We start from the raw sequence: 42,743 nt of genomic DNA on the forward strand, positions 1-42,743 counted from the left end.
ACTTCTTGTACGTGCGGACGGTGCACACGGATGCCGAAGGTCTGCCTGAGCACCAAGGATGAGGAAGGTCGTCACGCCCGAACACGCGGCCGGGCAGCGTGCGGATCGGCGGGCGCTGGCCGAGATCAACGATCTCATCGACGACGGCGTCTACGACGCCGCGAGCGTGCTCGCGTGGGAGGTCCAGCGCGCGTCACCGGGCGATCCGGCCGTGTGGCTGCTGCTCGCCCGCATCGACTACCTGCGTGAGCGCTTCGCCGCCGCGATGTACGCGGCGCGCATGGCGACGCGGCTGGATCCCGCGTCATCGGACGCGTGGCTCGCGCTGGCGATGACGGGCGTGACGCGCTCGCGCTGGCAGACCGAGGGCCTGGACGCCGCGCTGCAGGCGACGGCGCTGGCGCCAACGGATGCACGGTCCTGGACGGTGCTGTCGCAGTTGCAGCTCGCCGGTGGCGCGACCTACGAGGCGGCGGTCGCGGCGGAGCAGGCTATCCGAGTGGACCCGTCCGTCCGCGGGGGCCACCTCATGTTGGGTGAGACGGCACTCGAGGTCGGGGAGCTGGCCCACGCCGAGGCTGCGTTCCGCCGGGTGCTCGAGCTCGACAGCGACGACCCCGACGGACGCATGGGACTGGCCGAGACCCTGGAGGCGCAGGGCAAAGATCCGACCGAGGAGCTCGCTCAGTACGGCGCTCCGATGGTCCTCCAACGCCGCCGGTCGCGGCTGGCCGACAGGGTCCGGGCACGGACGGTAGCGCTGGCAGCCCCGCGCGCAGGCCCGGGCGGTCGACTGGCGGTCGCCGTCGGAGGCTGCCTGCTGCTCGGTCTGCTGCTGGGACTGGTGATCCCGGGTCTCGGCGTGGTGCGTGGGCTCGTCGGCGCTGCGGCGCTCGTGCTGATGTGGATCGCGGTCCGGCCGGTGCGCACGACGGCGCCGCACGGGAACCCGAACCGGCCGGTCGGCGTCACCGCTGACGACAGCGCACTGAGGGTCGACGCCCGTGACGCCACGGACGAGGCAGACGCCGAGCGGCTCGAGGCCGCGGCCGGACATGCTGCGGCAGCGGAGCTCGGGGACGCATCGCTGGCCCGCGAGCTCGCCATCGACGTGGAGGAGCACGACGCCGCGCGGCGCGCCGGGACCGTGCCCTCGTCACCTCTGCCAGATCGCGAGGATGCGACCGCGCCAGCGTCCGCTGAGGCCCCGGCCGTCGAGGGCGACGACGAGACGGAGCCGGAGATGGTCGACGGTGTCACGGCGTCCGAGCTGCCCGACGCCCCCGACGAGCTCGCGGAGTTGAGTCGTGCCCGACTCGCGGCCTCGGACCTCGAGCTCGCGCACGCCGCAGCGTCACGTCTGGAGGCTGTGGCGCCGGGTACCCTGGAGGCGCACCGTGCGCTCGGAGCCGTCGCGCTCGCCGAGCAGGACTACGAGCAGGCGCGATTCCACTACCGCAGCGTACTGGAGCTCGAGCCACTCGATCAGGAGGCGCACGAGCGTCTCGCGCTCGTCAGTTCGAGCATGGGTCGACCGACATCACGGTTCCCGTTGCGCGGGTTCCGGAGCCGGCGGTGACCGAGGACAACTGGCACGTGGTGACGGTCCTACCGCACATGGCGGCGGTGCTGCTGCGCGGTGCACTCCAGGCGGAGGGCGTCCGAACGGAGCTGGATCGCGATGCGCTCGGCGCGGTCTACGGTCTGGACAGCGGCGGCCACGCGACGCGGGTGCTGGTTCGCCCGGCCGATGCCGATCGCGCCCGACGGGTGCTCGCCGAGCTCGACCGTACGTGACCACCGCCGCCGCCGCCGACCCTGCCCGCACGTTTCCGCGTGACGCTCGGTGGATCGGGCGCCGCGGCTATCCTGCCTGATGCCTGCCGGCGCGATGACGTCGGCGCTCATCGACCGATCCGCAGGAGTGGTGATCAACGTGACGAGCATCGTCGTGGCGCAGCCGGACGGTCCGCAGCGCACGGTCGAGCCTCCTGTCACGGTCGGCGATGCGCTCGAGGCGCTCGGGGCACGGCGCGGCCAGGTCATCGCCGCGCTGGTCGACGGGGTCGAACGTGATCTGACCGCGCCACTCGAGACGTCCGCCATGGTCGAGGCGATCACCGCCGACAGCGAACGAGGACGTCAGATCCTTCGCCACTCGGTCGCCCACATAATGGCCCAGGCGGTGACCGACCTGTTCCCAGGTGCGAAGTTCGCGATCGGTCCACCGATCGCCGACGGCTTCTACTACGACTTCGACGTCGAGACACCGTTCACACCTGACGATCTGGAGCGGATCGAGACGCGGATGCACGAGATCATCGGCGAGGGTCAGCACTTCGAGCGTCGGACGCTGTCGCCTGACGAGGCGCTCGAGCTGTTCGCCGATCAGCCGTACAAGCGGGAGATCATCGAAGGCGTCGACGCCGACGAGGGCGCCGGCGACGCCGAAGTCACGGTCTACGCCAACCTCCGCGGCGACGGCACCGAGTGGGTGGACCTGTGCCGTGGGCCCCACCTCCCGACGACGCGGTGGGTGCCGGTCTTCGCCCTGCAGCGCGTCGCGGGTGCCTACTGGCGTGGCGACGAGGCCAATCCCCAGCTGCAGCGCATCTACGGCACCGCGTGGGAGTCCGGCAAGGCGCTGCGGGCACACGTGGAGCGCCTCGAGCAGGCCAGGGCGCGCGACCACCGCAAGCTGGGGCGTGATCTGGATCTGATCTCATCGCCCGACCAGCTCGGCACGGGGCTCATGCTGTTCCACCCGCGCGGCGGCCGGGTGCGGCTCGTGATGGAGGACTACAGCCGCGATATGCACCTGCAGCGCGGATACGAGCCGGTCTACACGCCGCACGTGGGCCGCAGCCTGCTCTGGGAGACGTCGGGGCACCTCGACTTCTACGCCGACAGCATGTTCCCCCCGATGCGCATGGCCGACAAGGGCCACGGCGAGGTCGGCGACTACTACGCCAAGCCGATGAACTGCCCGTTCCACGTGATGATCTTCGGCAGCCGGACCCGCAGCTACCGCGAGTTGCCACTGCGCCTGGCGGAGCTCGGCACGGTCTACCGTTACGAGCGGTCCGGGGTGGTGCACGGCCTGCTGCGCGCCCGCGGCTTCACGCAGGACGATGCGCACATCTTCTGCACCGCCGAGCAGGTCGTCGACGAGGTCGTGGAGGTCATCGACTTCACGCTCGCGCTGTACCGCGACTTCGGGTTCGTCGACGGGCCTTCGCGCGTGGCGCTGTCGACGCGACCACCCAAGGCTGACACGGTCGGCACCGACGAGGGGTGGACCCACGCCGAGGCGGCGCTGGCGGCTGCGCTCGAGCGCTCTGGCCTGGGCTACATCGTCGATGAGGGCGAGGGTGCGTTCTACGGACCGAAGATCGACTTCCAGGTGATCGATGCGCTCGGGCGTGCGTGGCAGCTGAGCACCATCCAGGTCGACTTCAACCTGCCCGAGCGCTTCGACCTCGGGTACGTCGCGTCCGACGGCATCACCCGCCGGCCGTTCATGATCCACCGTGCCCTGTACGGGTCGTTGGAGCGGTTCTTCGCGATCCTCCTCGAGCACTTCGGTGGCGCGTTCCCGACGTGGCTCGCGCCGGTGCAGTCGGTGGTGGTGCCCATCGGCGAGGTCCACCACGCCTACGCCGACCAGGTCGGGGAGCGGCTGCGCGACGCTGGCCTTCGCGTTGACGTCGACCGCTCCGACGACACCCTCGGCGCAAAGATCCGTCGCCACCAGGTGGACAAGGTGCCCTACCAGCTCATCGTCGGCGACGCCGAGGTCGAGGCCGGCACCGTTTCGATGCGGGCGCGTGATGGCAGGCAGCGCAAGGGCGTCGCCGTCGCGACGTTCATCGACGAGGTGACCCGGGAGGTCGCCGAGCGCGGCGCCGGTGGCTGAGGTGAGCCACGGGTCGAAGCGGTCGAAGGGCCTCGATCGGGTGCGGGCGAGCGTCCGCGAGCCGGTGGGCGGGGACCGGATGGTGCGGGCGAGCGCCAGCGAGCCGGTGGGCGGGGACCGGACGGTGCGGGCGAGCGCCAGCGGAGATGAGACCGTGCGAGCCAGGGCGGCGCAGATCGACGTGCGCGCGGGAGGGCAGCGTTCCGATCCCGAGCAGCGCATCGACGAGCTGCAACGCCTGTGGACGCCGTGGCGGAACGCCTATGTGACCGACCCTGACGCGTCGTCGCAGGGCTGCCCGTTCTGCCACCTGCCCGGCCGCGGCGCGGCGCACGACGCCGAGTCGCTGATCCTGCACCGGGGGACCGTGGCGTTCGTCATCCTCAATGCCTACCCGTACAACCCCGGGCATCTGATGATCGTGCCGTACCGCCATACGGACGACTACGTCTCGCTGTCGGACGCCGAGGTCCACGAGATGGCGATCTTGACGCAGCGCGCGGTGCGGGTGCTGCGCCGGACCTCGGGCGCGCACGCGTTCAACATCGGCCTGAACCTCGGCGGGATCGCGGGTGCCGGCATCGCCGATCACGTGCACCAGCACGTCGTGCCGCGCTGGGGCGGTGACACCAACTTCATGCCCGTGATCGGCCAGACCAGGGTGCTGCCGGAGCTGTTGGACGAGACGTGGGCGCGCATCGCTCCGGCGTTCGCCGACGGCTGAGGCGCTAGGCTCCTTCCATCACGTCCTGTACGTCGAGAGTGTCCGCCGTGGTCATCAACGCTCACGCCCGCACAGCAACCGACCGCCTCGTCGTGCCGATCGGTCGCAGCCTCGCGCGCCTGGGCGCGACCCCGAACGGCCTGACGACCTTCGGCGTGCTCGCGACGTTCGTCGGTGCCGGTGTCGTGCTGGCCGGCCATCACCTGGCCGGTGCGCTGGTGCTCGCCGTGGCGACCGCGACCGACGCACTGGACGGTACGGTCGCCAGGCTGCGTGGTCGTGTGACGGCTTGGGGCTCGTTCTACGACAGCGTCAGCGACAGGATCAGCGACGTCGTGCTGCTCGGTGCGGCGCTGTGGCTGGTGCGTGACACCGTGCTGCTGTTCACCGTGGCGCTGGTGGCGCTCGGCGGCGCGCTGCTGACATCGTACATCCGCGCCAAGGCCGAGTCGCTGGGGTGGGAAGCGACGGTGGGCCTGCTCGAGCGTCCGGAGCGGGTCATCATCCTGCTCGTCGGCATCGGCCTCGGGCTGCTGCCGCTCGCCTTGTGGGTGCTGGCCGTGGGAGGCGCCGTGACCGTCGCGCAGCGGCTGCGAGCTGTCCGGCGGCAGGCCCTGCAGGAATGATCCGGATGCGGGGGCGCGGCGTCCGCCGCGAGTGTCGGTGACGGTGGCGGACGGTTCACAGGGCGCGACCCGCGTGCCGTCGTACCGCGGCTCGGGGATCATCGGTCGCCCGGTCGACAGGCGACCCGGCGCCGCCGAGCGAGTGCCCCAGCGCCGTCCAGACACGCGGCGCCAGCGGGTGGTCGGCGCGCTGTGGCTGGCGGCGTGGCAGCTGGCCCGGTGGGTGCCCGAGGCGGTTGCATTCCGCCTGGCCGACGCCGCCGCGCTGCTCGCCGCACGCCGCGCTGGCCACGGCCGTGACCGGGTCCGAGCCAACCTCGCCCGCGTCGTCGCCCCCCACGTGCTCGACGCAACGGTGACGAGGGCGTACCGGTCGTATGCGCGGTACTGGGTCGAGGCCTTCCGGGTGGCCGACATCGGCGCCGCCGACATCGCCTCACGTGTGGACGCCCGTGGCCTCGATCTGCTTGACGACGTGCTCGAGCGGGGCCGCGGCGCGATCGTGCTGCTGGCCCACCACGGCTCCTGGGACGTTGCCGCGCGCTGGGCCGAGGTCCACGGCTACCACCTGGCGGTCGTCGCCGAGATCGTGCGGCCGCGGGCGCTGTTCGCCCGCTTCGTGCGGCTGCGCGAGGAGATGGGGCTGGAGGTCGTGCCGCTCGAGCCGCGCGCCAGCATCAGCGGCCGCGGCATCGGTGCGCGCCTCGGTGACGTGTTGGGCGACAACCACCTGGTCGGCCTTCTGACCGACCGTGACCTGTCAGGTCGCGCACCGATGGTCGACTTCTTCGGCAAGCCGTGCCGACTTCCGCTCGGCGCGACGGTGCTGGCCAAGCGGTACCGGGCACCGGTCGTGCCCACGGCGATGCTGCAGCTGCCCGGACGCCGCTGGCGTCTGCAGATCCTCGAGCCACGGTGGCTGCACGACCTGGAGATCCGCGACGCGCAACGGCAGGTGGCCGCTGCCCTGGAGGAGGTCATCCGCCTCGATCCGGCGCAGTGGCACGCGTTCCAGCGGATCTGGTCCACGTCGGAGCCCTCGGCGCCGTGAGGATCGCGCTGGTCTGCCCCTACGACTGGACGCGTTCCGGCGGCGTCCAGTCGCATGTCGCGCAGCTCGCGACGCACCTGTCCGAGCGCCACCGCGTCGTCGTCTTCGCTCCACACCGTCGTGGCGTCGCGCCGGCGGTGTCGGCACCCGCGGTCGTCGACGTCGGGCGTCCGCTGCCGGTGCCCTACAACCAGTCGGTCGCCCCGGTCGCGGTCTCGCCGACGGCCGCCGGCCGTGTGCTGCGTCGGGTCGCCAGATTCTCACCGGACGTCACCCACGTGCACGAACCGCTGTCTCCGCTCGTGTCCGCAGCGGTCGCAGCGTTCGGGCGGCGTCCACTGGTCGCGACGTTCCACTCGTGGTCCCACCACGACCGCCTGTACCGACTGGTGGCACCGTTCGGACGCCACGTCGCGAAGCGCCTCGACGTCCGCGTCGCCGTGTCACCAACGGCCCAGGTCTACGCTGCCGAGGCGCTCGGCGTGCCGATCGGTGGCTTCAAGGTGGTGCCCAACGGGATCGACGTCGCCCGGTTCGACGCCGAGCCCATCCACGCGCTGCGGGATCCGGCACGGCCACTGCTGCTGTTCGTCGGGCGGCTGGAGCCGCGCAAGGGCCTCGACGTGCTGGTCCGCGCCTTCCTGCGCGTCCGGGCGGCCTGGTCAACCGTGCGGCTGTGCGTGGTCGGCGAGGGGGCGCAGCGGGAGCGCTGCCAGCAGATGATTCCGAGCTCTATCCGCCACGACGCACTGTTCGTGGGCCACGTCGACGACGCAGAGAAGGCGCGGTACTTCGCCAGCGCCGACCTGTTCGTCGCGCCGAACGTCGGCGGCGAGTCGTTCGGGATCGTCCTGTTGGAGGCGATGGCAGCGGGCCTGCCGGTCGTCGCGAGCGACATCCCCGGCTTCCGCACGGTCATGCGCGACGGGCACCAGGGTCGGTTCGTCCGCCCCGGCGACGCACCCGGGCTGGCCGGCACGATCCTCACCCTGTTGTCGAATGACAAGCTGCGTGACGCGATGTCACGCGAGGGTCGGCGCCACGCCGCGGGCTACGACTGGAGCGGCGTCGCTGCGCAGCTCGAGGCGCTGTACGCCAGCCTGGTCTAGGCGCACATCCATTCGTCATCCGAGGCAGATCGTCCGTACACTCGGCATCTGGCAGATAGCGAAAGGTCGGTCACATGACCGCGTTGATCGTCATCGTCGTGGTGGTGCTGCTGCTGGCGGTCGTGTGGGCCGTCGCCGGCTACAACGGCCTGGTCGCCCAGCGGAACCGGGTGCAGAACGCCTGGTCGACCATCGACGTGCAGCTCAAGCGTCGCTACGACCTGATCCCCAACCTCCTCGAGACCGTGAAGGGATACGCCGAGCACGAGCGCGATGTGCTGACGGCGGTCACGGCGGCGCGCACGTCGGCGATGGAGGCGTCGGGTGTGCAGGAGCAGGCCGCGGCCGAGAGCGAGCTGTCACGGGCGCTGTTCAACCTGCGCGCCACGGCGGAGGCCTATCCCGACCTCAAGGCCAGCGATCAGTTCGGTCAGCTGCAGGAGGAGCTGACCAACACCGAGGACCGGATCGCGTTCGCACGCCAGGCGTACAACGACTCGATCAACCGGTACGACACGAAGCGGCAGAAGGTGCCGACCAACCTGATCGCGAACAGGGGCAACTTCGAGGCCTACGAATACTTCGAGGCCGACACCGACAGCCGCTCGCCGGTGCAGGTCAAGTTCTAGCCACCCGCCCTCCGCGACCGGGTGCCGGACGGTCGCGCACGTTGCTGACCGTCGTGCTGGTCACTTGCCTGGTCTCGGCGTGTACCGGCGGCGTGCCGGGATCGGCGACGCCGACGCCGCAGCGGTCCGCGCCCCCGACCTCCGGCTCCGCGCCGACCGTGTCAGCTGGACCGCAGCGCCTGTCGAGCGGCGGAACCGTCACACCGATCGCCGCGACCGTCGCGCTGGACGGGACGCCGCGGACCTGACCGCGCACGCCACCGCGTAGGCGTTGTGGGGAGCCCTGCGCGCCGGATCGCGCAGCACCACGGTGGACGTGGACATGGGATGGGCGGTCCGAGACGTGGACCCGTGCGGTCGACGGTCACCCCGAGGTCGCCGCGGGCGGCACACCGGTGGCGGCCGGCACCGTGGTCGTCGCCGAGACGGCGGCGGGCAGACCTCGCGAGCTGCGCGCCGAGGGGGTCGCGGTCGTGCTCCGCGCGGCCGTCGGTACGCCGCGCGATGGCGCCATGGCGGCGCGTCCGGCGCGCCACGGCTGGAGCAGTGGGACAGCAGGCCGTTCCCGGTCCAGGGCACGGTGTGGATGCACCTGTGCGCGGCCCCGTGCGGTCGCCAGATCGCCCCCTCCGCGCAGCGCCCGTCCGGCACCCCGCGCTAGGCTCGGAGCAGTGCGACGTCGTCGCTGTGACGTCGTGCCACGCACTGGAAAGGCCTGCGATGACCGATGCAGCACCCAGCTCGTCCAGCCCGGCCGCGACACCCGCGCAGCTTGGTACGGACCGCGTAAAGCGCGGTCTCGCCGACATGCTCAAAGGCGGCGTCATCATGGACGTCGTCACCCCGGAGCAGGCCGCGATCGCTGAGGAGGCGGGCGCCGTCGCTGTCATGGCCCTCGAGCGCGTCCCGGCTGACATCCGCGCCGACGGCGGCGTCGCGCGCATGAGCGATCCCGCGGTCGTCGAGGCGATCATGCAGGCCGTGTCGATCCCGGTCATGGCGAAGGCGCGCATCGGGCACTTCGTCGAGGCACAGGTCCTGGAGGCGCTCGGCGTCGACTACGTCGACGAGTCCGAGGTGCTGACGCCCGCCGACGAAGCCAACCACATCGACAAGCACGCGTTCACGGTGCCCTTCGTGTGCGGCGCGACCAACCTCGGCGAGGCGCTGCGGCGGCTCACCGAGGGCGCGGCGATGATCCGTTCGAAGGGTGAGGCCGGCACGGGCGACGTCAAGGAGGCGGTACGGCACATGCGTGCCATCACGGCCGAGATCCGTCGCCTGACGACCCTGAGCCCCGACGAGCGGTACCGCGCCGCCAAGGACCTGCAGGCCCCCCACGAGCTGGTGGAGGAGGTCGCCCGCACCGGACGGCTGCCCGTCGTGCTGTTCACGGCGGGCGGGATCGCGACCCCGGCTGACGCCGCGCTCATGATGCAGCTGGGCGCCGACGGTGTGTTCGTGGGCTCGGGCATCTTCAAGTCCGGCGACCCCGCCAAGCGCGCACGGGCGATCGTCGAGGCCACCACCTACGCGCAGGACCCGACGATCGTCGCGAAGGTCTCGCGCGATCTCGGTCAGCCGATGGTCGGCATGGCGAACGACTCGCTCACGGAGGGGCAGCGGCTCGCAGGCCGTGGCTGGTGACGTGACCTCATGTAGCGAAGCGGTAGGTCGTCGAACGTGACGACAGACACCCACTGGTTGCGGCTGCGGTTGCCGGGCCAGCCACTCGTCGTGCTCGATGACGATCGACCTCCCAGCACGCTGGGACCGGTCGTCGGCGTGCTCGCGTTGCAGGGTGACGTGCTCGAGCACGTCCGCATGCTGTCGCTCGCAGGCGCCCGGGCGGTCGCCGTGCGCCATCCCGAGCAGCTCGCAGACCTCGACGGCGTCCTACTGCCGGGCGGCGAGTCCACGACGATCGGCACCATGCTCGAGCGCTTCGGGCTGCTCGAACCGCTACGTGACCGTCTGCGCGGCGGGCTGCCGGCGCTCGGCACGTGCGCCGGGGCCATCCTCATGGGGTCCGAAGCGCTGCTGTCGGACGGCACGCCCAGCGAGCAGCCGCTGCTCGAGGTCATGGACACGATCGTGCGGCGCAACGCGTTCGGCCGTCAGGTGGCCAGCTTCGAGGGCTCGCTGGACATCGCGGGCGTGCCGGCACCACCGATGCGCGCCGCGTTCATCCGTGCGCCCTGGTTCGAACGGCTCGGCCCGGATGTCGAGGCGTTGGCGGAGGTCGACACCCCCCTCGGTGCTAAGATCGTCGTTGCGCGGCAGGACCACCTGCTGGCTGCCGCCTTCCATCCAGAGCTCACGGGCGACCCGCGCCTGCACGCGTTGTTCGTCGAGATCATCCAGGCGCGGCAGAGCTGACAAGGCCCCGGACCTCGCCACACGTTTCCCCGGACGGTTCGGAGGCGAGGGAAGCGAGAGGAGCAACGTGTCCGGGCACTCCAAGTGGTCCACGATCAAGCACAAGAAGGGTGCGGCCGACGCCAAGCGCGGCAAGCTGTTCGCCCGGCTGATTCGTGGCATCGAGGCGGCGGCGCGCGACGGCGGCGCCGATCCGGAGGCCAATCCGACACTGGCCACGGCGGTCCAGAAGGCCAAGGACGCCTCGGTCCCCAAGGGCAACATCGAGCGCGCGCTCAAGCGTGCCGCGGGTCGCGAGGGCGGCGGGGTCGACTACGAGACCGTGCACTACGAGGGCTACGCCGCGGGCGGGGTCGCGCTCTACGTCGAGTGCCTCACCGACAACCGCAACAGGGCCGCGAACGACGTGCGGTCCGCGTTCAACAAGAATGGCGGGTCGCTCGCCGAGCCCGGGGCGGTCAACTACCTGTTCACGCGCACGGGCGTGATCCTGGTCCCCGCGGACGCCGCCGACGAGGACGACATCCTGCTGGCCGGGCTCGATGCGGGCATCACCGACGTCGTGCTCGAGGGCGACAGCTACCGGATCACGTCGGACCCGACGGACGTCAACGACGTGCGCGAGGTACTGGAGTCGGCCGGCATCACCGTCGACTCGTCCGAGTCGACCATGCTGGCGAGCGTCAGTGTGCCCGTGGCCGACGAGGCGGCCGCGCGCCAGGTGTTGCGGCTGATCGACGCACTCGAGGACTGCGACGACGTCCAGAACGTGTACGCGAACTTCGACATCCCCGACGAGGTGCTCGAAGCGGTCGCGTGACGTCGCCGTGGGGAGCGAGCTCACCGCATGAGCCGGTCCGCTTCACCGGAACCCACCCTGTCGGAGCCGTGGGGAGCGAGTGCTCCCATGTGGTCGATGCACTCCCCACGGACGGGGGTCGTCGACGAAGTCGGTTGTGGTGTCTGGCGCCGTCGACCTGCTAGGGTCCAACGCCGAACATCCGTTCGCCCGGACGGGGACCGCGTCGGCGAGGAGTGGCTGTGCGTGTGATGGGCGTCGACCCAGGGCTTGCGCGCTGCGGCGTCGCAATGATCGATGGTGACGTGCGCGGGAGCGAGCTGACCGCTCACCACCTCGTGCGGACCGGCGCCGACGACGCGCCTGAGCAGCGCCTGGCGGTCGTCCACGACCAGATCACCGACCTGATCGCCACCCACCGCCCTGGTGTGCTCGCCATCGAGCAGCTGCTGTTCAACACCAACGCGCGTTCGGCGATGGCGGTCGCCCAATCGGTCGGCGTCATCCTGCTCGCAGCCGCTCACGCGGAGCTCGAGGTCTTCCAATACACACCGACGCAGGTCAAGGCGACGGTCACCGGGACCGGCGACGCCGACAAGGCCCAGGTCAAGTACCTCGTACGTGCCCAGCTGGGCCTGGACCGGGCGCCCGCGTCGGCCGACGTCGCCGACGCGGCAGCGGTCGCTCTGTGCCATCTGTGGCGGACCGGCGGGCCGGCGAGCGACGACGCCGGCGGTTACAGCAGCCGCCTGGCAGCCGCCGTCGCAGCCGCCGGGCCCGGTGCCCAGGTCGTCCAGCCGCGGACGCGGACGACGCAGGGCGAGCGCGAGCGCGCTGGTGCGCCTGGAGGACACCGGTGATCGCGCGACTGCGGGGTCAGCTCGTCGCGGTCGACGTCGACGGCGTGATCGTCGACGTCGGCGGTGTCGGATACCGCGTGCTGGTGCCGGCGGGGGCCTTTCCACAGCGCCTGGGCGACGACATCGTCGTCCACACCCACCTGGCGGTCCGCGAGGACGCGATGACACTGTTCGGCTTCCCGGACGTGACGGCGCTGCGGTTGTTCGAACGGCTCCTGGGCGTCAACGGCATCGGACCGAAGCTGGCGCTGTCGGCGCTTGCGACCCTCGGAGCGACGGGCGTGCGCGACGCGATCCTGGCCGAGGACACCGCGGCGCTGGTCACCGTGCCCGGTCTGGGACGCAAGACCGCGCAGCGGCTGATCCTCGAGCTCGGCGGCAACCTGGCATCCGAGGAGCAGTTCAGTGGCGCGACCGCAGCGGTCCCCGTCGACGACCCACGTGCCGAGGTCCGCATGGCGCTGACCGCGCTCGGTTACGAGGCGTCCGAGATCACCAGAGCACTGGAGGCCATCGGCGACGACGACGGGGCGGACGCCGAGGCGTTGCTGCGCCAGGCGCTGCGCACGCTGGCCGGTGCGTCGTGACCGGGCGCCCCGGCGGCGCCGACGAGCAGGAGGTCCTGGTCGGCGAGGCAATCGCAGGCGACACCGAGCTCGATGCGTCGCTGCGGCCGCGTCGCCTGTCCGACTTCGTGGGCCAGGCTCGCATCAAGGAGCAGCTCGCCCTGGTCCTCGACGGTGCGCGTGCACGCGGGGGTGCGGTCGACCACCTGTTGTTCAGCGGTCCACCCGGCCTGGGCAAGACGAGCCTGGCCGGGATCGTCGCTGCCGAGATGGACGCCGACATGCGCGCCACAAGTGGCCCGGCGCTCGAGCGCGCGGGTGACCTGGCCGCGATCCTGTCGAACGTCCAGCCGGGCGACGTGCTGTTCATCGATGAGATCCACCGGCTGCCGCGGGCGGTCGAGGAGATCCTGTACCCGGCGATGGAGGACTTCTCGCTCGATATCGTCATTGGCAAGGGGCCCGGCGCGCGCGCGATCCGCCTACCGCTGCCGTCGTTCACGCTGGTCGGTGCGACGACGCGCACGGGCCTGATCACCTCGCCGCTGCGTGACCGGTTCGGGTTCTCCGCGCGCCTGGAGTTCTACGACGCGAGCGATCTGGCCGAGATCCTGCTGCGCAGTGCAGGCATCCTCGGTGTCGAGGTCGAGCGGGGGGGCGCGCGCCAGATCGCCTCACGCAGCCGCGGCACACCCCGGATCGCCAACCGCCTGCTCAAGCGGGTCCGGGACTACGCTGAGGTGCGCGCAGGGGGCGTGATCACCGACGACGTTGCGGCGCGCGCGCTCGAACTGTTCGACATCGACGACCGTGGTCTGGACCGGCTCGACCGTCGGGTGCTGGACCAGCTGTGCCGTCACTTCGGAGGCGGACCCGTCGGGCTGTCGACGCTGGCCGTCGCGGTGGGGGAGGAGGCGGACACGATCGAGGACGTCGTCGAGCCCTTCCTGGTGCAGCAGGGCCTGCTCGCGCGGACACCGCGTGGTCGCGTGGCGACGCGCACCGCGTTCGTCCACCTCGACGTACCGGCCCCACACGAGCCCGACGCGGTGTCCCTGTTCGACTGATCAACCCACGCCCCGCGGCGCGGTGTCCGGGGAGCACGTCGTGAGGCCTGACTGCGCTATGGTGGTGACCCCGCCGGCTCCACACTCGGCGGGCCGTTCATGTCCACCATTCGCCGGAACGGCTCCACCGGGTATCGGGGAACCGGGCTCGGCGACATTCGAGCGCACGAGACATTCGAATCGAAGGTGTCATGGATCCCACGTTCGTCCTCGCACAACAGTCCGGTGGTGCACTGGGCGGTCTGCTGCCTCTGCTCATCATCGGTGTGCTGTTCTACTTCCTGTTGATCCGGCCCCAGCAGAAGCGCGCCCGCGCCCAGCGCGAGCTGCACAGCTCGATCAGCGTCGGCGACATGGTCGTCACGATCGGCGGTTTCCATGGCACGGTCCTGTCGGTCGACGAGAACACGGTCCGCCTCGAGCTGAACCCCAGCAACGTCGTGACGCTGTCGAAGCAGGCCATCGCCAAGCGGGCCGTCGAGGCCGATGCCGACGCCGACAACATCAGCGGAGAGTGACCGCGCGTCCGAGGCCGGGCAGCCAACCGGTGGACCGCGAGGTCGGCACCGACCTATTGACGACCGCCGATGGCGTGCCCGTCGGCGGTCGCACCGAGACCGGCGCTGAGCAGGTCGACCCCGAAGGCGGCGCGCAGCGCATCCGCCTGCTGTCACGCGTGCGTGACCACGAGATGATCACGGCCTTCGTCGACGCGGCCGACGAGTTCCTCGACGCGCAGGGCTACACCGAGCACGGCCGCCGGCACGCCGGGTTGGTCGGCCACATCGCGTTCAACGTCCTCACCCACCTGGGCCACGACGAGCGCGTCGCCGAACTGGCCGCGGTCGCCGGCTACCTCCACGACGTCGGCAACGTGGTCACGCGCACCAACCACGGCATCTCCTCCGCGTTCCTGGCGCTGGACCTGCTGCGTGACCTCGGCGTGCCGTACGCTGACATCGCGCAGGTGATGAGCGCCGTGGGCAACCACGAGGAGCACTACGGTGAGTCGGTGTCTGAGATCGGCGCCGCGGTGATCCTCGCCGACAAGTCCGACGTCCATCGCAGCCGAGTGCGCAAGAACGCGTCCATCGAGATGGACATCCACGACCGCGTCAACTACGCGGTGGAGTCCAGCTTCCTCCGCGTCGACCCGGCCGCGCACACGATCACGTTGGAGCTGGCGATCGACACGGAGATCAGCCAGGTGCTCGAGTACTTCGAGATCTTCCTCGAGCGGATGGTGATGTGCCGGCGGGCCGCCCGCACGCTGCGGTGCGACTTCAAGATCACCGTCAACAACGTCCCTGTCCTCTAGAGGAGCGCCATGACCTCAGGTAGCGGCAGCGGTAGGTCACGTGACATGACCTCAGGTAGCGGCAGCGGTAGGTCAGGTGATGCCGGTCACGGAGCGTCAACGGTAGGTCACCGACCATGAGCAGGAGGGGCCTGATCGTCTCGCTGATCGCGTTCCTCCTGGCGGTCGGCGCGATGTGGGGCACGATCATCGCGCTGGGGTGGCAGCCCCAGCTCGGGCTCGACCTGCGCGGTGGCGTGACCATCACGCTGATCCCCGCCGCGAACCAGGGCGAGATCGATCAGGAGAAGCTCGACCAGACCGTCGCGGTCATCCGCCAGCGGGTCGACGCGCTGGGCGTGGCCGAGCCCGACATCGCTCGGCAGGGCCAAACGATCCAGGTCCAGCTACCGGGTGTGGCCGACCAGCAGCGCGCCGAGCAGGTCATCGGTCGTACCGCTGTGCTGCAGTTCCGGCGGGTGCTCGAGGTCATCCCGCCAGGCTCGTCGGGGTATGACGACGCCGGTGGATCGTGTGACGACATCCTCGACGGGCCACCACCGGCCGACGAGGAGGTCGTCCTGTGCGGCCAGGAGCCAGATGTCGCCGACGACGCCGAGCAGGCGGCCCAGGACGTCCCGCTGACCAAGTACCGGCTCGGCCGGGTCGAGGTCGCCGGTGACGACGTCGAGGACGCGACCGCCGAGATCGAGCAGAGCGGGCTCAGCTGGTTCGTCTCGCTCGACTTCTCCCGTGCGGGCGACCAGGCCTTCCAGCAGCTGACCGGCGAGCTGGCCTGCGAGCCGGTGGGATCGCCGACCCGCCAGCTGGCCATCGTGCTCGACGGCCGCGTCGAGTCGGCCCCCGAGGTCAACGCGGACGTTGTGTGCGGTCAGGGCATCAGCGGCGGCGGCATCATCACCGTCGGCGGTGAACAGGAGGCCCGCGACCTCGCTGTCGTCCTGCGGACCGGTGCTCTGCCGCTGGAGCTCGAGTTCGCGCAGTCGCAGTCGATCTCGCCGACGCTCGGCCGTGAATCGCTCATCGCAGGCCTGCAGGGGGGCTTGGTGGGTCTGCTGCTCGTGGCGCTGTACATGATCGTGCTGTACCGCGGCCTGGGGGTCCTGGCCGTGCTCGAGCTCGTGATGTTCGGCGTGATCGTCTACGGGCTGATCATCATCATGAGCAACACGATGGGGTTCACGCTCACGCTGGCGGGGATCGCGGGCATCATCGTGTCCATCGGCATCGCGGCCGACTCGTCGATCATCTACCGCGAGCGCTACCGCGACGAGCGCCGAGCGGGTCGCACGGTGCGCAGCGCCGCGGAGCATGCCTTCCGGAAGGCGTTCCGCACCAACCTGACGGGCAACACCGTGTCGTTCCTGGCCGCGGTCGTGCTGTGGCTCCTGGCCGTTGGGCCGGTGCGTGGCTTCGCGTTCACCCTGGGCCTGTCGACGTTGATCGACGCGCTGCTGTTCGCGACGTTCACCCGCTCGATCTTCGGCCTGGTGGCGAGGTCGCCCAGATTGGCGAACGCTCCGTGGACGGGGTTGCGCACGGTCACGGCCGAGTCCGCGGAGCCTGGCCGCCGCCCGCGGCAGAAGGTGAAGTCGAGATGACCTCATGCAGCGTCAGCGGTAGGTCGCGTGGCGTGACCTCATGCAGCGTCAGCGGTAGGTCGCGGCCATGACAACTGCGACGGCACCGCGCAGCGGCCGCCTCAAGCGGTTCTTCGAGGGCGAGACGCACATCGACTTCGTCGGCCGGTCGCGCCTGTGGCTGCTCATCACGGTGGCGCTGCTGGTGCTGTCTGCACTGGCCATGGCCGTGCGCGGCCTGAACTTCGGCATCGACTTCACCGGTGGCTCGTCGATGATCATCGAGGGCGCGACCGAGACGTTCACCGCCGAGGACGTCCGGGATGTCCTCAGTGAGATCGGGATCGACGAGGCCACGGTTCAACTGACGACCGACGGAACCGGCGTGCTGATCTCGACGACGGCGCTCGACGAGGTCGCAGGAGTCCAGCAGCGCGAGGTGGTCACCGCGCTGGCTGACCTGACCGGCGCCGACCCGCAGCAGATCGAGGTCAGCGCGATCGGACCGCGCTGGGGGCAGCAGATCAGCCGGCAGGCACTGGAGGGCCTCGCGGTGTTCCTGGTGCTTGTCACGATCTACATCTCGATCCGCTTCGAGTGGCGCATGGCGCTCGCCGCGCTGCTGACGCTGCTGCATGACGTGGTGGTGACGATCGGAATCTACGCTCTGGTCGGTTTCCAGGTGACGCCGGCGTCTGTCATCGCGCTGCTGACGATCCTGGGCTACTCGCTGTACGACACGGTGGTCGTGTTCGACAGGGTGACCGAGGACACCCAACGCCTGGGCTCGAGTGCATCGCGCACCTACTCCGAGGTCGCGAACCAGTCACTCAACGGCGTGCTCGTGCGCTCGCTGTCGACGTCGATCACGTCGCTGCTGCCGGTGGGCGCGCTGCTGTTCATCGGCGCGCAGCTCCTGGGTGCCACGACCTTGGAGGACCTGGCGCTGGCGTTGTTCATCGGCATGGCCGTCGGCACCTACTCCTCGCTGGTCGTCGCCACGCCACTGCTGTGCTGGCTCAAGGAGCGCGAGCCCCGTTGGGCCGAGCTGCGCCATCGCCTGGAGACCCGGCGCGGCGGCGCGGCGTGATCGACGCGTCCGCAGCGCGCGCGACCGGTGACGCGGTGCCCGCGCGGTCCTCGTCTGACCGACGCGCCCGTGGGGGAGGCCGCCGATGAGGATCTGGTTCGACGCGTCGATCCTGGCCGAGCACGTCCGCGACGTGCCCAACTTCCCCAACGAAGGCGTGACCTTCAAGGACATCACGCCGCTGCTGGGGAACCCCGCGGCGTTCTCGAGCGCCGTCGATGCCATCGTGGTCAGCTTCGGCCGCGGCTCGATCGACAAGGTCGTGGGCATCGAGGCCCGCGGGTTCATCCTCGCAACGCCCGTCGCGTACCACTTCGGCGCGGGGTTCGTGCCGATGCGCAAGCGGGGCAAGCTGCCGCGCGAGACGTACCAGGAGACCTACGACCTCGAATACGGTACCGAGACGCTCGAGGTCCACGCCGACGCCTTCGACGACGGCGACCGGGTGCTGATCGTCGACGACGTTCTCGCCACCGGGGGCACCGCCGCGGCGGCGTGTGGGCTGGTCACACGCGCCGGCGGGCACGTCGCCGGTCTCGCGTTCCTCATCGAGCTGACCTTCCTCGGTGGCGCCGACCGCATCTCGGGGCACGACTACACGAGCCTGCTCACCTACTGATCTCGTCGTAGGTCGCGTGGTCCGTGACCCGACAAACGGTTGCATCCCGACGCCGCGTCATTGTTCACGCGTCCGACGCCTGGCTATCATGGTCTGCAGATGCGGCATTTGCCCGGCATCGAAGGGATCGTTGGGCGTGGATGACGGTGTGGCGCGGACGACGGGTCGCAACGCGGCCGATGTCGTCGATGCACCGCACGACGCGACCGCGCTGGAGATCACCCAGCCCCTGCCACGCATCGATCCGTCGCAGGCGCCACCCGGGGTCACCGACCCGCGTCGAGAGGCCGCGCAGCTGATCGAGGGCCTGCCGCGGGCGCGACCTTCCGGCGTCAAGGCCGTGCTGTCGCGGCTGCCGTTCGACCTCGGCCTGCAGGTGCCCGACCTGCTGCAGCCGCTGGTCGGCAAGCTCAAGCAGCACTCGCCGAAGGTCGAGGTCCGCGAGGTCGTCCGCGCCTACATCTGCGCCGAGCGTGCCCACGAGGGCCAGAAGCGCAAGTCCGGCGAGCCCTACATCGTCCACCCGGTCGGTGTCGCCGAGACGCTCGCCGAGCTGGGGATGGACACGCCGACCATCGTCGCGGCGCTGCTGCACGACACGGTGGAGGACACCGTCATGAGCTCCGCCGAGCTCGCCGCCGAGTTCGGCGACGAGGTCGCGATGCTCGTCGACGGGGTCACCAAGCTCGACCGGGTGCAGGTCAACTCGTCACTCGAGCGCCAGGCCGAGTCACTGCGCAAGATGCTTGTGGCGATGGCGCGTGACTACAGGGTCCTGCTGATCAAGCTGGCCGACCGGCTCCACAACATGCGCACCCTGCACCACATGCCGCGCCACAAGCAGGAGTACATCGCCGACGAGACCCTGCAGATCTACGCCCCGCTCGCGCACCGCCTGGGCATGCAGAACTTCAAGTGGCAGCTGGAGGACCTCGCCTTCGCCACGCTGCACGCCAAGCGCTACGACGAGCTCAAGGCGATGGTCCGCGAGCGCCAGCCAGAGCGCGACCGCTACCTCGAACGGGTCGTCGGCGATGTCGAGCAGCTCCTGCGCGGCGTGAAGATCAGGGCCGAGGTCAGCGGCCGGCCGAAGCACTACTACTCGATCTACGAGAAGATGGTGCGCCGCGGCAAGGAGTTCTCCGAGATCTTCGACCTCGTGGGCATCCGCGTGATCGTCGACAGCGTCAAGGACTGCTACGGCGCGCTGGGCATGATCCACTCGCGATGGCATCCGGTCCCCGGCCGGTTCAAGGACTACATCGCGATGCCGAAGTTCAACCTGTACCAGTCGCTGCACACGACGGTCATGGGTCCCGGCGGGATGACGCTGGAGGTGCAGATCCGCACCCAGGCCATGCACCGCACCGCCGAGTACGGGGTCGCGGCGCACTGGAAGTACAAGCAGGCGACGCGGTCGGACCACTCCGAGGCCCAGTGGCTCGCGCAGATGATCGACATGCACCAGGCGACCGCGGAGCCCGACGAGTTCCTGTCGAACATGCGACTGGACCTCGACGCCGACGAGGTGTTCGTCTTCACCCCCGACGGAGACATCAAGTCGCTGCCGACGGGCTCGACGCCCGTCGACTTCGCCTACGCGATCCACACGGAGGTTGGGCACCGCACCGTCGGCGCCCGCGTCAACGGTCGGCTCGTGTCGCTCGAGTACGAGCTGCACAACGGCGAGACCGTCGAGATCCTGACGTCCAAGGCGCAGGAGGCGGGGCCGAGCCGGGACTGGCTCGACTTCGTCGGCTCGTCACGCGCCCGGTCCAAGATCCGCCAGTGGTTCTCACGCGAGCGGCGCGTTGACGCGATCGAGAAGGGGCGCGGCGCGCTGAAGGCCGAGCTCGGGCGACAGCGCTCGGGGTGGCGCCGCCTGATGACCGGCTCGGAGATCGCGGCGGTCGCCGAGGACATGAACTACGCCGACCTCGACGCGCTGTACCGTGCGATCGGCGAGGGCCACCTCGCGCCGCAGACGGTGGTCAGCCATCTCATCGGTCGCTTGACCGACGAGGACCAGGGCGAGGAGATCCTGCCGCCGTCGGTCGCCGAACCACCGTTGCGCGGCGTCACCGCGGTCCTCGTCGACGGGCTCGACGACGTGATGGTCTCGCTCGCGCAGTGCTGCAACCCTGTGCCCGGCGACGAGATCCTGGGCTTCATCACCCGCGGGCGCGGTGTCACCGTCCACCGCTCGGACTGCACGAACGCCGAGGACCTGCGACGCCAGACGGACCGGCTGATCGACGTGTCGTGGGACAGCAGCGTCCTGGCGATGTTCCGGGTGACGATGCAGGTCGACGCGCTGGACCGCAAGCATCTGCTGCGCGACATCACGACCGTGCTCGGCGACCTGCACGTCAACATCCTCAGCGCGCAGGTCACGACGCGCCGAGACCGTGTGGCCAAGCTGCGGTTCACCTTCGAGCTGGCGGACATCACCCACCTCGACCACATCCTCGCCCAGGTCATGCGGATCGAGTCGGTGTACGACGCCTTCCGGGTCATCCCGCGCAGGAACGGCAACGGCGTCAGCGCTGACGACGACGCCTGATTCCCCCACCGGTCGGTGGTCCGCGCCTTCGAGGACGGTTGTGGTCCTCCGACGACTCGGCTGCGGCCGCGTCGGTCGCACCATGGTCGTCCGCGCCCTCCAGGTTCGGCTCGTCGCCTGTCTCGGTGGCCTGTGCGACCCGTTCGAGGCGCTCGATCTCGCGCTGTGCGACGATGGCGTCGCGGTGGGCCCGCTCACCGGCGGTGCCGCTGCGCCGCTCATCGAGCTCAGCGAGCCGCTCGACCGGGCCGTACACGAGCAGCGTGTCGCCCGGGCGGGCCCGGTAGGTGCCCTTGGGCGCGCCGTAGTAGTGGTCGCCGCGGACGATGCCGAGCACCAGCAGGCCCTCGTGCGACAGGTCGAGCTCGGCAAGCGTCCGGTCGGCCAGCCAGTCGCCGGCCTCGACCAGCAGCTCCGAGATCCCGTAGTCGCTCGACAGGCGCAGCATGTTGCCGTAGTCGCGGACGTCGACGTCGGTCATGCGCTTGACCAGCCCGGCGAAGACGCGGGCCAGCACGCGATCGAGGGTCGGGATCCGCAGGATCATCCAGAGGATGAACACGCCGACGATGATCTGCAGCCCACGTTCGAGGCCCGAGCCGAACCCCGAGACGTCGAGGAACGAGCCAATCAGAGTAGCGATGATGGCCGCACTGCCCAGGCTTCCGACGCTCATGAGCGTCATGACGATGCGTCGGCGCGCGGGGTGGCTGACCACCGACTCGGACTCGTTGGTCGTGTACCCGGCGCCAGAGAGAGCCGACCGAGCCTGGAACTTTGCGATCGGACGGGGCAGCCCCGTCGCTGTGAGCGCGATCGTGCCGAGCCGGCCGATGAGCAGGGTCACGGCGGCGACGAGCAGCAGAGAGATGACCTGGAACACCGCCACTCCTCTCGGTCGTCATGGTGTGCCGCTTCGATCGTCGGCCGCGCCCGCTGCGACGACGGGTACCGTTCGGTCCGGCCCGTGGGACCCAGCTGTACAGCGCAACCGGTCCAGCGCGTGCATCGTGGGAACTCCACGAAGGAAAGGGTACGCATGTCCCGCCATGTGATCGACCGCCTCGTGCTCGGGATGTGGCAGGCGAACTGCTTCATCGTCGGTGACCGTGAGGCCGGCGCGGCGGTGGTCGTCGATCCGGGCCAGGACGGCGCTGACGACGTCATGGGACATCTGGACGCGCTCGACCTGGAGTGCAAGGCCGTCCTCCTGACGCACGGGCACCTCGACCACCTCTGGTCGGCGCCGGACCTCGCGACCCGCCTTGACGTGCCGGTGCTACTCCACCCCGACGACCGTTGGCTGTGGGACAATCCCGCCGCGGGCTTCGGTGCGCCGCTGGCGGGCCTCGAGGCGCAGTTCGGGCTGCGATGGGAGCCGCCGTCCGAGCGGCTCGAGCCGCTCGCGGACGGGCAGACGCTGCCGCACGCCGGCCTCAGGCTGCAGGTCCGTCACACGCCTGGGCACACGCCGGGATCGTGCGTGTTCATCGCCGACAACGGCGAGCCGATCATGCTGTCGGGCGACCTGCTGTTCGCTGGTTCCGTCGGACGGACGGACCTCCCGCGCGGATCGATGGCCGAGCAGAACGACTCACTGAAGCGCGTGGTGCTGCCGCTGGCCGACGACACCCGCGTCCACCCCGGCCACGGCCCCGACACGACGGTGGGCATCGAGCGCGCCACCAACCCCTTCCTGCGCGCCCTCTAGCCCCGCCACCACCCGAAGACCGACCACCACCCCGAGGTTCGCTGCACCACCTTCGGTCGCGAGGTTCGGGGAGGTGAGCGACGTTCGTGCTGGGTGCGAAGAGTCGCCCACACCTCGAGGTCTGGACGACCACCCCGAAGTTCGCTGCACCACCTTCGGTCGCGAGGTTCGGGGTGGTGAGCGACGTTCGTGGCAGAGCTGGACTGCGCACCCCACCCGACGTCTGTCCACCGCCTCGACAGTCACGGACAACGCTGCATCTCATGCCAGGGCCGCCCCGCTGAGCACCACCCCGAACGTCAGGAGGAGCAGCAGGGCGACGACACCGCGGAAGGCCGCGCGGTCGCGGCCACGCAGCGTTGCCGCGACGATCCACGCGAGTCCGATCGCACCGGAGACCCCGATCAGCGTCGCCGCCGCGCGGGACGTCGCGCCGTACGTGACCAGCGCGACGCCGGTGGCCACGAGGATGGTCGCGAACCAGAGCGCCCGGCGACGGCCGAGCCGGTGCGGGAGTCCCTCGACGCCGGTCGCCCGGTCATGCTCGAGATCGGGGATCGCGTTCGCGAGGTGGGCACCACCGCCGAGCACCGCGCCGGCGGCCATGATCCACCACGCCGGCCAGCGGCCGAGCGGCTCGGTCAGGGTCACGACGGCAGGCAGGAGACCGAACGCCACCATCCACGGCACGATGCTGAACGCGCTCCGTTTCGCCACGACGTTGTAGATCCAGCCGGCGGCGACGCCGGTGAGGTGCACGACCGCGGCCACGACGCCGAGCGCGAACGACGCTGCGACGCAGACGATGAGCGCGCTGAGCGCGGCCCCGAGGACCGTCCGCGGAGCGACCTCGTGCTGCGCGACGGGCTTGTCGAGACGGTGTCCGGCACGGTCCCTGTGCCGGTCGAGCCAGTCGTTGCTCCAGCCGATCGACAGCTGTCCGCTGCCCACAGCCAGCATGACGAGAGCCGACCGGGCACCGAGACCGGCACCGACCGCGAGCGCGGTCGCCGCCAGCGTCACCGCGGCCGACGGCTCGGGATGGGCCGCACGCAGCAGTGGTCCGAGGCGGCGTAGCATGGGTCGCTGCGCCCTCCGTCTAGGCGTATCTCCCCAGTCACCGCCCATGCGGCGCAGCACACACAAGGATCATTCGGTGACCCCCTACGGAGCAATGCGGACCCACGGTGCGGGAACACTGCGGGCGAGCGACGACGGTACCGCAGTCGTGCTCGCCGGCTGGGTGGCCCGCAGGCGCGATCACGGTGGCGTGGCGTTCCTCGACCTGCGTGACCGCACGGGCGTGGTCCAGGTCGTGGCCGACCCGGAGGCCGACGAGGCCCTCCAGTCCGCCCATCACGTCCGCAGTGAGTACGTGGTCGCTGTCCAGGGCACGGTCCGTCTGCGGCCCGAGGGCATGGTCAACGACAGGCTCGACACGGGTGACATCGAGGTCGCAGCTTCGCGACTGGAGGTGCTCGCCGCCGCCGACACGCCGCCGTTCCCCATCGACGACCGCGTCGAGGTCGACGAGCTGATGCGCCTTCGCTACCGGTACCTGGACCTGCGCCGGGCACCACTCGCGCGCGCGCTGTACATGCGCGCGGAGACGACGGCGGTGATCCGTGAGGTGATGCAGGCGCACGGCTTCGTCGACGTCGAGACCCCGCTGCTGACGCGGTCGACGCCCGAAGGCGCCCGCGACTTCCTCGTGCCGTCGCGCATGCGGTCCGGGGAGTTCTACGCGCTGCCCCAGTCGCCTCAGTTGTTCAAGCAGCTGCTGATGGTTGCTGGTGTCGAGCGCTACTACCAGATCGCGCGTTGCTTCCGTGACGAGGACTTCCGGGCCGATCGGCAGCCGGAGTTCACCCAGCTCGACCTCGAGGCCAGCTTCATCGACGAGGAGGACGTCTACGCACTGGTCGAGGAGCTGCTGACGACCATCTGGGCACGGGTGCTCGACGTCAAGCTCGATCCACCGTTCACGAGGATGACCTACGCCGAGGCGATGGCTCGGTTCGGCTCGGACCGGCCGGATCTGCGGATCGGCCTGGAGCTGGTCGACCTGCGCGAGGTCTTCGCCGACACCGAGGTCGGCGTGTTCGCCGGGGCGCTGGGTGCCGGCGGCACGGTGATCGCAGTCCGCCTGCCTGACGCTGGCGCGCTGACGCGCAAGCAGCTCGACGGCTGGGTCGACTTCGCCAGGGCACGGGGTGCGAAGGGGCTGGCGTGGGCCGTCGTCAACGACGACGGCACGCTGCGCAGCCCGCTGGCCAAGCACATGCGCGAGACCGAGACCTCGGCGCTGCTGGACGCCACCGCTGCGGCACCTGGTGACGCCCTGTTCTTCGGCGCCGGGCCCGAGCGGGCGACTCAGGAGCTGATGGGCGCGGTGCGGCGCGCGCTGGCGCGTGACAACGAGCTCATCCCGCCCGATCGCTGGGAGTTCGTCTGGATCACGGAGCCGCCGGTCGTGGAGTGGAACGACACGGAGCAGCGCTGGGACGCCGTCCATCACCCGTTCACCGCGCCGACCGATGCGTCGCTCGACCTGATGGACAGTGAGCCGGGTCGGATGGCTGCGCGTGCCTACGACATCGTGCTCAACGGCATGGAGATCGGCGGCGGCTCGATACGGATCAACAACGCCGAGGTCCAGCAGCGGCTGTTCAGAGTCCTGGGCATCGATGCCGACACGGCGGCGGACCGCTTCGGGTTTCTCCTCGACGCGTTCGCCTACGGCGCACCACCACATGGTGGCATCGCCTTCGGCCTCGACCGGCTGGTGATGCTGCTGGCGGGGGAGGAATCGATCCGGGACGTGATCACGTTCCCCAAGACGCAGACCGGAGCAGACGTGTTGACCGGCGCGCCGTCGACCGTCGACGCCGACCAGTTGCGGTCGCTCGGGCTACGGGTGCGTCCGACGCGCTGAGATCCCGTCGAACGCGCACGTGGAACTTCGCGAGGCCGTGGTTCGGCGAGCTTGATCGCCTCGTTGGCGCTCGAGTCCCAACGGCCCAGGGACGCCTCCGCCGGACAGAAGCACGACGTCGCATGGAACGATGTCTGTCTGACACCAGGTGCGCCATACTGGATCGTTGATGAGTGCAACTCGCGGCATGAGGCCACAGCACGACGACGTGCGCGTGGACCGTCGCGCCGACCTGCCACTGCTGGGTCGGCTGAATGCGCACGGGTTCCGACTGTTGATGGCGGCGGACGCTGCTGTCATCGTCGCTGCGCTCGTGATCCCGATGCTGCTGCGCTGGGTGTTCAACATCCCGACGGGGTGGCGTCCCGTCGGCGAGTACGTCGTCGGCTACACGCTGGTCGTGGCGCTGCACTTCGTCAGCTTCTACTTCAGCGGCCTGTACGAGCGTGAGCAGCGCCTGGGTAGCCGGCCGGTCCTGCCGCGGATCGTCAGCATGGCGATCGGGGGGATGCTCCTGGTCGCGCTCGTCCAGTTGTTCACCCAGAACTACGTCGTGCCCCGCCCGAACCTGCTGCTGGTTCCCGTGCTGGTATCGCTGGGCATGGCTGCCAACAGGCGCATCTCGCGGACGCTCCGCGGTCGCCGTGAAGGGCTTCCGCGTGTGCTGCTGCTCGGTGTGCCCGATGACGTGAACCTGGCCTGTGAGCACATCGACGAGGTCCGCGGCACCGCCCGCATCGTCGGGACGACGACCACCGTCGCGGACCTGCTCACGCTGCAGCAGGAGACCGCCGCGACCGACGTGCTGGTGGTCACCGCCCGGCTGATCGACGACGCGTATCCCGAACCGCTGTCCACCTTCGAGACGCTGGGTGTCAACGTGCTGCGTCGGATCTCCGCGCAGGACACGTTGCTCGGCCTCAGCGGGGTCCGCGAGGTCGCCGGCCTGCCGTTCGTCGTCCTCGGCGGGTCTGCGCTGCCGTCCTCGCGAGCGCGCTTCAAGCGCACGCTCGAGCTGCTCGAGCTGCTCATCCTGCTGCCGGTGTGGGTGGGGGGCATCGCGCTGATCGGCGTCTACGTGCTCGTGACGGCTGGGCGACCGGTGTTCTTCTGGCAGCGCCGGGTCGGGATGAACAGCCGTCTGTTCGACATGGTCAAGTTCCGCACGATGTCCACCGACGCCGAGGCCTCCGGCCTGCCGGTGCTCGCCGCCAATGATGACGCACGCGTTGTCCCGGCCCTGCGGTGGTTGCGGAACACGCGCCTCGACGAGCTGCCGAACCTGTGGAACGTGATGCGGGGGGACATGTCGATCGTCGGGCCCCGGCCTGAACGGCCGGAGTTGACTGCCCAGTTCGAACAAGTCATCCCTGGTTACGACCGCCGTCACGAGATCCCGCCGGGGCTCACGGGCCTGGCACAGGTCCACGGGCGGTACCACACCGATCCCGAGTACAAGCTGGGCTACGACCTGCAGTACCTCGTGAACTGGTCGCCCGTCCTGGACCTGCAGATCCAACTCCGCACGATCTGGGTCATGGTCACCCGCCGCATGTAGCAGCCACCGCAGGTGGTGGCACCGACCGCCAGCCCTGCCAGCCCCGGCGACCAACACCCGTGAGGAGCAGGACGTCGGCATGTCCTACGGCTTCGAGGACCAGGTGACCTGCGCGGCAGGGCGTTGCCGGGCGGCTCGTCGACGGCCGCCGTCAACGGCGGTGAGCGGTCGCTGGGCCTCGTGGTCTATGCGGAGGCTGGCGTTCGGGCGGGTGCCGTCACCGCATCGCTGTGTGCACCGCCTCGTCCGCCCGCGTTCACCGTCGCCGACGCCACGCTGACGTGCCGCGTGCACGCGCGCCGCGGCGATCCGGCGCCGGATCGCGGGATCCACAGATCCGGCCGAATCGCCACTCAGACGCAAAAAAGATCATAAGATAACACCACGTTGCACGAGGAGGCAGTGTGGTGGGACCGCATCCGGACGAACCGATCTATGGCACGTCCTGGCGCCGCCACGGCGAACGGCGACAGCGCGCTGCGCGGATCGCACGGACGCTTCGGCCCGCCGCGCATGCGCTCGGCGGTCTGGTCAGCACCGAGCTGATCGTTCCCTATGCGGGCCGCTGGTACCGACCCGACGTGGGCGTGGTCGTCGACGCCGATCCGCCACTTGACGGCGTGCTCGAGGTCGCGCCGGCCCTGGTCGTGTGCCTCGGCGGCCCGCTGCGCGGCGCGGACTGGCTGCGGGCCGGCGCGGGGGCGGTGTGGGACTGCGACGACGACGGCGTCGCGTTGCTGACACGACGCGCCGTGCGACGCATGGCACGCGGCCAGTGGCTGACGCATCCCGACGAGCCGGCGCTGCGCCTCGCGGCCGACGATCTGACGGCCGGACCGCTGGCCGATGCGCGGATTGGCGCCTGACCGGTTAGGCTGCGGTCTCGCCACCCACGCCGTGACCGCGGTCGTCGTCGTGTCACGCCACAAAGGACAGATCCGTGCGCAGCTCGTTCATGATCGGCCTGATCGTCGTCGTCATAGCGGCGGCGTTCGTGGGACTCGGACTCGCCTACGGTGCGAGCTTCTTCGGCGTGGCCGCGATCGTGGCCGCGGTCGGGTTCGGTGCCGCGATGGTCGGCGTGCTCGCGCTGCTCGTGAACCTCGTGACGACCGTCCAGCAGCTGACCACGACGGTCAAGCAGATCACCGACGAGACCATTCCGCTGCTCGGTGGCATCAACGAGACGGTGGCCGGCGTGAACACGGAGCTGGCGCGGATCGATACCATCGTTGCCAGCGTGCAGCAGATCTCCTACCGGGCCGAGGGCGTCGCCGGCGTGCTGCAGGCGGCGGTGGCGAACCCGCTGATCAAGGGCATCGCGTTCGTGACCGGCACCCGTGCGGCGGCAAAGGCGGCACGCAAGGCGACGTGACGGCGTCACCGACAGCCACCGGAGCACGATCGCAGCACCCACGCAAGGATCCACCATGTTCTCTCGGATGTTCTTCGCCGTCGTCGGCCTTGGCGCCGGCGTGGCCGTCGGCATGTGGGCGATCCGCAAGGTCGAGCGGGCCGGGCAGCGGCTGACGCCCGACGCGCTGGTGTCGCGTGCCGGTGAGCGTGCGAGTGGCTTCGGTGCTCGCCTGGCGGAGGCCATCGACGTCGGCCGTCGGGCAGCGGAACAGCGCGAGGCGGAGCTGCGGACGCAGTACACGAACGGACGGGGAGGAGGCGACGATGCGGTCAGATGAGATCCGTCGGACGTTCCTCGACTTCTTCGCCGAGCGCGGCCACCGGATCTGGCCATCGGCGTCGTTGATCCCCAGCGACCCGACGTTGCTTCTCACAGTCGCGGGCATGGTGCCATTCAAGCCCTACTTCCTGGGTGAGGCGACCCCTGACAACCCGCGCGCGGTCAGTGTCCAGAAGGTGGTGCGCACGAACGACATCGAGAACGTCGGGCACACCACGCGGCATCTGACCTTCTTCGAGATGCTGGGCAACTTCAGCTTCGGGGACTACTTCAAGGCCGAGATCATCCCGTGGGCGTACCAGCTGTCGACCGAGGGCTTCGGATTCGATCCCGAGCGCCTCTGGGCGACCGTCTACGACGAGGACGCTGAGGCCTTCGATCTCTGGGCGTCGCTGACCGACATCCCCCCCGAGCGCATCCAGCGGCGCGGCCGGGATGACAACTACTGGGACATGGGCGTCGCCGGCCCCTGCGGTCCGTGCAGCGAGATCTTCTTCGACCGCGGTCCCGAGCACGGTCCCGACGGTGGTCCAGTGGTCGACGAGACGAGGTTCCTCGAGTTCTGGAACCTGGTGTTCATGCAGTTCGAACAGGACGACGACGGCAACATCGTCGGCGAACTGCCTCGCAAGAACGTCGACACCGGCGTCGGGTTCGAGCGCCTGGCGATGCTGCTGCAGGGCGTGGCGAACGTGTTCGAGACGGATGTGATCCGCCCGATGCTGGAGCGTGCGTCGCAGCTGACCGGCGTGGGATACGGCACGGCGGAGAAGTCAAACATCAGCCTGCGGGTGATCGCAGACCACGCGCGCAGCTCGTCGTTCCTGATCGCCGACGGCGTCCTGCCGTCCAACGAGGCCCGTGGCTACATCCTGCGTCGCCTGCTGCGCCGCGCCGTTCGCCACCTGCGCCTGCTCGGCTCGGACAAGCCGATGCTGCCCGACATGGTGGTCTCGGTCATCGACACGCTCGGCGCGGCGTGGCCCGAGCTGGTCACCCAGCGCGAGCTGATCACGCGGGTCGCGGCGGCGGAGGAGGACAGCTTCGGACGGACGCTGCGCACCGGGATGGGCATGCTGTCGACCGCGATCGACGAGACGAAGCAGCGGGGTGAGCAGAAGCTGTCCGGGTCGACCGCCTTCAAGCTGCACGACACCTACGGCTTTCCGGTCGAGCTGACGCTGGAGATCGCCGCCGAGGAGGGCCTCGACCTCGACAGTGATGTGTTCGCGGCCGAGATGGAGGCGCAGCGTGAGCGTGCCAGGAGGGCGGCGCGGCGCGAGGACGGCGAGGGCCCGGACACCGACGCGTACCGGAGGGTGGCCCAGCAGAGCGCGGTCGACTTCGTCGGCTACGACCGCAGCGAGGCTGACGCGCCTGTCGCGGCACTGCTCGACCGCGCCGGCACCATCGAGCGCGCGCAGGAGGGCGACGAGGTCGAGGTGGTCCTGCCGGTCACGCCGTTCTACGCGGAGGGAGGCGGCCAGCTCGGCGATCACGGCGTCATCGAGACACCGACCGGGCGCCTGCAGGTCGTCGACACCGTCGAGCCGCTCGATGGGCTGATCGTGCATCGCGCGCGGGTCGACGCGGGCGAGGTGGCCGTCGGACAGGACGCGCACGCGCGCATCGACCGTGAGCGCCGAGCGGCGATCACGCGGGGCCACACAGCGACGCACATCCTGCACGCCACGCTCAAGGACGAGCTCGGCGAGCACGCGGCGCAAGCGGGGTCGGCCATCGACGCCGGCCGGTTCCGCTTCGACTTCCCCCACTTCTCCGCCGTCTCGGCCGACCAGCTGCAGCAGGTCGAGGCACGGGTCAACCGGCGCATCGCGCAGAGCCCGGACATCACCACCGAGATCATGAGCCACGCCGACGCGCGCCGCATCGGCGCGACCGCGCTGTTCGGCGAGAAGTACGGCGAGATCGTGCGGGTCGTGCGCATCGGTGACTTCTCGGCGGAGCTGTGCGGTGGCACCCACGTGCACCGCACCCCCGACATCGGGGTCTTCTCGATCCTGTCGGAGGGATCGATCGCCGCCAACCTGCGCCGCATCGAGGCCCTGACGGGCGCCGAGGCGCTCGCGCACCTGTCGCGAGAGCGCCTGGTCGCTGAGCAGGTCGCCCAGATGCTCAAGGTGTCCCCGGACGAGGTCGTCGAACGGGTCGCTGGGCTCATCGACCGCTTGCGAGCAGCAGAGAAGGAGCTTGTGCGCGTACGCCAGCAGGCGCTGCTGGCGGCCGCCGGCAGCCTCACCGAGGGCGCAGAGCGCGTCAACAGCGCCCAGGTGCTGGCGGCGGCGGTGCAGGGCGCGGACCGCGACGGCCTCAAGACGCTGGCGCTCGACCTGCGCCAGCGGCTCGGGGAATCGGTCGTCGTGCTCGGCGACGTCACCGAGGACGGCAAGGCGCAGCTGGTGGCCGCGGTGTCGGCGGGCCTGGTCGCGCGTGGCATCGAGGCCCGCGAGGTCCTACAGCCCGGTGCCCGCGTGGTCGGCGGCGGTGCCGGTGGACGCGGGGAGGTCGCGCAGGCGGGCGGTCGTGAGGGCGGTGCGCTGGCCGAGGCGCTGGACGTGTGCCGGCGGACGGCGCGCGAGCTGGTCGGGAGCCTGTCATAGATGCGGGCGCTCGGCGTCGACCTGGGCACGGTGCGGATCGGCCTCGCGCTGACCGACCCGTCGCGGTCGATCGCCAGCCCCTACGACACGCTGCCCGCGGGTGACGTCGCAGCCGACGACTGGCCCCGGCGGATCGCGGCGACGATCGCGGGCGTGGCCGCCGAGGTCGGTGCGGACGCGATCGTGATCGGCCTGCCGCGGGCGATGTCGGGCAAGGACACGGCAGGCGCGGCCGGCGCGCGTCGTGTCGCGGACGCACTGCGCACCGCGACCGATGCGTCGGTGCACCTGTGGGATGAGCGCCTGAGCTCGGTCGAGGCCGAGCGCATGCTGATCGGCGCCGGACGGCGTCGCCAGCAGCGCAGGACGGCGCGGGACCGCGTCGCCGCCGCGATCATCCTGCAGTCGTGGTTGCAGGCGAACGCACCCGCATGACGCGCCGCAGCGGAGCTAGGACGTCAATGGCCCTGTCAACCGGCTCGAAGGTCTTCGGACTCCTCACGTTGTCGATCATGGGCGGCCTGGTCTACTCGCTGCTGCAGTTCGGCTCCGGCGATGGGGACGACGGAACCGGTGACGTGGTCAGCGTCGAGATCCCCGAGGGCGTCGCGGCCGCCGAGGTGGGCGACATCCTGGTCGACGCGGGTGTCGTGGACAACGCGTTGAGCTTCCAGGTGAAGGTGCGCACGGATCCGCGTGCGGAGCAGATCCAGCCGGGCACCTACGAGCTGCACACGGGCATGGACAACGACGCGATCCTCGACGCGCTGACTGACGAGGGCGAGGTCGTCGAGACGTCCACGGTCACCATCCCCGAGGGCCTGACGGTCCAACAGACGCTGAAGCGCATCGCCGACGCAAGCCCCTACCGGGTCAAGCAGCTGCGGCGCGCCCTGGCCGGCGTGGCCCTGCCCGCATGGGTGCCGAATGATCTACCGAAGGACGCCGAGCCGTTCGAGGGCCTGCTCGCACCCGACACGTACGAGTTCCGCGTCGACCTCAACCCGCAGGAGCTCCTCAACCGGCTCGTGGTCGAGACGGACGACCGGATGCGCAGCCTCGACATCCGTCAGCGGCGCTTCTACCGGACGCTGATCATCGGATCGCTCATCGAGCGGGAGGTCCGGGTCCCCAAGGAGCGGGTGACCGTCAGCTCGGTGATCCAGAACCGACTCGACGCCGATCGGGCGCTGCAGATCGACGCGACCGTGCAGTACGCGCGCGGTGAAGCCGGCACGCGCGTGCTGACCCGCGACACCGACGTCAGGTCGCCGTGGAACACCTACGAGAACGTCGGGCTGCCGCCGACGCCGATCGCCGCGCCCGGCATGGCGGCGCTCGATGCGGCCGCGAACCCGGCCGACACGGACTTCACGTTCTACGTCGTCTGTGACTTCGACACGGGGGCGCACGCCTTCACCGACAACTTCGACGACCACCGGCGCAACGCGGCGCGGTACCGGCGGCTCCGTGCGGCCCAGAAGGGGTCCTACTGCGCCGACGCCGCGTGACCACCGAAAGCCCGGGGGAGGGTGGTCGGACATGACCACACGATGACCACGGCCGCGACGGCGCTGGTGTGCCTGCTCGGGGATCCGGTGGCGCACAGCAAGTCCCCACAGCTGCACACCGCGGCGTTCGCGGCGTGCGGGATCGACGCGGTCTACGTGGCCTGTGCGGTGCGTGACGCGCGCGCCGCCGTCGACGGCCTCGACGTGCTCGGCGCACTCGGTGCGAACATCACCGTGCCCCACAAGCGTGCGGTGTGGGAGCACGTACGTCGGCGCACGTCCGAGGCGGAGCGCATCGGTGCAGCCAACACGCTGTTCCGCGACGAGGGGCGCTGGTTCGCCGACAACACCGACGCTGCCGGTGTGCACCGCGTCCTCGTCGACGACGTCGAGCTCGAGCCCGGCGCCGGCGTCGTGCTGTTCGGTGCGGGCGGGGCGGCGCGGGCGGTCGCCGTGGCGCTCGGGCGGCTCGGTGCCAGGGTGCGGGTGGAGGCGCGCAGGGCGGCGCCAGCCGCCGACGTGCAGCGCGTCGCGTCGGATGCCGGCGCCGGTGAGCTGCCTGCCCGCGCCACGCCGCAGCTGATCGTCAACGCCACGCCGCTGGGCATGCACGGTGAGCGTCTGCCGCAGCGGTACCACGAGCTGCACGACGGCCAGGCGGCCCTCGACCTGGTCTACGGGCCGTCGCAGACCCAGTTCGTCGCGGACGCACGGGCACGTGGACTCCCGGCGTGGGACGGGCTCGGGATGCTGGTCGCCCAGGCGGGTGCCGCGTTCGAGCGCTGGACTGGCCGGCCCGCTCCGCTGTCGGCGATGCGGGACGCGGCGGTCCGACCCTAGCCGGCCCACGCACCGGCCACCGACCAACTTGAGGGTGAGGTCCAGCTCGAGGCCTGCCCGCCACGCTGAAGGCGGCGCAGCGGGCGGCGGACGCCTCGGCTTCACCCGTGCTGTCAGGATCACCACCGTGACGATGGGGGAGGAGGGCGAGGAGGCGTCCGACCTTCGAGGTCTTCGACGCCCGCGATCCGTGCGAGCCAGCTGGTTGCGGAGGACAACAGTGGTGGGTGCGCCACCACTCGGCACGACACCGTCGCCGGAAAGGTCACGGTGCTCGACATCGCCGCAGCTGTGCCACGATGCGCTTCGAGGACAAACGGTTCATCCTGTGCGAGGTGAAGAGATCCAGAAGTAGGCGGCCTTCGATGAGGCGCCGGCCCTGTGCAGGGGGATGGCGACCGTGCACGGATCGACGACGGGCGCGACCAACCTGCTGGTCGCCCGCCAACCGATCCTGGATCGTGACGCGCGGGTCGTCGCCTACGAGCTGCTCGCGCGGCGGACGCCGCGCGAGCAGACCTGGCAGGGCGGCACGGAGGACTCGCGCACGACGTCGCGCGTCATCCGCCAGGCGTTCCTCGAGATGGTCGTGTGGAGCCTGACCGAGGGCCTGCCCGCGTACATCAACTTCACCCGCGACCAGCTGCTCGACGGCGTGGCCGAGACGCTGCCGCCCGAGCTGGCCGTCATTGAGATCCTCGAGACGATCGCTCCCGACGCCGAGGTCGCCTCGGCGTGCCGGCGGCTGCGCGCCGCCGGCTACCGCGTCGCACTCGACGACGTCGTGGTCGACGATCCGAGGATGGTGCTGCTCGACGCCGTCGACGTGGTGAAGCTCGACGTCGCGGCCACGACCATCGACGAGCGGCTTGCACTGATCGAACGGTGCCGCGCCGCGGGAGTGGCCACGCTGGCCGAGAAGGTCGAGACGCCCGAGCAGCATGACGAGGCCGCGCGCCTGGGCTGCGAGACCTGGGCGGTCACACTGCTGGTCGTGCTGTGGCTGGGCGCGCGGCACCCGCACCCGCTGCGTGACACGGCATTGAGCCGGGCACGGTTCTGTGAGCAGCTCACCGCGAGGTTCGCCGCCGGGACGCGCGTGCGGCCGGAGGACGGCTACATCGTGGGGTTGTGCTCGCTGCTGGACGCGATGGTGGGCGAGCCGCTCGCTGCTGTGCTCGAGCGCATTCAGCTGCCGGCCCTGCTCGCCGAGGCGTGCCTGCACGGCTCCGGCGAGCTGCGCGACGTGCTCGCGCTGGTGCGCGCCTACGAGCACGGCGAGTGGCAGGCCGTCCAGCACCATGCCGCGGCGCTCGATGCCCCGGCCGAGCAGCTCGCGCCCCTCTACGTCGACTGCCTCGCGTGGGTGCGTGACCTGCTGCGTGGCGTCGGCGCGTCCGACACGCCGGTGTAGCCGGCAGGCTGCTACCGTGCTGGAGCCATGAGCTTGCGTTACCTCACCGCCGGCGAGTCCCATGGACCCGCCCTCGTCGGCATCCTCGAGGGGATGCCCGCCGGCGTGCCGGTGGACCGCAAGAGGATCGCGCAGCAGCTGGCCCGGCGGCGGACGGGCCATGGACGGTCGCCGCGCATGAGCTTCGAGACCGACACCTTCGAGATCCTCGGTGGCGTCCGGCACGGCCTGACGCTGGGCTCGCCGGTCGCGCTGGTGATCCGCAACACCGAGTGGCCGAAGTGGCGGGACGCGATGGCGGTCGACGCGCCCGACGACCCCGACGCAGTCGCGGCGACCGGACGCGGGACCCCGCTCACCCGGCCGCGGCCCGGCCACGCCGACCTGGTCGGCATGCAGAAGTACCACTTCGACGATGCCCGCAACGTGCTGGAGCGCGCCAGCGCACGGGAGACGGCGATGCGGGTCGGGCTGGCCGCCGTCACGCGCGGCCTGCTCGACGCGCTCGGCATCGACATCGTGTCCCACGTCGTGCGGATCGGTGGCGCCGCCGTCGACGCCGACCTCGCCCCGGCTGAGCCGAGGGATCAGCAGCGCATCGACGCCGACCCCGTCCGATGTGCCGACGCGGATGCCTCGAAACGGATGCAGGCCGCGATCGACGAGGCGAAGGCGCAGCGTGACACGCTCGGCGGCGTCATCGAGGTGCTCGTCTACGGGGTGCCGCCCGGCCTCGGCAGCCACGTTCACTGGGACCGCAAGCTTGACACCCGCCTGGCGGCGGCGTTGATGAGCGTGCAGGCCATGAAGGCGGTCGAGATCGGCGACGGCCTGCGCCTGGGTCGCGTGCCCGGGTCGCAGGCGCACGACGAGATCGCGCCCAGCGCCGGCGACGACGTCGTGACCTCGGGTGGCGCCGGCGGTTGGTCGGGTCGTGCCGTTCGGCGGCTGACCGACCGCGCTGGCGGCATCGAGGGCGGCATGTCGACGGGCGCCGTGCTGCGGATGCGTGCCACGATGAAGCCGATCTCCAGCCTCACCCAGCCGCTGCGCACGGTCGACACCACGACCGGCGAGGCCGCCGTGGCGATCACCCAGCGTTCCGACGTCTGTGCTGTCCCGCGGGCCGGCGTCGTGGCTGAGGCGGTCGTCGCCCACGAGGTGGCCCGCGCGCTGCTCGAGAAGACCGGAGGCGACTCGCTCGGCGAGGTGCGCGACAACCTCGAGCGGTACCTCGCGCGGCTGCCGGTCACGTCCGTGCCGTGACCGGCGGGGTCGTCACCCTGATCGGGCTGATGGGCGCCGGCAAGACAAGGGTCGGGCGCACCGCCGCCGCGGCGGTGGGCCGCGCCTTCGTCGACACCGACCGCCTCGTCGAACGCACCGCCGGCAGGACGATCACGGACATCTTCGCCAGCGAGGGCGAGCTCGGCTTCCGCCGCCGCGAGCGCGCGGCCGTCGAGGCGGCGACCGCGACGCCGGGCGCGCTGGTGTCAGTCGGCGGGGGAGCCGTGCTCGACGAGCGCAACGTCGCCCGCATGCGTGCCGCCGGCCAGGTGGTCTGGCTCTACGCCGAGCCGGAGACACTTGCGCAGCGCCTGCGCAGGTCGGTGCTGCGTGGGGATCGACCGCTGCTGGTCGACGCCGACCCTGTCGCGGTCCTGCGTGGCCTGCTCGAGGAGCGTCGCGCCGCCTACGACGCGGCTGCGACGACCGTGCTGTGCACAGACGGGCTCGCGGTCGAGGAGTCGACGCGGTTGCTCACCGACTGGCTGCGGGAGCACGCATGAGCGGCCTCGGGTCGGGTGCAGTCCCGGTGGCATCCGGACGGTGGTGCGCCCGATGAGCGGTGAGCGGATCCGCGTTGACGTGGCCGAGCCCTACGATGTGGTCGTCGGCCGCGGCCTGCTCGCGCACGCGCAGTCGTGGCTGCCCGACACCGGTGCGCGGCGGGCCGCGTTGGTCACGACGGCGCCCGTCGAGGCGCGCCACGCGGCCCCCGTCGCGACCGGCCTGCAGGCGGCCGGCCTCGACGTGCGCACCATTTGCGTCCCCGACGGTGAGCCGGCGAAGTCCCTGGACGTGCTCGGCGGGCTCTACGATTGGCTCGCGTCTCTGCCGTTGGCGCGAGGCGACGTGGTGGTCGCGGTGGGTGGCGGCGTCGTCACCGACCTCGGCGGGTTCCTCGCGGCGACCTGGCACCGCGGCGTCGACGTCATCCAGGTGCCCACCACGCTGCTCGCACAGGTCGACGCGGCGATCGGCGGCAAGACCGCCATCAACCTGGCCGCCGGAAAGAACCTGGTCGGTGCGTTCCACCAGCCGCTGGTGGTCGTGGCGGACATCGCGGCGCTCGACACGCTGCCGGTGCGCGAACTGCGCGCGGGACTGGCCGAGGTCATCAAGTGCGGTTTCATCCGCGACCCGGCGATCCTGGACGTGATCGAGACGGATCCCGCGACCGCCCTGGATCCGGCCGGCGACCTGCTGGTGGACCTCGTGCGCCGCGCCATCACCGTCAAGGCCGAGCTCGTGGCCGCCGACACCCACGAGCGCGGCGAGCGAGCACTGCTCAACTACGGCCACACGTTCGGCCACGCCCTCGAGACCCTGACCGGCTACGCGCGCTACCGCCACGGCGAGGCCGTCGGCATCGGCATGCGGTACGCGGCCCGGGTCGCCGAGCTCGCCGGCGTCGGCGAGGACGGGCTCGAGGAGCGGACCGTCGGCCTGCTCGAGTGCTCGGGCCTGCCGACGACGTGTTCGCCGCTGGACACGGACGCGGTCTTCACAACAATGGCGCGCGACAAGAAGGTCCGCGACGGGCTGCACCTGGTGCTGTGCGAGCGTGCCGGCAGCGCCAGCGTCGTAGCAGCGCCCGACCGTGCAGTCCTCGAACGGGCCCTCGCCGCCGTCTGGGACGCCTGAAGCCGGTGGGCGCTCGACGTCGCGGCGTCGCAGCAGGTGTCGAGCACGGCGGCCGTGTCGAGGCTGGTCGACAGCGCACTGATCAGGCGGGTCAGCGTGCGTGCCCCGTCGCGCTGGTGGGTGGCGCCGTGGTACAGCACGGCGTTGGCCAGGGCGAGCTGCGCCTGGCGTGCCAGCACGATCGTCTGCGCCATCTGCGGCGACAGGGCACCGCCGGTCCGGGCCGGGCCAGCGTCAGGAAGCCGGACACGTTTCCACGCTGGCCGTGCAGTTGGGTCACGATCCCGGGGGCGATCGCCCTGTCGGCTGCGCACCACCGGTCCAGCGGCACCGGTCTCACCCGGTGCGGTACCGTCCCCGTCGACCGCCACCCGGTGCACCCGGAGCCGTCGACGAGCTCGACGGTGGCGGTCGCGCAGTCCGTGACGGCCGGTCAGGCCTCTGGCCACGCGCCGCGCGCCGGGCCCGGATCGAGCTCCTGCGTGTCGTGTCCGCGCCGCCGAGCTCCATGACCTGGCCCATCCCCGCCGCGCGCTCGAGCCGCCGGTCGACGAGGTCGGCCTGCTCGGCGGCCACCCGGGGGGACCGTGGGCGGCGATCAGCAAGGGCGTGCCGTCGCCCGTGAACAGCGCGACCTCATCGGCGTCGGCGACGGTGACGACCTGACGGATGATGTCGTGCAGCAGCGTAGGTGTGACCTGCTCGACGAGCAGGTCCAGCAGGCGCCACAGCTGCGCGCCGCCCTGCCTCAGCGCGTCGGTGTCGCGTCGGGTCGTAGGATGCGCAGCGATGTCGGGTCCGGCCGACGAAGGATCGTGCTCGTCGCATACCGCTGCGGTGCGACGCACTTGGCGCCCCCCGCTCGACTCATGCGTCGTCCCCGTGGTCGGTGGCCACCGGCATGACGCGCCGATCCCGCGATACGTCAGCGTCAGGAGCTAGCGTGCGGATCCTGCTCGTGAACGGCCCGAACCTCTCTCAGCTTGGTCACCGGGCCCCCGATGTGTACGGCACGTCCACGATCGCCGACATCGTCGCGACCGTCAAGCAGATCCACCACGACGTCGACGTGTTCACATCCGAGTACGAAGGCGCGCTCATCGAGCGGCTGCACCGGGCGCGGACGGACGGCACCGACGCCGTCGTCATCAACCCGGGCGCGCTCACCCACTACAGCTACGCGTTGCGCGACGCGATCGACCTGGTGGGCCTGCCGACGGTCGAGGTGCACCTGTCCCAGACAGCGGCGCGGGAGCCATTCCGCCACCACAGCGTGGTCAGCGCCGTGGTCGACGTGACGATCACCGGCGCCGGCCCGTACGGCTACGAGCTGGCCATCCTTGCCGCCCGCCGGCTGGTCGAGTCCCGTGCCGACGGGCGCTGACGCTACACTCGCGCCATCGCCGGACGGGGGCCCGCCGGTCCACGCGTGCGCGGTGGCACGCTCCCGAGGCCAGGACCACCGGCCCGGCGCCCACGGCGCGCGATCCACGACCTGAGGTAGTTGCCATGGTGTCCACCAACAGCTTGAAGAACGGCATGACGTTGAACCTCGACGGCGAGCTGTGGCGCGTCGAGTACTTCCAGCACGTCAAGCCGGGCAAGGGCGGCGCCTTCGTCCGGACGACCCTGAAGGGGGTGCGCAGCGGCAAGACCGTCGACCGGACCTTCCGTGCCGGCGAAGACGTCGAGCAGGCCATCCTCACCCGACGGCAGCTGCAGTACCTGTACCGCGAGGGCCAGCAGCTCGTGTTCATGGACACTGGGCACTTCGAGCAGACCTACGTCAGCGAGGAGGCCATCGGTGACGCGGCGCTGTGGTTCGTCGAGGGCGACACGATCGAGCTGGTGTTCCACGACTCCGAGGTGGTCGGCGTGAACCTGCCGGCCAGCGTCGACCTGACCGTCACCGAGACCGAGCCCGGCATCCAGGGCGACCGCGTGTCGGGCGCCACCAAGCCCGCCACGCTCGAGACTGGCGCGGTCGTCCAGGTGCCGCTGTTCATCAACCCCGGCGAGCGGATCCGGGTGGACACGCGCACCAGGGCCTACAGTTCGCGGGCGTAGGAACCGACGTGATGCGCGCCCCTCCGGCGTGAGCGGCAGGCACACCTCATGAGCGGATCCCGGCACACCGACAGGCAGCGCGCGGTCGCGTTGCTGTACGAGGCGGACCTGCGAGGTGACGATCCCGCCGAGGTCCTCGCACGGTCCGGAGAGACCGATGACCCGCCCGCGCCGTTCACCCTCGCGCTCGTCACCGGGGTCGCAGGCGCCCGGGCCGAGCTGGACCGCCTCATCCAGGCCTACGCCCGCGGCTGGACCATCGAGCGCATGCCGATCGTCGACCGCAACCTCCTGCGGGTCGGGCTGTGGGAGCTCATCGGCTCGGACGTCCCCGTCGCCGTGGTGATCGACGAGGCCGTGGAGCTGGCCAACGAGCTGTCCACGCCCGACTCCGGCCGCTTCATCAACGGCGTGCTGGCGCAGGTCGCCCGCAGCGAGGACCGGGTGACCGCCATGCGCGGCGGGACCACTGACGTGCGTTCCCGCTGAACCGGCCGCGCGGCCGCATCCGCTGGACACATCTCGTGAGACGCGCGGTCGCCGGTCGCGACCTGATGCATCGTCGGACACGCTCACAGGTGGGTCGAGCATACGCATGGCATGAGTACACGTCTGCAGGTCGTGCTCGACGACGAGGAGCTCGAGGACATCCGACGAGTGGCGCGGCGCCACGGCATGACCGTCTCGGAGTGGGTCCGCCAGACCCTGCGCCGAGCATGCCGCCAGACGGCGTCGGGATCCGTCGATCGCAAGCTCGCGGCCGTCCGCGCCGCTGCTGCGCATGAGTTCCCGACATCCGAGCCGCGCCGTGTGGGTTCGTTGTGACCGGAGGAGGCGCCTGCTACCTTCAAGCCGACGCCCTTTAAGCCTGGTCCCGCGAGGCCAGAAAGGTCGAGATCGATGACGGCTGCGCGTGCATCCGGTGCCGTGACCCCCGACCCCCTGTCGCGTGAGGTCCTCGATGCGGAGGCGATCCGTCGGGCGGTGCGGCGCATGGCGCACCAGATCCTCGAGCACCACTCGGGCGCGGATGCTCTCGTGGTCATGGGCGTCCACACGCGCGGTGCGCCGCTCGCACGGCGCCTCGTGACCGACATCGAGGAGATCGAGCAGGTCCGCGTGCCGGTGGGTGCGCTCGACGTGTCGCTGTACCGCGACGACTATGCGCGCATCGGCCCCCGGCCCCTGGAACGCACGCACTTCCCCGTCGACACCGCCGGGCGCACCGTGATCCTGGTGGACGACGTCCTGTACACGGGACGGACCGTACGCGCCGCGATGGAGGCGGTCATCGACCAGGGCCGGCCGGACGCGATCGAGCTGGCGGTGCTGGTCGACCGTGGGCACAGGGAGCTGCCGATCCGCGCGGACTACGTGGGCAAGAACCTGCCGACGGCCGCCGACGAGGTCGTACGCGTGCGGCTGCGGGAGCACGACGACGTCGACGCCGTGTCCATCGAGCACAGGACGGCGCAGCAGTGACAACACCCGACGCGATCGTCCTCGACCCGCCCGACACCCACAGGCGTGGGCTGACCCACCTGCTGGACATGGCGGCGCTCGACGCCGACACGATCACCGCCGTCCTCGACACCGCCCGCGCGTTCGAGCAGCTCGCGACCCGTCCGATCAAGAAGGTGCCGACCCTGCGTGGTCGGACCGTGTGCAACCTGTTCTACGAGGACTCCACCCGCACGCGGGTCAGCTTCGAGATCGCCGCGAAGCGCCTGTCGGCCGACGTGCTGAACTTCTCGGCGAAGGGCTCGAGCGTGTCGAAGGGGGAATCGCTGAAGGACACGGCGCTGACCCTGCAGGCGATGGGCGTCGACGCGATCGTCATCCGCCACCACGCTTCCGGTGCCCCGTGGCAGCTGATGCGCTGGGTCGACGGGCATGTGTTGAACGCGGGTGACGGTCGCCACCAGCACCCGACCCAGGCGCTTCTCGACCTGTTCACGATCCGTGAGCGCTTCGGCACGCTGAGCGGCCTGCACGTCGCGGTCGTCGGCGACGTGCTGCACTCTCGTGTGGCGCGCAGCCTCGTGCAGGGGCTGCGCACGATGGGTGCCGGCGTCACACTCATCGGTCCGCCCACCCTGCTGCCGATGGCGGCTGGGGACTGGGGCGTCGACATCGCGCACGATCCCGACCCGGTGCTGGGCAAGGCCGACGTGGTCTACCTGCTGCGGGTCCAGCGCGAGCGGATGGAGGAGCAGTTCATCCCCTCGATCCGCGAGTACGCACGCCTGTGGGGCGTCGATCGCCGGCGACTCGGCCAGCTGGCCGACCAGGCCGTGATCATGCACCCTGGCCCGATGAACCGCGGGATCGAGTTGACGGCCGACGCGGCCGATGCGCCGAACTCGCTGATCACGCAGCAGGTGGCCAACGGCGTCGCCGTGCGCATGAGCTGCCTGTACCTGATGCTCGGGGGCGACCATCCGACCCAAGGCGGTTGAGCGGACATGACCTCAGGCAGCGTCGGCGGTAGGTCGCGTTGTGTGACCTCAGGCAGCGTCGGCGGTAGGTCGCGTTGTGTGACCTCAGGCAGCGTCAGCGGTAGGTC

General features: G+C 70.6%; 42 protein-coding genes. 40 read left to right on the plus strand and 2 right to left on the minus strand.

Annotation, left to right across the window (positions count from 1 at the left end):
• Positions 1–58 precede the first annotated feature (58 nt).
• From VK923_16190 to VK923_16285, 20 genes are all read left to right on the plus strand, one after another.
• Positions 59–1,579: a hypothetical protein gene (locus tag VK923_16190; GenBank protein ID HSJ46216.1), complete on the plus strand. Its 1,521-nt coding sequence runs from the start codon at positions 59–61 to the stop codon at positions 1,577–1,579.
• Positions 1,576–1,797, plus strand: coding sequence for a hypothetical protein (locus tag VK923_16195; GenBank protein ID HSJ46217.1), 222 nt, complete (start codon positions 1,576–1,578; stop codon positions 1,795–1,797). Before VK923_16190 ends, VK923_16195 begins: the two co-directional genes overlap by 4 nt.
• Positions 1,798–1,936: 139 nt before the next feature.
• Positions 1,937–3,916 (plus strand): threonine--tRNA ligase, encoded by a 1,980-nt coding sequence (thrS, locus tag VK923_16200; protein ID HSJ46218.1) that lies wholly within the window; start codon positions 1,937–1,939, stop codon positions 3,914–3,916.
• 1 nt (position 3,917) lies between these two features.
• Positions 3,918–4,640 (plus strand): HIT domain-containing protein, encoded by a 723-nt coding sequence (locus VK923_16205; protein ID HSJ46219.1) that lies wholly within the window; start codon positions 3,918–3,920, stop codon positions 4,638–4,640.
• A 47-nt stretch (positions 4,641–4,687) separates the two neighbouring features.
• Positions 4,688–5,266: a CDP-alcohol phosphatidyltransferase family protein gene (locus VK923_16210; GenBank protein HSJ46220.1), complete on the plus strand. Its 579-nt coding sequence runs from the start codon at positions 4,688–4,690 to the stop codon at positions 5,264–5,266.
• 37 nt (positions 5,267–5,303) lie between these two features.
• The gene (locus VK923_16215; protein ID HSJ46221.1) at positions 5,304–6,317 is read left to right on the plus strand and encodes a phosphatidylinositol mannoside acyltransferase; all 1,014 of its coding nucleotides are present in this window, start codon (positions 5,304–5,306) and stop codon (positions 6,315–6,317) included.
• On the plus strand, positions 6,314–7,426 hold the full coding sequence (locus VK923_16220) for a glycosyltransferase family 4 protein (protein HSJ46222.1): 1,113 nt from the start codon (positions 6,314–6,316) through the stop codon (positions 7,424–7,426). Before VK923_16215 ends, VK923_16220 begins: the two co-directional genes overlap by 4 nt.
• A gap of 74 nt (positions 7,427–7,500) precedes the next feature.
• Entirely contained in the window at positions 7,501–8,055 is a 555-nt protein-coding gene (locus VK923_16225) for a LemA family protein (protein ID HSJ46223.1), read from the plus strand.
• Between the two features lie 720 nt (positions 8,056–8,775).
• On the plus strand, positions 8,776–9,702 hold the full coding sequence (gene pdxS / locus VK923_16230) for a pyridoxal 5'-phosphate synthase lyase subunit PdxS (GenBank protein HSJ46224.1): 927 nt from the start codon (positions 8,776–8,778) through the stop codon (positions 9,700–9,702).
• A 36-nt stretch (positions 9,703–9,738) separates the two neighbouring features.
• On the plus strand, positions 9,739–10,434 hold the full coding sequence (gene pdxT / locus VK923_16235) for a pyridoxal 5'-phosphate synthase glutaminase subunit PdxT (protein ID HSJ46225.1): 696 nt from the start codon (positions 9,739–9,741) through the stop codon (positions 10,432–10,434).
• A 67-nt stretch (positions 10,435–10,501) separates the two neighbouring features.
• A complete protein-coding gene (locus tag VK923_16240; protein HSJ46226.1) occupies positions 10,502–11,254 on the plus strand; it encodes a YebC/PmpR family DNA-binding transcriptional regulator in 753 nt (250 codons plus the stop codon).
• A gap of 230 nt (positions 11,255–11,484) precedes the next feature.
• On the plus strand, positions 11,485–12,093 hold the full coding sequence (ruvC, locus tag VK923_16245) for a crossover junction endodeoxyribonuclease RuvC (protein ID HSJ46227.1): 609 nt from the start codon (positions 11,485–11,487) through the stop codon (positions 12,091–12,093).
• Positions 12,090–12,680, plus strand: coding sequence for a Holliday junction branch migration protein RuvA (ruvA, locus tag VK923_16250; GenBank protein HSJ46228.1), 591 nt, complete (start codon positions 12,090–12,092; stop codon positions 12,678–12,680). The genes ruvC and ruvA overlap by 4 nt, the downstream gene beginning before the upstream one ends.
• On the plus strand, positions 12,677–13,726 hold the full coding sequence (ruvB, locus tag VK923_16255; protein HSJ46229.1) for a Holliday junction branch migration DNA helicase RuvB: 1,050 nt from the start codon (positions 12,677–12,679) through the stop codon (positions 13,724–13,726). The genes ruvA and ruvB overlap by 4 nt, the downstream gene beginning before the upstream one ends.
• A 191-nt stretch (positions 13,727–13,917) precedes the next feature.
• On the plus strand, positions 13,918–14,244 hold the full coding sequence (gene yajC, locus VK923_16260; GenBank protein HSJ46230.1) for a preprotein translocase subunit YajC: 327 nt from the start codon (positions 13,918–13,920) through the stop codon (positions 14,242–14,244).
• Between the two features lie 29 nt (positions 14,245–14,273).
• Complete coding sequence (locus VK923_16265) at positions 14,274–15,044, plus strand: HD domain-containing protein (GenBank protein HSJ46231.1); 771 nt, start codon at positions 14,274–14,276, stop codon at positions 15,042–15,044.
• Positions 15,045–15,160: 116 nt separating this feature from the next.
• Entirely contained in the window at positions 15,161–16,645 is a 1,485-nt protein-coding gene (gene secD, locus VK923_16270) for a protein translocase subunit SecD (GenBank protein HSJ46232.1), read from the plus strand.
• 67 nt (positions 16,646–16,712) lie between these two features.
• The gene (gene secF / locus VK923_16275) at positions 16,713–17,714 is read left to right on the plus strand and encodes a protein translocase subunit SecF (GenBank protein HSJ46233.1); all 1,002 of its coding nucleotides are present in this window, start codon (positions 16,713–16,715) and stop codon (positions 17,712–17,714) included.
• Between the two features lie 85 nt (positions 17,715–17,799).
• A complete protein-coding gene (locus VK923_16280; protein HSJ46234.1) occupies positions 17,800–18,333 on the plus strand; it encodes an adenine phosphoribosyltransferase in 534 nt (177 codons plus the stop codon).
• 136 nt (positions 18,334–18,469) lie between these two features.
• Entirely contained in the window at positions 18,470–20,896 is a 2,427-nt protein-coding gene (locus VK923_16285; GenBank protein ID HSJ46235.1) for a bifunctional (p)ppGpp synthetase/guanosine-3',5'-bis(diphosphate) 3'-pyrophosphohydrolase, read from the plus strand.
• On the opposite strand, the gene VK923_16290 is transcribed toward VK923_16285, so the two are convergent.
• Positions 20,874–21,779, minus strand: coding sequence for a TrkA C-terminal domain-containing protein (locus VK923_16290; protein ID HSJ46236.1), 906 nt, complete (start codon positions 21,777–21,779; stop codon positions 20,874–20,876). The genes VK923_16285 and VK923_16290 overlap by 23 nt on opposite strands.
• 156 nt (positions 21,780–21,935) lie before the next feature.
• On the opposite strand from VK923_16290, the gene VK923_16295 reads away from it, so the two are divergent.
• Positions 21,936–22,607, plus strand: a complete 672-nt coding sequence (locus VK923_16295) for an MBL fold metallo-hydrolase (GenBank protein ID HSJ46237.1) — start codon at positions 21,936–21,938, stop codon at positions 22,605–22,607.
• A gap of 261 nt (positions 22,608–22,868) precedes the next feature.
• On the opposite strand, the gene VK923_16300 is transcribed toward VK923_16295, so the two are convergent.
• Positions 22,869–23,687 carry a UbiA family prenyltransferase gene (locus VK923_16300; GenBank protein ID HSJ46238.1) on the minus strand — a complete coding sequence of 273 codons (819 nt, stop codon included), beginning with the start codon at positions 23,685–23,687 and terminating at the stop codon, positions 22,869–22,871.
• A 76-nt stretch (positions 23,688–23,763) separates the two neighbouring features.
• Here VK923_16300 and aspS point away from each other — a divergent pair, with 76 nt between their 5' ends.
• From aspS to VK923_16395, 19 genes are all read left to right on the plus strand, one after another.
• The gene (gene aspS / locus VK923_16305) at positions 23,764–25,542 is read left to right on the plus strand and encodes an aspartate--tRNA ligase (protein HSJ46239.1); all 1,779 of its coding nucleotides are present in this window, start codon (positions 23,764–23,766) and stop codon (positions 25,540–25,542) included.
• Between the two features lie 169 nt (positions 25,543–25,711).
• On the plus strand, positions 25,712–27,100 hold the full coding sequence (locus VK923_16310; GenBank protein ID HSJ46240.1) for a sugar transferase: 1,389 nt from the start codon (positions 25,712–25,714) through the stop codon (positions 27,098–27,100).
• Positions 27,101–27,507: 407 nt separating this feature from the next.
• Entirely contained in the window at positions 27,508–27,966 is a 459-nt protein-coding gene (locus VK923_16315) for a hypothetical protein (GenBank protein HSJ46241.1), read from the plus strand.
• Between the two features lie 74 nt (positions 27,967–28,040).
• On the plus strand, positions 28,041–28,475 hold the full coding sequence (locus VK923_16320) for a hypothetical protein (protein HSJ46242.1): 435 nt from the start codon (positions 28,041–28,043) through the stop codon (positions 28,473–28,475).
• Positions 28,476–28,530: 55 nt separating this feature from the next.
• Complete coding sequence (locus tag VK923_16325; GenBank protein ID HSJ46243.1) at positions 28,531–28,794, plus strand: hypothetical protein; 264 nt, start codon at positions 28,531–28,533, stop codon at positions 28,792–28,794.
• The gene (alaS, locus tag VK923_16330) at positions 28,781–31,417 is read left to right on the plus strand and encodes an alanine--tRNA ligase (protein ID HSJ46244.1); all 2,637 of its coding nucleotides are present in this window, start codon (positions 28,781–28,783) and stop codon (positions 31,415–31,417) included. The genes VK923_16325 and alaS overlap by 14 nt, the downstream gene beginning before the upstream one ends.
• On the plus strand, positions 31,418–31,852 hold the full coding sequence (ruvX, locus tag VK923_16335) for a Holliday junction resolvase RuvX (GenBank protein HSJ46245.1): 435 nt from the start codon (positions 31,418–31,420) through the stop codon (positions 31,850–31,852). It begins immediately after the preceding gene.
• A gap of 26 nt (positions 31,853–31,878) precedes the next feature.
• Positions 31,879–32,928, plus strand: a complete 1,050-nt coding sequence (gene mltG, locus VK923_16340; protein ID HSJ46246.1) for an endolytic transglycosylase MltG — start codon at positions 31,879–31,881, stop codon at positions 32,926–32,928.
• A 42-nt stretch (positions 32,929–32,970) separates the two neighbouring features.
• Complete coding sequence (locus tag VK923_16345) at positions 32,971–33,768, plus strand: shikimate dehydrogenase (protein HSJ46247.1); 798 nt, start codon at positions 32,971–32,973, stop codon at positions 33,766–33,768.
• 391 nt (positions 33,769–34,159) lie between these two features.
• Entirely contained in the window at positions 34,160–35,182 is a 1,023-nt protein-coding gene (locus tag VK923_16350) for an EAL domain-containing protein (protein ID HSJ46248.1), read from the plus strand.
• 27 nt (positions 35,183–35,209) lie between these two features.
• Positions 35,210–36,448 (plus strand): chorismate synthase, encoded by a 1,239-nt coding sequence (aroC, locus tag VK923_16355; protein ID HSJ46249.1) that lies wholly within the window; start codon positions 35,210–35,212, stop codon positions 36,446–36,448.
• A complete protein-coding gene (locus VK923_16360) occupies positions 36,445–36,972 on the plus strand; it encodes a shikimate kinase (protein HSJ46250.1) in 528 nt (175 codons plus the stop codon). The genes aroC and VK923_16360 overlap by 4 nt, the downstream gene beginning before the upstream one ends.
• Before the next feature lie 52 nt (positions 36,973–37,024).
• Positions 37,025–38,110, plus strand: a complete 1,086-nt coding sequence (gene aroB, locus VK923_16365; GenBank protein ID HSJ46251.1) for a 3-dehydroquinate synthase — start codon at positions 37,025–37,027, stop codon at positions 38,108–38,110.
• 943 nt (positions 38,111–39,053) lie between these two features.
• Entirely contained in the window at positions 39,054–39,494 is a 441-nt protein-coding gene (locus VK923_16370; protein ID HSJ46252.1) for a type II 3-dehydroquinate dehydratase, read from the plus strand.
• 125 nt (positions 39,495–39,619) lie between these two features.
• Complete coding sequence (efp, locus tag VK923_16375; GenBank protein HSJ46253.1) at positions 39,620–40,177, plus strand: elongation factor P; 558 nt, start codon at positions 39,620–39,622, stop codon at positions 40,175–40,177.
• A gap of 48 nt (positions 40,178–40,225) precedes the next feature.
• The gene (gene nusB, locus VK923_16380; GenBank protein ID HSJ46254.1) at positions 40,226–40,666 is read left to right on the plus strand and encodes a transcription antitermination factor NusB; all 441 of its coding nucleotides are present in this window, start codon (positions 40,226–40,228) and stop codon (positions 40,664–40,666) included.
• A 111-nt stretch (positions 40,667–40,777) separates the two neighbouring features.
• Positions 40,778–41,002, plus strand: coding sequence for a hypothetical protein (locus VK923_16385; GenBank protein ID HSJ46255.1), 225 nt, complete (start codon positions 40,778–40,780; stop codon positions 41,000–41,002).
• Positions 41,003–41,077: 75 nt separating this feature from the next.
• Positions 41,078–41,659 (plus strand): bifunctional pyr operon transcriptional regulator/uracil phosphoribosyltransferase PyrR, encoded by a 582-nt coding sequence (gene pyrR / locus VK923_16390; GenBank protein HSJ46256.1) that lies wholly within the window; start codon positions 41,078–41,080, stop codon positions 41,657–41,659.
• A complete protein-coding gene (locus tag VK923_16395; GenBank protein ID HSJ46257.1) occupies positions 41,656–42,636 on the plus strand; it encodes an aspartate carbamoyltransferase catalytic subunit in 981 nt (326 codons plus the stop codon). The genes pyrR and VK923_16395 overlap by 4 nt, the downstream gene beginning before the upstream one ends.
• Positions 42,637–42,743: the final 107 nt, after the last annotated feature.

The sequence above is a fragment of the Euzebyales bacterium genome (assembly GCA_035461305.1).
In the GTDB taxonomy this organism is placed as follows: domain Bacteria; phylum Actinomycetota; class Nitriliruptoria; order Euzebyales; family JAHELV01; genus JAHELV01.

Coding starts and splice junctions, on each gene's coding strand:
- VK923_16190 (HSJ46216.1), top strand. CDS start 59: ATGAGGAAGGTCGTCACGCCCGAACACGCGGCCGGGCAGCGTGCGGAT.
- VK923_16225 (HSJ46223.1), top strand. CDS start 7,501: ATGACCGCGTTGATCGTCATCGTCGTGGTGGTGCTGCTGCTGGCGGTC.
- pdxS (HSJ46224.1), top strand. CDS start 8,776: ATGACCGATGCAGCACCCAGCTCGTCCAGCCCGGCCGCGACACCCGCG.
- ruvC (HSJ46227.1), top strand. CDS start 11,485: ATGGGCGTCGACCCAGGGCTTGCGCGCTGCGGCGTCGCAATGATCGAT.
- yajC (HSJ46230.1), top strand. CDS start 13,918: ATGGATCCCACGTTCGTCCTCGCACAACAGTCCGGTGGTGCACTGGGC.
- secD (HSJ46232.1), top strand. CDS start 15,161: ATGAGCAGGAGGGGCCTGATCGTCTCGCTGATCGCGTTCCTCCTGGCG.
- secF (HSJ46233.1), top strand. CDS start 16,713: ATGACAACTGCGACGGCACCGCGCAGCGGCCGCCTCAAGCGGTTCTTC.
- VK923_16280 (HSJ46234.1), top strand. CDS start 17,800: ATGAGGATCTGGTTCGACGCGTCGATCCTGGCCGAGCACGTCCGCGAC.
- VK923_16295 (HSJ46237.1), top strand. CDS start 21,936: ATGTCCCGCCATGTGATCGACCGCCTCGTGCTCGGGATGTGGCAGGCG.
- VK923_16300 (HSJ46238.1), bottom strand. CDS start 23,687: ATGCTACGCCGCCTCGGACCACTGCTGCGTGCGGCCCATCCCGAGCCG.
- VK923_16310 (HSJ46240.1), top strand. CDS start 25,712: ATGAGTGCAACTCGCGGCATGAGGCCACAGCACGACGACGTGCGCGTG.
- VK923_16325 (HSJ46243.1), top strand. CDS start 28,531: ATGTTCTCTCGGATGTTCTTCGCCGTCGTCGGCCTTGGCGCCGGCGTG.
- alaS (HSJ46244.1), top strand. CDS start 28,781: ATGCGGTCAGATGAGATCCGTCGGACGTTCCTCGACTTCTTCGCCGAG.
- ruvX (HSJ46245.1), top strand. CDS start 31,418: ATGCGGGCGCTCGGCGTCGACCTGGGCACGGTGCGGATCGGCCTCGCG.
- mltG (HSJ46246.1), top strand. CDS start 31,879: ATGGCCCTGTCAACCGGCTCGAAGGTCTTCGGACTCCTCACGTTGTCG.
- VK923_16345 (HSJ46247.1), top strand. CDS start 32,971: ATGACCACGGCCGCGACGGCGCTGGTGTGCCTGCTCGGGGATCCGGTG.
- VK923_16350 (HSJ46248.1), top strand. CDS start 34,160: ATGGCGACCGTGCACGGATCGACGACGGGCGCGACCAACCTGCTGGTC.
- aroC (HSJ46249.1), top strand. CDS start 35,210: ATGAGCTTGCGTTACCTCACCGCCGGCGAGTCCCATGGACCCGCCCTC.
- aroB (HSJ46251.1), top strand. CDS start 37,025: ATGAGCGGTGAGCGGATCCGCGTTGACGTGGCCGAGCCCTACGATGTG.
- efp (HSJ46253.1), top strand. CDS start 39,620: ATGGTGTCCACCAACAGCTTGAAGAACGGCATGACGTTGAACCTCGAC.
- nusB (HSJ46254.1), top strand. CDS start 40,226: ATGAGCGGATCCCGGCACACCGACAGGCAGCGCGCGGTCGCGTTGCTG.
- VK923_16385 (HSJ46255.1), top strand. CDS start 40,778: ATGAGTACACGTCTGCAGGTCGTGCTCGACGACGAGGAGCTCGAGGAC.
- pyrR (HSJ46256.1), top strand. CDS start 41,078: ATGACGGCTGCGCGTGCATCCGGTGCCGTGACCCCCGACCCCCTGTCG.